Annotated in this window: 55 protein-coding genes (1 of these 55 running past the window's edge); 26 read left to right on the top strand and 29 right to left on the bottom strand. The window is 63.5% G+C overall.

Annotation, left to right across the window (positions count from 1 at the left end; translation table 11 throughout):
- The 8 genes from V7787_RS26125 to V7787_RS26090 form a co-directional block, all read right to left on the bottom strand.
- A protein-coding gene (locus V7787_RS26125; protein WP_064491153.1) for a hybrid sensor histidine kinase/response regulator crosses the window boundary here: on the bottom strand, window positions 1-242 show its start. It extends 2530 nt beyond the left edge of the window; the window shows 242 of its 2772 coding nt (coding positions 1-242); its start codon is at window positions 240-242; its stop codon lies beyond the left edge, outside the window.
- 135 nt (window positions 243-377) lie between these two features.
- A complete protein-coding gene (gene purD / locus V7787_RS26120) occupies window positions 378-1673 on the bottom strand; it encodes a phosphoribosylamine--glycine ligase (protein ID WP_003249685.1) in 1296 nt (431 codons plus the stop codon).
- 146 nt (window positions 1674-1819) lie between these two features.
- Window positions 1820-3427: a bifunctional phosphoribosylaminoimidazolecarboxamide formyltransferase/IMP cyclohydrolase gene (gene purH / locus V7787_RS26115; RefSeq protein ID WP_003249687.1), complete on the bottom strand. Its 1608-nt coding sequence runs from the start codon at window positions 3425-3427 to the stop codon at window positions 1820-1822.
- A gap of 81 nt (window positions 3428-3508) precedes the next feature.
- The gene (gene fis, locus V7787_RS26110) at window positions 3509-3829 is read right to left on the bottom strand and encodes a DNA-binding transcriptional regulator Fis (protein ID WP_012274390.1); all 321 of its coding nucleotides are present in this window, start codon (window positions 3827-3829) and stop codon (window positions 3509-3511) included.
- Window positions 3826-4839 (bottom strand): tRNA dihydrouridine synthase DusB, encoded by a 1014-nt coding sequence (gene dusB, locus V7787_RS26105; protein ID WP_003249695.1) that lies wholly within the window; start codon window positions 4837-4839, stop codon window positions 3826-3828. The genes fis and dusB overlap by 4 nt, the downstream gene beginning before the upstream one ends.
- A gap of 207 nt (window positions 4840-5046) precedes the next feature.
- Complete coding sequence (locus tag V7787_RS26100) at window positions 5047-6402, bottom strand: DUF3426 domain-containing protein (RefSeq protein WP_336090122.1); 1356 nt, start codon at window positions 6400-6402, stop codon at window positions 5047-5049.
- 42 nt (window positions 6403-6444) lie between these two features.
- Window positions 6445-7323 carry a 50S ribosomal protein L11 methyltransferase gene (prmA, locus tag V7787_RS26095; protein ID WP_336090120.1) on the bottom strand — a complete coding sequence of 293 codons (879 nt, stop codon included), beginning with the start codon at window positions 7321-7323 and terminating at the stop codon, window positions 6445-6447.
- Window positions 7324-7439: 116 nt separating this feature from the next.
- Window positions 7440-7895 (bottom strand): MaoC family dehydratase, encoded by a 456-nt coding sequence (locus tag V7787_RS26090; RefSeq protein ID WP_003249703.1) that lies wholly within the window; start codon window positions 7893-7895, stop codon window positions 7440-7442.
- A gap of 143 nt (window positions 7896-8038) precedes the next feature.
- Between V7787_RS26090 and V7787_RS26085 the strand changes: the two genes are divergently transcribed.
- The 3 genes from V7787_RS26085 to V7787_RS26075 are packed head-to-tail and all read left to right on the top strand — an operon-like array spanning window position 8039 to window position 9714.
- Window positions 8039-8401, top strand: coding sequence for a CidA/LrgA family protein (locus tag V7787_RS26085; RefSeq protein WP_047604683.1), 363 nt, complete (start codon window positions 8039-8041; stop codon window positions 8399-8401).
- Window positions 8398-9114, top strand: coding sequence for an LrgB family protein (locus V7787_RS26080; RefSeq protein WP_064491150.1), 717 nt, complete (start codon window positions 8398-8400; stop codon window positions 9112-9114). The genes V7787_RS26085 and V7787_RS26080 overlap by 4 nt, the downstream gene beginning before the upstream one ends.
- A 9-nt stretch (window positions 9115-9123) precedes the next feature.
- Entirely contained in the window at window positions 9124-9714 is a 591-nt protein-coding gene (locus V7787_RS26075; RefSeq protein ID WP_336090117.1) for an LON peptidase substrate-binding domain-containing protein, read from the top strand.
- A 110-nt stretch (window positions 9715-9824) separates the two neighbouring features.
- On the opposite strand, the gene V7787_RS26070 is transcribed toward V7787_RS26075, so the two are convergent.
- Together V7787_RS26070 and V7787_RS26065 are read right to left on the bottom strand one after the other, a co-directional pair.
- The gene (locus tag V7787_RS26070; protein ID WP_064491149.1) at window positions 9825-11141 is read right to left on the bottom strand and encodes a bifunctional DedA family/phosphatase PAP2 family protein; all 1317 of its coding nucleotides are present in this window, start codon (window positions 11139-11141) and stop codon (window positions 9825-9827) included.
- Between the two features lie 2 nt (window positions 11142-11143).
- Complete coding sequence (locus V7787_RS26065) at window positions 11144-11812, bottom strand: DNA-3-methyladenine glycosylase (protein ID WP_010955424.1); 669 nt, start codon at window positions 11810-11812, stop codon at window positions 11144-11146.
- A gap of 305 nt (window positions 11813-12117) precedes the next feature.
- On the opposite strand from V7787_RS26065, the gene V7787_RS26060 reads away from it, so the two are divergent.
- The 13 genes from V7787_RS26060 to V7787_RS26000 all read left to right on the top strand — a co-directional run bounded on the left by V7787_RS26060 (window position 12118) and on the right by V7787_RS26000 (window position 24501).
- Window positions 12118-13389 carry a glutamate-5-semialdehyde dehydrogenase gene (locus tag V7787_RS26060; RefSeq protein WP_336090114.1) on the top strand — a complete coding sequence of 424 codons (1272 nt, stop codon included), beginning with the start codon at window positions 12118-12120 and terminating at the stop codon, window positions 13387-13389.
- Window positions 13358-14050: a nicotinate-nucleotide adenylyltransferase gene (gene nadD / locus V7787_RS26055; RefSeq protein WP_020191776.1), complete on the top strand. Its 693-nt coding sequence runs from the start codon at window positions 13358-13360 to the stop codon at window positions 14048-14050. The genes V7787_RS26060 and nadD overlap by 32 nt, the downstream gene beginning before the upstream one ends.
- A 43-nt stretch (window positions 14051-14093) precedes the next feature.
- Complete coding sequence (gene rsfS, locus V7787_RS26050; protein WP_009685825.1) at window positions 14094-14513, top strand: ribosome silencing factor; 420 nt, start codon at window positions 14094-14096, stop codon at window positions 14511-14513.
- 10 nt (window positions 14514-14523) lie between these two features.
- Window positions 14524-14991 (top strand): 23S rRNA (pseudouridine(1915)-N(3))-methyltransferase RlmH, encoded by a 468-nt coding sequence (rlmH, locus tag V7787_RS26045; protein WP_003249722.1) that lies wholly within the window; start codon window positions 14524-14526, stop codon window positions 14989-14991.
- 16 nt (window positions 14992-15007) lie between these two features.
- Entirely contained in the window at window positions 15008-16897 is a 1890-nt protein-coding gene (mrdA, locus tag V7787_RS26040; RefSeq protein WP_010955422.1) for a penicillin-binding protein 2, read from the top strand.
- Window positions 16898-16935: 38 nt separating this feature from the next.
- On the top strand, window positions 16936-18039 hold the full coding sequence (gene rodA, locus V7787_RS26035) for a rod shape-determining protein RodA (RefSeq protein WP_050545941.1): 1104 nt from the start codon (window positions 16936-16938) through the stop codon (window positions 18037-18039).
- Window positions 18040-18056: 17 nt separating this feature from the next.
- The gene (gene mltB / locus V7787_RS26030) at window positions 18057-19067 is read left to right on the top strand and encodes a lytic murein transglycosylase B (protein ID WP_014592536.1); all 1011 of its coding nucleotides are present in this window, start codon (window positions 18057-18059) and stop codon (window positions 19065-19067) included.
- Window positions 19067-20068: a septal ring lytic transglycosylase RlpA family protein gene (locus tag V7787_RS26025; RefSeq protein ID WP_064491146.1), complete on the top strand. Its 1002-nt coding sequence runs from the start codon at window positions 19067-19069 to the stop codon at window positions 20066-20068. Before mltB ends, V7787_RS26025 begins: the two co-directional genes overlap by 1 nt.
- A 220-nt stretch (window positions 20069-20288) precedes the next feature.
- Window positions 20289-21449 (top strand): D-alanyl-D-alanine carboxypeptidase family protein, encoded by a 1161-nt coding sequence (locus V7787_RS26020; protein ID WP_010955418.1) that lies wholly within the window; start codon window positions 20289-20291, stop codon window positions 21447-21449.
- Between the two features lie 73 nt (window positions 21450-21522).
- Window positions 21523-21798 carry a DUF493 domain-containing protein gene (locus V7787_RS26015; RefSeq protein WP_010955417.1) on the top strand — a complete coding sequence of 92 codons (276 nt, stop codon included), beginning with the start codon at window positions 21523-21525 and terminating at the stop codon, window positions 21796-21798.
- On the top strand, window positions 21798-22445 hold the full coding sequence (gene lipB / locus V7787_RS26010) for a lipoyl(octanoyl) transferase LipB (protein ID WP_003249738.1): 648 nt from the start codon (window positions 21798-21800) through the stop codon (window positions 22443-22445). Before V7787_RS26015 ends, lipB begins: the two co-directional genes overlap by 1 nt.
- A gap of 2 nt (window positions 22446-22447) precedes the next feature.
- Complete coding sequence (gene lipA / locus V7787_RS26005; protein ID WP_336090106.1) at window positions 22448-23464, top strand: lipoyl synthase; 1017 nt, start codon at window positions 22448-22450, stop codon at window positions 23462-23464.
- A gap of 98 nt (window positions 23465-23562) precedes the next feature.
- On the top strand, window positions 23563-24501 hold the full coding sequence (locus V7787_RS26000) for a S66 peptidase family protein (RefSeq protein ID WP_064491145.1): 939 nt from the start codon (window positions 23563-23565) through the stop codon (window positions 24499-24501).
- Between the two features lie 33 nt (window positions 24502-24534).
- On the opposite strand, the gene V7787_RS25995 is transcribed toward V7787_RS26000, so the two are convergent.
- From V7787_RS25995 to leuS, 5 genes are all read right to left on the bottom strand, one after another.
- The gene (locus V7787_RS25995; protein WP_010955414.1) at window positions 24535-25851 is read right to left on the bottom strand and encodes a lytic murein transglycosylase; all 1317 of its coding nucleotides are present in this window, start codon (window positions 25849-25851) and stop codon (window positions 24535-24537) included.
- A gap of 60 nt (window positions 25852-25911) precedes the next feature.
- Entirely contained in the window at window positions 25912-26076 is a 165-nt protein-coding gene (gene arfA / locus V7787_RS25990) for an alternative ribosome rescue factor ArfA (RefSeq protein WP_003249747.1), read from the bottom strand.
- A 520-nt stretch (window positions 26077-26596) separates the two neighbouring features.
- Entirely contained in the window at window positions 26597-27634 is a 1038-nt protein-coding gene (holA, locus tag V7787_RS25985; RefSeq protein WP_003249749.1) for a DNA polymerase III subunit delta, read from the bottom strand.
- Window positions 27635-27673: 39 nt separating this feature from the next.
- On the bottom strand, window positions 27674-28279 hold the full coding sequence (locus V7787_RS25980) for an LPS-assembly lipoprotein LptE (protein WP_020193850.1): 606 nt from the start codon (window positions 28277-28279) through the stop codon (window positions 27674-27676).
- Window positions 28280-28340: 61 nt separating this feature from the next.
- On the bottom strand, window positions 28341-30947 hold the full coding sequence (gene leuS, locus V7787_RS25975) for a leucine--tRNA ligase (RefSeq protein WP_064491246.1): 2607 nt from the start codon (window positions 30945-30947) through the stop codon (window positions 28341-28343).
- A 227-nt stretch (window positions 30948-31174) separates the two neighbouring features.
- On the opposite strand from leuS, the gene V7787_RS25970 reads away from it, so the two are divergent.
- On the top strand, window positions 31175-31489 hold the full coding sequence (locus V7787_RS25970) for a hypothetical protein (RefSeq protein ID WP_010955411.1): 315 nt from the start codon (window positions 31175-31177) through the stop codon (window positions 31487-31489).
- 134 nt (window positions 31490-31623) lie between these two features.
- Window positions 31624-32385: a YdcF family protein gene (locus V7787_RS25965; RefSeq protein ID WP_064491245.1), complete on the top strand. Its 762-nt coding sequence runs from the start codon at window positions 31624-31626 to the stop codon at window positions 32383-32385.
- Window positions 32386-32531: 146 nt separating this feature from the next.
- Here the strand turns inward: V7787_RS25965 and lnt are convergent, their stop codons facing one another.
- The 4 genes from lnt to V7787_RS25945 are packed head-to-tail and all read right to left on the bottom strand — an operon-like array spanning window position 32532 to window position 36387.
- The gene (lnt, locus tag V7787_RS25960) at window positions 32532-34049 is read right to left on the bottom strand and encodes an apolipoprotein N-acyltransferase (RefSeq protein WP_104887006.1); all 1518 of its coding nucleotides are present in this window, start codon (window positions 34047-34049) and stop codon (window positions 32532-32534) included.
- An 8-nt stretch (window positions 34050-34057) separates the two neighbouring features.
- The gene (locus tag V7787_RS25955) at window positions 34058-34897 is read right to left on the bottom strand and encodes an HlyC/CorC family transporter (RefSeq protein WP_003249762.1); all 840 of its coding nucleotides are present in this window, start codon (window positions 34895-34897) and stop codon (window positions 34058-34060) included.
- 25 nt (window positions 34898-34922) lie between these two features.
- Complete coding sequence (gene ybeY / locus V7787_RS25950) at window positions 34923-35396, bottom strand: rRNA maturation RNase YbeY (RefSeq protein ID WP_010955408.1); 474 nt, start codon at window positions 35394-35396, stop codon at window positions 34923-34925.
- Window positions 35389-36387, bottom strand: coding sequence for a PhoH family protein (locus V7787_RS25945; protein WP_014592526.1), 999 nt, complete (start codon window positions 36385-36387; stop codon window positions 35389-35391). The genes ybeY and V7787_RS25945 overlap by 8 nt, the downstream gene beginning before the upstream one ends.
- A gap of 256 nt (window positions 36388-36643) precedes the next feature.
- Here V7787_RS25945 and V7787_RS25940 point away from each other — a divergent pair, with 256 nt between their 5' ends.
- A complete protein-coding gene (locus tag V7787_RS25940) occupies window positions 36644-36970 on the top strand; it encodes a DUF1820 family protein (RefSeq protein WP_003249769.1) in 327 nt (108 codons plus the stop codon).
- Between the two features lie 3 nt (window positions 36971-36973).
- Here the strand turns inward: V7787_RS25940 and V7787_RS25935 are convergent, their stop codons facing one another.
- The 4 genes from V7787_RS25935 to V7787_RS25920 all read right to left on the bottom strand — a co-directional run bounded on the left by V7787_RS25935 (window position 36974) and on the right by V7787_RS25920 (window position 40498).
- Window positions 36974-37519 carry a tetratricopeptide repeat protein gene (locus V7787_RS25935; protein WP_004576914.1) on the bottom strand — a complete coding sequence of 182 codons (546 nt, stop codon included), beginning with the start codon at window positions 37517-37519 and terminating at the stop codon, window positions 36974-36976.
- 244 nt (window positions 37520-37763) lie between these two features.
- Window positions 37764-39047 (bottom strand): glutamate-1-semialdehyde 2,1-aminomutase, encoded by a 1284-nt coding sequence (gene hemL, locus V7787_RS25930; protein WP_010955406.1) that lies wholly within the window; start codon window positions 39045-39047, stop codon window positions 37764-37766.
- A 16-nt stretch (window positions 39048-39063) separates the two neighbouring features.
- Complete coding sequence (gene thiE, locus V7787_RS25925; RefSeq protein ID WP_004576913.1) at window positions 39064-39687, bottom strand: thiamine phosphate synthase; 624 nt, start codon at window positions 39685-39687, stop codon at window positions 39064-39066.
- Window positions 39688-39700: 13 nt separating this feature from the next.
- Window positions 39701-40498, bottom strand: a complete 798-nt coding sequence (locus V7787_RS25920; RefSeq protein WP_010955404.1) for a hydroxymethylpyrimidine/phosphomethylpyrimidine kinase — start codon at window positions 40496-40498, stop codon at window positions 39701-39703.
- Window positions 40499-40763: 265 nt separating this feature from the next.
- On the opposite strand from V7787_RS25920, the gene V7787_RS25915 reads away from it, so the two are divergent.
- The 4 genes from V7787_RS25915 (at window position 40764) to V7787_RS25900 (ending at window position 46798) form a co-directional block, all read left to right on the top strand.
- Complete coding sequence (locus V7787_RS25915; protein WP_010955403.1) at window positions 40764-42752, top strand: sensor histidine kinase; 1989 nt, start codon at window positions 40764-40766, stop codon at window positions 42750-42752.
- Between the two features lie 185 nt (window positions 42753-42937).
- Entirely contained in the window at window positions 42938-44590 is a 1653-nt protein-coding gene (locus V7787_RS25910; protein WP_104887009.1) for an acyl-CoA dehydrogenase family protein, read from the top strand.
- A gap of 105 nt (window positions 44591-44695) precedes the next feature.
- Entirely contained in the window at window positions 44696-46159 is a 1464-nt protein-coding gene (gene amn, locus V7787_RS25905) for an AMP nucleosidase (protein WP_014592520.1), read from the top strand.
- Window positions 46160-46165: 6 nt separating this feature from the next.
- Window positions 46166-46798 carry a pseudouridine synthase gene (locus V7787_RS25900; RefSeq protein ID WP_049586600.1) on the top strand — a complete coding sequence of 211 codons (633 nt, stop codon included), beginning with the start codon at window positions 46166-46168 and terminating at the stop codon, window positions 46796-46798.
- A 113-nt stretch (window positions 46799-46911) separates the two neighbouring features.
- Here the strand turns inward: V7787_RS25900 and V7787_RS25895 are convergent, their stop codons facing one another.
- Both V7787_RS25895 and V7787_RS25890 read right to left on the bottom strand, forming a co-directional pair.
- On the bottom strand, window positions 46912-47115 hold the full coding sequence (locus V7787_RS25895) for a DUF2788 domain-containing protein (RefSeq protein ID WP_003249787.1): 204 nt from the start codon (window positions 47113-47115) through the stop codon (window positions 46912-46914).
- Between the two features lie 53 nt (window positions 47116-47168).
- Window positions 47169-47645 carry an Lrp/AsnC family transcriptional regulator gene (locus V7787_RS25890; protein WP_003249795.1) on the bottom strand — a complete coding sequence of 159 codons (477 nt, stop codon included), beginning with the start codon at window positions 47643-47645 and terminating at the stop codon, window positions 47169-47171.
- A 395-nt stretch (window positions 47646-48040) separates the two neighbouring features.
- Here V7787_RS25890 and V7787_RS25885 point away from each other — a divergent pair, with 395 nt between their 5' ends.
- Complete coding sequence (locus V7787_RS25885; protein ID WP_064491241.1) at window positions 48041-48877, top strand: DUF6515 family protein; 837 nt, start codon at window positions 48041-48043, stop codon at window positions 48875-48877.
- A 393-nt stretch (window positions 48878-49270) separates the two neighbouring features.
- Here V7787_RS25885 and V7787_RS25880 read toward each other — a convergent pair whose 3' ends face one another.
- Window positions 49271-50143 (bottom strand): cation diffusion facilitator family transporter, encoded by an 873-nt coding sequence (locus V7787_RS25880; protein ID WP_010955399.1) that lies wholly within the window; start codon window positions 50141-50143, stop codon window positions 49271-49273.
- A gap of 22 nt (window positions 50144-50165) precedes the next feature.
- Window positions 50166-50585: a hypothetical protein gene (locus tag V7787_RS25875; protein WP_014592516.1), complete on the bottom strand. Its 420-nt coding sequence runs from the start codon at window positions 50583-50585 to the stop codon at window positions 50166-50168.
- Window positions 50586-50701: 116 nt separating this feature from the next.
- Between V7787_RS25875 and hrpB the strand changes: the two genes are divergently transcribed.
- Entirely contained in the window at window positions 50702-53230 is a 2529-nt protein-coding gene (gene hrpB, locus V7787_RS25870; RefSeq protein WP_336090073.1) for an ATP-dependent helicase HrpB, read from the top strand.
- Between the two features lie 69 nt (window positions 53231-53299).
- Here hrpB and V7787_RS25865 read toward each other — a convergent pair whose 3' ends face one another.
- Both V7787_RS25865 and V7787_RS25860 read right to left on the bottom strand, forming a co-directional pair.
- Window positions 53300-53818 carry a hypothetical protein gene (locus V7787_RS25865; protein ID WP_336090070.1) on the bottom strand — a complete coding sequence of 173 codons (519 nt, stop codon included), beginning with the start codon at window positions 53816-53818 and terminating at the stop codon, window positions 53300-53302.
- An 85-nt stretch (window positions 53819-53903) separates the two neighbouring features.
- Window positions 53904-54560 carry a YciC family protein gene (locus V7787_RS25860; RefSeq protein ID WP_010955396.1) on the bottom strand — a complete coding sequence of 219 codons (657 nt, stop codon included), beginning with the start codon at window positions 54558-54560 and terminating at the stop codon, window positions 53904-53906.
- A gap of 166 nt (window positions 54561-54726) precedes the next feature.
- Between V7787_RS25860 and V7787_RS25855 the strand changes: the two genes are divergently transcribed.
- Window positions 54727-55485, top strand: a complete 759-nt coding sequence (locus tag V7787_RS25855; protein ID WP_104962605.1) for a DUF2076 domain-containing protein — start codon at window positions 54727-54729, stop codon at window positions 55483-55485.
- The last annotated feature ends 29 nt before the right edge of the window (window positions 55486-55514 follow it).

The following is a 55514-nucleotide window of genomic DNA, read 5'->3' as shown; positions in this document are numbered from 1 at the left end:
CCTGGTGCCAGACGATAGTGCAGCCACAAGGCCTGTCCAGCCGGGGCAGCATCAAGGTCGGCGAGAGGCAGTGGGCTGAACTGGTTGCGATAGCGCTCGGAGCGCACATCGCTCAGTTGCAGGTTGGCCTGTTCGTCGAGCAGAACGGTCCAGCCACCGTCATGTTCGGCCGCAGCCGGAAACATGCAGAGCAGGGTCAGCAAGCTGACGATCAGAGCTGAGGCAATCCGAAGCCGACGCACTACGAAATCCCTTCTTGGCCGATGTGCCGGGTACTCACTATGCGCGGCGCGCCAAGTCGAAGGCAAGGCCCATTCCGGGCCCTGTCGACGAGCCGGATGCCGCAGGCTGAAACCGCTACGGCATACCGGTAGTACTTACTGCTGGTGCTCACCGCGCTCGCGGGCGATGGCCCGATAGCCGATGTCGGAACGGTAGAAGCTGCCGTTCCAGCTGACTTCCTTGGCCAGGCGGTAAGCCTGCTGCTGCGCGTCGGCAACGGTGCTGCCCATGGCGGTGGCACACAGCACGCGCCCGCCGTTGGTGGTTACCTTGCCATCCTTGAGCGCAGTACCGGCATGGAATACCTTGCCTTCGATCTTGGCGGCAGCGTCCAGGCCGTTGATCACGTCGCCCTTGGCGTAGTCGCCCGGGTAACCGCCCGCTGCCAGGACCACGCCCAGGCTCGGGCGCGGGTCCCACTGGGCTTCGACCTTGTCCAGTGCCTTGGCGAATGCAGCTTCCACCAGCAGGACCAGGCTCGACTCCAGGCGCAGCATGACCGGCTGGGTTTCCGGGTCGCCGAAGCGGCAGTTGAACTCGATGACCTTGGGGTTGCCCGCCTTGTCGATCATCAGGCCGGCGTAGAGGAAGCCGGTGTAGACGTTGCCTTCCTCGGCCATGCCGCGCACGGTTGGCCAGATCACCTGGTCCATCACGCGCTGGTGCACGTCGGCGGTAACGACCGGGGCAGGGGAGTAGGCGCCCATGCCGCCCGTGTTCGGGCCGGTGTCCTGGTCGCCGACGCGCTTGTGGTCCTGGCTGGTGGCCATGGGCAGCACATTGTGGCCGTCGACCATGACGATGAAGCTGGCTTCCTCGCCGTCGAGAAACTCTTCAATCACAACACGCGAACCTGCTTCACCGAAGGCGTTGCCAGCCAGCATGTCACGCACGGCGGCTTCGGCTTCTTCCAGCGTCATGGCGACGATCACGCCTTTGCCTGCCGCCAGGCCGTCGGCCTTGATCACGATTGGCGCGCCTTTTTCCTGCAGGTAGGCCAGCGCTGGCTCGATCTCGGTGAAATTCTGGTAGTCGGCGGTCGGGATCTTGTGACGCGCCAGGAAATCCTTGGTGAAGGCCTTGGAGCCTTCCAGCTGGGCCGCGCCCTTGGTTGGACCGAAGCAGTCCAGGCCGCGGCTGCGGAACAGGTCGACCACGCCGATAACCAGCGGTGCTTCCGGGCCGACGATGGTCAGGTCGACGTTTTTCTCGGCGAAGTCGGCCAATTGCTCCAGGGCGCACACGTCGATGGCGACGTTCTCGCACTTGGCTTCAATGGCGGTACCGGCGTTGCCCGGGGCAACGAAGACTTTCTCGACGCGTGGGTCCTGGGCGACTTTCCAGGCCAGGGCGTGCTCACGGCCGCCGCTGCCGATGATCAAAACTTTCATGTCAAAACCTCGATTCAAGTGATCCCGTGGCTTGCGCCGAACACTGTGGGAGCGGGCTTGCCCGCGAATGCGGCGGTGAATCCACCATCGTATTCGCGGGCAAGCCCGCTCCCACAGGATCTCGACTCGCCTCGGGATCCGCGTAATTAGTGGCGGAAGTGGCGCATGCCAGTGAAGACCATCGCGATGCCGGCCTCGTCGGCAGCAGCGATGACTTCAGCATCACGCATCGAACCACCCGGCTGGATCACGGCGCTGATACCCACTTTAGCTGCATTGTCGATGCCGTCACGGAACGGGAAGAATGCATCCGACGCCATGACCGCGCCCTGCACCTGCAGGCCAGCGTGCTCGGCCTTGATTGCAGCGATGCGGGCGGAGTTGACGCGGCTCATCTGGCCGGCGCCGACGCCGATGGTCTGGCGCTGCTTGGCGTAGACAATGGCGTTGGACTTGACGAACTTGGCCACTTTCCAGGCGAATACCAGGTCGTGGATCTCTTGCTCGGTCGGGGCACGCTTGGTGACGATCTTCAGATCATCGGCGGTGATCATGCCGATATCGCGGCTTTGCACCAGCAGGCCACCGTTGACGCGCTTGAAGTCCCAACCGGCAGCGCGCTCGGCTGGCCACTCGCCGCACTCCAGCAGGCGTACGTTCTGTTTGGCAGCCACCACGTCGCGGGCGGCCTGGGAGATTTTCGGGGCGATGATCACTTCGACGAACTGGCGGTCGACAATGGCCTTGGCGGTTTCGCCGTCCAGTTCACGGTTGAATGCGATGATGCCGCCGAACGCCGATTCGGTGTCGGTCGCGTAGGCCAGGTCGTAGGCTTTGCGGATGCCGCCTTCGTCTTCAGGTACTACCGCCACGCCGCACGGGTTGGCGTGCTTGACGATGACGCAGGCCGGCTTGACGAAGCTCTTTACGCATTCCAGCGCGGCGTCAGTGTCGGCCACGTTGTTGAATGACAGTTCCTTGCCTTGCAGCTGGACAGCGGTGGAAATGCTGGCTTCGCCTTTCTTGGCTTCTACATAGAACGCCGCGCTCTGGTGCGGGTTCTCGCCGTAACGCATTTCCTGTGCCTTGACGAACTGGCTGTTGAAGGTGCGCGGGAATTCGCTGCGCGCCTCGGTGCTCAGAGTGTCCTTGGCCTGGTCGATGGTGCCCATGTAGTTGGCGATCATGCCGTCGTAGGCGGCAGTGTGCTCGAACGCCTTGAGCATCAGGTCGAAGCGCTGGGCATAGGTCAGGCCACCGGCCTTGAGGCCTTCGACGATGCCGGCGTAGTCGCTGGCGTTGACCACGATGGCCACGTCCTTGTGGTTCTTGGCTGCCGAACGGACCATGGTCGGGCCGCCGATGTCGATGTTCTCGATGGCGGTCGGCAGGTCACAGCCAGGCTTGGAAATGGTGGCTTCGAACGGGTACAGGTTGACCGCAACCAGGTCGATCGGCTTGATGCCGTGCTCGTTCATGATGGCGTCGTCGGTGCCACGACGGCCGAGGATACCGCCGTGGATCTTCGGGTGCAGGGTTTTGACCCGGCCATCCATCATTTCGGCGAAGCCGGTGTAGTCGGCCACTTCCACCGCGTTTACGCCGTTGTCCTTGAGCAGCTTGTAGGTGCCGCCGGTGGACAGGATCTCGACACCGAGCTGCTGCAGCTCACGGGCGAATTCGAGGATACCGGTCTTGTCGGAGACGCTGATCAGGGCGCGGCGGACTGGCAGGCGGGTAGTCTGGTCGGTCATTTCGGGTTCCAATAACGCGGTGGAGTCAGCAAAAAAGGCGCCTCTGTTCAGGGAGTCGCCTTTTCTGGATGGGATTCTGGCTTACAACAAGTCGTACTGCTTGAGCTTCTTGCGCAGGGTGCCTCGGTTCAGCCCGAGCATCTCGCTGGCCTTGGTCTGGTTGCCCTTCACGTAGTTCATCACGCTTTCGAGCAGGGGCGCCTCGACTTCGGAGAGCACCAGGTTGTACACGTCCGTCACGGTCGCGCCTTCCAGGTGGGCGAAGTAGTTGTGCAGCGCCTTCTCGACGCTGTCGCGAAGGGTCTGGCCCTCTTCGCTCGGCGTGTTGAGGTGCTGTTTCAGGTTGGCGTTGTCGCTCACGGGCGTTGTTCCACTCACAAATGTCTCGGTCATCATCGTCATGCGGCCACCCCTTGTCCGTCCTCTGTCTCAAGGCTCTGTCGACGTTCGCTGAAAAACGCGCGAACGTTGGCGCACTGCGCTTGTGTGTCTTCCAAAGCGTTGAACCGGGCGCGAAACTCCTTGCCGCCGGGTCGTGTTGCCAGGTACCAGCCAACGTGCTTGCGGGCGATACGTACGCCCATCACATCGCCATAGAAGGCATGCAGCGCGGCCAGATGCTCCAGCAGGATGCGTTCCACTTCGTCCAGTTGCGGCGCTGGCAGATGTTCGCCAGTGCGCAGGTAATGCTCGATCTCGCGAAAGATCCATGGCCGCCCCTGGGCAGCCCGGCCAATCAACAGGCCATCGACCCCGGTGGTTTCCAGCACCGCCCGGGCCTTTTCTGGCGAGGTGATATCGCCGTTGGCAAAAACCGGGATTGACACCGCCTGCTTGATGGCAGCGATGGTGTCGTACTCGGCTTCGCCGGTGTACAGGTCGGCACGTGTGCGGCCATGCACCGCCAGCGCCTGGATGCCAGCCTGTTCGGCGATCTTCGCCACGTTCAGGCCGTTCTTGTTCGCCCGGTCCCATCCGGTGCGGATTTTCAGGGTCACCGGTACGTCCACGGCGCTGACCACGGCGTGGAGGATCTCGCTGACCAAGGCTTCATCTCTCAATAAAGCAGAGCCTGCGGCTTTGTTGCAGACTTTTTTTGCCGGACAGCCCATGTTGATATCGATGATCTGGGCACCCGCCTCGACATTGGCCTTTGCCGCCGCTGCCATCATCTGCGCATCGCCGCCGGCGATCTGCACCGAGCGTGGCTCGGGATCACCTTCATGGATGCGGCGCAGGCTCGACTTGCGGCTGTTCCACAGGCTCATGTCGCTGCTAACCATTTCCGACACCACCATACCGGCGCCCAGGCGCTGGCAAAGTGTACGGAAAGGCTGGTCCGTGACCCCGGCCATGGGCGCGAGGATCAGGTTGTTACGTAGTGTGTATTGGCCGATGCGTACCGCCGACATAGGTGATCCCTGTTGTGGGGCCGAATCTTGGAGTTCGAAAAAGGGTTGGCATGATACCCGCTCTCGATGACTGGATAAAGATGGATTTGGATAAAATCTGAACAGTTGTCGGCTTATGCCTTTGCGCTTCAAGCAGCAGGCGACAGGACGAAAAGCGGTCGCGGTTGGGGCTTCTTGTCTTGTCGCTCGCTGCTGGCCGCTTGTCGCCTACTCCGGCGAACGGAAGCTCAGGCTGTAATTCACGGCCTTCGGGCCAGGGTCGAGGATGTCCAGGGCAATGTGGATTGGCGTCTGGCTGGGCATTTCGCCACGCCCTGCCAGTTCGCCCGACAGGTACTCGCTGGGCTTGAAGCGACGGCTGGCGATCAGTTGGCCATTGAGGTCGGCGAAGCGCAGCTCCAGCAACGGGAATGGCTGGGCGAACGGCGCGCGGTTGTAGATGATCGCGTCGACAATCAGCGCGCCCTTGAAGTCCGGGTGGCTGCGTACCACCAGATTGCTGCTCTTGATGCGTGCAATATCGACGCGGGTAGGCACCTGGCAACCGACCATCGGGCAGATCTGCTGGAAAATCGGCCGATACTGGTCCTGGCGGGCCATTTCGTCGAAGTGGAACCACACGTACTGGAACGCGAGCAGGCCGGCAGCCAGCAGGGTCAGAAAGCCCCACAGCAGGCGCTTGCCCCAGTTGGGTGCGGGTTTTTCCCAGCCTAGCTGCAAGGGGTCGTCGACCACATCGACCAGCGGCTCCTTGCGCGAGGGGCGCTCGGGTTTGCCGGCAAGGCCTGGTTCCAGGCGCTCTCCGGGCAGCGGCTCGACGGGCTCGTCGTCATGCGCCGACAGGCGCAGCGCCAGTGGCTCGTCGTCGCGGGCGCTCAGGCCCGTTTCCGGGGTTTCGTCATCGCTGATGCGCAGCGGTTCGCTGAATGCGGGCTGGTCATCGCGTTCGGCCGCACCGTGCACGGGGGGCTCGCCATCGATGTCCAGGTCAAGGTTGCTGCCCAGGGTAGGCTCGGTGCGTTCGCCGGGTGCAGGCTCCAGGTCGAGCTCCAAAGGTTCCGGTTCCAGCAGCACCGGGGTAGGCTCTGCCGGTTCCTGCGGCACGTAGGGCTCATCGGTAGCCGTGCCGAAAAGGTCTTCTGCGTGCTCGTCCGGGTGAAGTTCATCGCGCCGTGCCTGCAGCTTGTCATCCTGGCTGGCCGGGTGGGTCGGGGCCGGTTGGCCACGACGCTCCAGGCGCTCCAGTTCCTTGTCGAGGTCGAGCTCGTCCAGCGCCTGGGCAGTCAGCGCCCAGTCCTGGTCAGGGGGGGTGCCGCGTACGCTGGTGGCAGGCTCTTGCGCCGGCTCGGCCAGCGGCTCGGCAGGCACTGCAGGTACCGGTGCCGGCACCACGGGGGCGCTGGTGGTGGCGGCGCGGTTTTGCTCCAGCAGCTGCTTGGTGGCATTGAATACCTGCAGGCAGTGACCGCAGCGCACCACGCCACGGGCCACGCCCAACTGGTGGTGGGTGACGCGAAAGCTGGTCTGGCAATGCGGGCACTGGGTGACGAAACTGTCGGTCATGCGGCGATCCGGGAGCTGTGCAGAAAAGTATTCTAGGCCCGCTTAGCGACGCCGACCACTGATGCGCACCCAGCCGTCGCGCACGACGATCGGGTCCAGTTCAAAGTCGGTGGCATAAGCGGCGGCCACGTCTTCACCTTGCTCGGCGAGGATGCCCGAAAGCGCCAGCAGGCCACCTGGGCGAACCAGGCCGGACAACTGTGGCGCCAGCGACACCAGCGGGCCGGCGAGGATGTTGGCAACCAGCACGTCGGCCTGCATCGCCGGCATGTGTTCGGGCAGGTAAAGCGCCAGTTTCTCGTCGGCAATGCCGTTGCGTTGGGCGTTGTCGCGCGAAGCCTCGATGGCCTGCACGTCGATGTCGGTGCCTACCGCTTCGCGGGCGCCCAGCAGCAGCGCAGCGATGGCCAGGATGCCCGAACCGCAGCCAAAGTCCAGCACCTGGGTGCCTTCAAGCTGCTGGCCGTCGAGCCATTCCAGGCACAGGGCCGTGGTGGGGTGGGTGCCGGTGCCAAAGGCCAGGCCCGGGTCGAGCAGCAGGTTCACGGCGTCCTTTTCCGGGGCATCGTGCCAGCTGGGCACGATCCACAGGCGGCGGCCGAAGCGCATCGGCTGGAAGTTGTCCATCCAGCTGCGTTCCCAGTCCTGGTCCTCGATCACCTCGGCCTGGTGCTCGGGCAGCTCGGCGCCGGTCAGCAGGCGCAGGTGGGAGAACACCTGTTCAGGGTCGGCATCGGCCTCGAACAGCGCCAGCAGGTGAGTGTGCGACCACAGCGGGGTGGTGTTGAGGTCTGGTTCGAAGATCGGTTGATCTTCGGCATCCATGAACGTGACCGAGACGGCGCCTACTTCAAGCAGCGCATCTTCATAGGTTTCGGCTTGTTCCGGGCTGATGGCCAGGCGTACTTGCAGCCAGGGCATGGCGGGCACCTTTGATAAATCGACAGGGGCAGCCCTAGGCTGCGCGAAGGCTGGCAGTTTACGCGAGTGCGGGGGATTTGTGGATCGGGGGCTGCACTGCAGCCCCCGGGCATGTATCAGACAAAACAGAGCGACAGCGACTCGGCTATATAAGCAGGCTTCTCTTCACCCTCGATCTCCAGCGTGGCAATCGCCTTGAGTAGCCACTGCCCCGGTTTTTTCTCGGTCACCTCGCCCAGCTTTACCTTCAGCCGAACCCGGCTGTCGACCTTGACCGGCTGAATGAAGCGCACGCTGTCCAGCCCGTAGTTCACCACCATCTTCAGCCCTTGCGGCAGAACGAGGATGTCCTCGATCAGCTTGGGGATCAGCGACAAGGTCAGGAAACCATGGGCAATCGTGCCGCCAAACGGGGTTTTTGCTGCCTTCTCGGGGTCGACATGGATGAACTGGAAGTCGCCGGTCGCCTCGGCGAACAGGTTGATGCGCTGCTGGTCGATCTTCACCCACTCCGAGTGGCCCAGCTCCTTGCCAACGTACTGCGAAAGCTCTGTAACCGGTACATGGGGCATCGCGGACTCTCCGGGTTGTCAGTTGGTACGAAAGTACAAGATCAGCACGGCGAACCGTTTCAGTCAAGTTGCCCGCTTTTCGGCGAATATCGGTCTATAGCTGAGCGTGCTTATAATGGCGGCCATGCCCGAGGGAGATGCTTATGCTGTTGCGTGGTTTGACCTGGCTGGTACTGTTCCAGCTGCTGGGGACGGCGATCAATCACCTGTTTGTGCCGTTTTTGCCCGGGCCGATCATCGGCCTGTTGTTGCTGCTGCTCTTTCTCATGGCTCGCGGTGAGGTCGGCAAGCCGCTGAACGAGGCCGCCAGCAGCTTGCTGCGCTATCTCCCGCTGCTGCTGGTACCGCCGGCAGTCGGGGTGATGGTATATGCCAAGGACATTGCCGCCGACTTCTGGGCGATTGCCGGGGCCTTGCTGATCTCCTGTCTGTTGACCCTGGTGTTCGTCGGTGTGCTGATGCAAAAGCTCATCCAGCGCCAGGGCAAGCGTGAGGAGCAGCCATGATGCTCGACTGGCAGGGCGCACTCGATGCGGTCATTCACCACCCATTGTTCGGTATCGGCATCACGCTGGGGGCCTATCAGGTAGTGCTGGCAGCCTACGAGAAAACCCGCTGGATCTTCCTGCAACCTGTACTGGTGTCGATGCTGCTGGTGATCGGTGTGTTGCTGCTGTGCGGCATCGATTACAGCGAGTACCGCAAAAGCACCGAAATCATGAACATCCTGCTGGGGCCCGCTACGGTGGCCCTGGCTGTGCCGCTCTATCTCAACCTGCGGCGGATCCGCCAGCTGTTCTGGCCTACATTTACTACGCTGGTAGTCGGAGGCCTGTTCGCCACGCTCTGCTGCCTGGTGCTGGGTTTGTGGTTCGGTGCCGAGCACATGATCCTGATGACCATGGCGCCGAAGTCCGTCACCTCGCCGATCGCCATGCTGGTGGCTGAGCAGATTGGTGGCGTGGCGGCCCTGGCGGCAGTGTTCGTGTTGATTACCGGGGTGATCGGGGCGATCTTCGGCCCGGCGTTGCTGAGCCGCTTCGGCGTGCACAGCCCTGAGGCGCGCGGCATGTCGCTGGGCGTGACCGCGCACGCAGTGGGCACTTCGGTGGCCCTGCAGGAAAGTGACGAATGCGGCGCCTTTGCCGCGCTGGCGATGAGCCTGATGGGAGTGGCTACAGCGGTGTTCCTGCCGCTGGCGGTCAGCCTGGTGGCTTGAGGAATTGTGATGACGCTACCGCTGTTTCCGCTCAATACCGTGCTGTTTCCTGGCTGCTTTCTCGATTTGCAGATTTTCGAGGCGCGCTACCTGGACATGATCGGGCGCTGCATGAAGCAGGGCGAAGGGTTTGGTGTGGTGTGCATCCTTGAGGGCGAGCAAGTCGGCAAGGCGCCGCCGGTGGTCGCCTCGATCGGCTGTGAAGCGGTGATCCGCGACTTCGTGCAGCAGGATAACGGCTTGCTGGGTATCCGCGTCGAGGGCGTGCGGCGCTTCAATCTGGAAAGCTCCGAGGTGCAGAAGGACCAGTTGCTGGTGGGCCAGGTGCAATGGCTGCCGGAGCACGCCGACAGCCCGTTGCTGGAAGCCGATGACGACCTATTGGCGCTGCTGGTGGCTCTGGGTGAGCACCCCATGGTCGAAGCGCTGGGCATGCCGCGGCCGGTGGACGGGCGTCAGGCGCTGGCCAATCAGCTGGCGTACCTGTTGCCGTTCATGGAAGAGGACAAGCTGGACCTGCTGACCCTCGATTCGCCACAGCAGCGGCTGGGCGAGATTCAGAAACTGCTGGAGCGGATTCAGGGTGAGTTGTTCGCCTGATGGTTCTGTATTGCCTGTGCCGGCCCCTTCGCGGGTAAACCCGCTCCTACGACAGGCGCGATCCCCGCGTAGGAGCGGGTTCACCCGCGAATAGGCCCGCACAGGCAACATCAATATTGATACCTGACCAACGCCTGCGGCAGCGCATGCATGGCGAAGAACGCCAGCAGCGCCACGCATGCCGGCAACACCAGCCACCACACCCGCAGCGGCAGGGCTGGCAGGGTCTGCTGGCGTTGCACCAATGTCAGGCTGAGTGCGCACACGCAACAAGCCAGCAGGGCCCCGGCCAGGATATCGGTTGGCCAGTGCGCCCCCAGGTACACCCGCGACAGGGCAATCGCCAGCGCTGGAATGCACCCCAGCATCACCCAGGTCAGGCGCATCCGTGGTGGCTGGCCACGCCCTGCCAGCACGGCCATGACCAGGAAGAACGCGAACGATGCCGAGCTGTGCCCGCTGGGCATGCTGTAGCTGGTCAGTGGGTCGGTCAGTACTTCCGGCCTGGCCCGGGCAAATAGCCATTTCAGTGTGCCGTTGGCGATCGCCGTGCCCATCAACGCGCCCGCCGCGAAAAATGCGTGTCGCCATTGACGGGCAAGCAGCAGCAGGCCTGTCAGCAGGGCGCCGAGGAACAACTGGGTGCGGAAATCGCCTAGCCGTGTCACCAGCACCACGGTGCTGTCGATGGCCTGGCTGCGATGCTCCTGGACCAGTGTCATCACGCCTTGGTCGAACTCATGGAAGTAGGGCCAGCCGAGGAATACACCGGCCAGGGTGATGAAGCTGAGCGCGGCAACCAGCCTGGTGCCGTGGCGCTGGTCACGCAGGCTGGTATTGAGGCTCAGGCCGATCAGCACCGCGAGGGCGCCGGCGATGATCCCGGCGTCCAGCCAGAAGCCTTCCGGCAGGGGCAGGCGCATGGCGGCGCCGGTGGCCCAGCCGGGCAGCAGGTAGGCGACCGACCAGCCGGCGCCCGCCAGCAGGCTGACGGCGATGAAGCGCGGCAGGGGCATGTCGAACATGCCGGCGACCATTGGCAGCATCGGCCGCAGCGGGCCGATGAAGCGGCCTACCAGCAGGCTGGCGATGCCATAACGCTGGAAGTAGCTTTCGGCGCTGCCGATCCACTCCGGATGGTGGCGTAGCAGCGGCAGGCGGCGGATGTTCTGGTGGAAGTACTTGCCCACTGCGTAAGACATGGCGTCGCCCAGCAGGCCGCCGAGAAAGCCGAGGAGCAGCGTTTCGCCCAGGCTGAACGTGCCGTTACCGGCCAGTACCGCAACGGCGAACAGCAGTACGGTGCCCGGCACGATAATGCCGGCGATGGCCAGGCATTCGATGCAGGCCACCAGGAAAATCGCTAGGCCAAGCCACTGCGGGTTGGCGCTGAGCCAGCCGGTCAGGCTGTCGAGCCATTGGCCCATGTTCAGCTTCCTTGTTCGAGAATGAAGAAATCACGGCCTTCGACTTGGCCGCGGCGTAACGGGTTCCGTGTGCAGAAACGGGCGTACTCGGCATCGACGAAGCGGTACGGCAGGTGCTCGTCGCGCCCGTGCGGGATGCCCAGGCGAGCAGCCTGGATCACCCGGGGCACGGCGTTGCCGCAGTCCTCGACGTACAGGCGTTCGGCGTCGAAACGCTGGGCGTCCCAATGCGGCACTTTCAGGCCCAGGGCCCGGCATAGCAGGGTCTGGCCGGCGCACAGGCGCTCTTGCGGGCGGATATTGCCGCTTGCATCGGGATTGTTCAGTTGCATCTGCGCCAGGCTGTCGGGCCCCGAGAGGGTGTCCTGCCAAGGATAGGCAGACTTGATCAGCACCGCGTTGCCCGGCCCGTGGGCGCTGAAGTTCAGCGAATCGCCGCCGCGGGCGTAGTACATGTAGATGTGCCCCCCATCCAGGAACAGCGCCTTGCGTTTTTCGGTGTAGCCGAGCGAAGCGTGGCTACCTTTGTCGGAAAGGTAGTAGGCCTCGGTCTCGATGATTCGCGCGGCCAGCCACAGGTCGCCGTGGCGGTGACGGATGACCTTGCCCAGCAGTGCCTTGGCCAGGGTCTGGGCGTCGCGGTCGAAAAAGCTGTCGGGCAGGGCTGGCATGCGGGGCAGTTCGTGGCTGGAGAGGCGGGGATGATAGCAATGAATGGCTTAATCGAGGCTGAATCGGATGGTGATGTGGGCAGTGCCGGCCCGTTCGCGGGTAAACCCGCTCCTACACAAATCCCTGTGGGAGCGGGCGCGCCCGCGAAAGGGCCGCGACAGGAGGTGGAAATCTCGATAACCCCGGTTACATCTTTCCTACACATTGCCCCATCCATTTTCTACCATCCGCCACCCGCCGCTGGGCGTACACCTGCGCGGCAGTTATAATCAGCCGATTTCCCCTTCGCCAAGACACCGAACCCATGACTGAGTCCGTTCTTGACTATATGACCCGTTTGGGTCGCGCTGCCCGTGAGGCTTCCCGGGTGATTGGCCGTGCCAGCACCGCGCAGAAGAACCGCGCCCTGCAAGCCGCCGCTGACGCGCTGGACGTTGCCCGTGCCGAACTCACCGCTGCCAACGAGCTGGACCTGGCCGCCGGCCGCGCCAGTGGCCTGGAGCCCGCACTGCTCGACCGTCTGGCGCTGACCCCGGCGCGTATCGACGGCATGATCACCGGCTTGCGTCAGGTGGCCAGCCTGCCGGACCCAGTCGGTGCCATCCGCGACATGAGCTACCGTCCATCGGGCATTCAGGTAGGCAAGATGCGAACCCCGCTGGGAGTGATCGGGATCATCTATGAATCGCGTCCGAACGTGACCATTGATGCCGCCAGCCTGTGCCTCAAGTCGGGCAATGCAACCATCCTGCGTGGCGGTTCCGAAGCCATCCACTCCAACCGCGCCATTGCCACCTGCATTCAGCGTGGCCTGGCCGAAGCCGGCCTGCCGGCGGCGGTGGTGCAGGTGGTCGAAACCACCGACCGCGAAGCCGTGGGCGCGCTGATCAGCATGCCGGAATTCGTCGATGTCATCGTGCCGCGCGGAGGCCGTGGCCTGATCGAGCGCATCAGCCGCGATGCCCGCGTGCCGGTGATCAAGCATCTGGACGGCATCTGCCACATCTATGTCAGCCAGCATGCCGACCTGGACAAGGCCTGGAATGTGGCTTTCAACGCCAAGACCTACCGCTACGGCATCTGCGGTGCCATGGAAACGCTGCTGGTCGACCAACAAGTGGCTGAGCGCTTCCTGCCAGAAATGGCCCGCCGCTTCGTGGAGAATGGCGTGGAGCTGCGCGGTTGCGAGCGTACCCAGGCTATCATCAGCGCCAAACCGGCCACCGAAGCCGACTGGCACACGGAATACCTCGATGCGATCCTGTCGATTCGCGTGGTCGACGGCCTGAACCAGGCCATCGAGCACATCAACCACTATGGCTCGCACCACACCGACTCGATCATCAGCGAACACCAGGGTGAAGCCCGTCAGTTCATGGCTGAGGTCGATTCGGCGTCGGTCATGCTCAACACCCCGACCTGCTTTGCCGATGGCTTCGAGTACGGCCTGGGTGCGGAAATCGGTATTTCCACCGACAAGCTGCATGCCCGCGGCCCTGTCGGCCTGGAAGGCCTGACCTGCGAGAAGTATGTGGTGATCGGCGATGGCCAGTTGCGCGGCCAGGGGTCCTGCTGAGTTGAGCAAGGCCCAGGCAGTCCGGCGTATCGGCATTCTAGGTGGTACCTTCGACCCCGTGCATATCGGCCACTTGCGCAGCGCGCTTGAAGTGGCCGAGTTCATGCGGTTGGATGAGCTACGCCTGTTGCCCAATGCCCGGCCGCCGCACCGCGACACGCCACAGGTGGCCGCGCAGGATCGCCTGGCGATGGTCCGTGAAGCGGTGCAGGGCGTCGCTTGCCTGAGCGTCGATGCCCGCGAGCTGGAACGTGACAAGCCGTCGTACACCATCGATACGCTGGAATCGATCCGCGCCGAACTGTCCGGCCACGACCAGCTGTTCCTGGTGCTGGGTTGGGATGCCTTCTGTGGCCTGCCCGCCTGGCATCGCTGGGAAGAATTGCTGCAACACTGTCACATCCTGGTACTGCAACGTCCGGATGCCGACGTAGAACCCCCTGACGAGTTGCGCAACCTGTTGGCTGCGCGCTCGGAGAGCGATCCCACCGCCATGTCCGGCCCGGCGGGAAATATTTCGTTCGTCTGGCAGACGCCGCTTGCGGTGTCGGCTACACAGATCCGACAGCTGCTGGCCAGCGGCAAATCGGTGAGGTTCCTGGTGCCGGACGCCGTACTGGCCTATATCGAGGCGCACGAACTGTATCGTGCGCCCAACTGACGGTGCCTCTGGCGCCTCATCCAACGAGTTGAACGAGTTTTATATGACCAAGCAGAAAATTTACGGCGAAGAACTGGTCGCAGTGACCAAGGCAGCGCTGGAAGACGTCAAGGCCCAGGACATCCAGGTCATCGACGTGCGCGAGAAGCACAGCCTGACCGACTACATGATCATTGCCACCGGTACCTCCAACCGCCAGATCAACGCGATGGCCGAAAAGGTCCGTGAAGCAGTCAAGGCCAAGGGCGCCCAGCCACTGGGTGAAGAAGGCAAGGGCGACAGCGACTGGGTGCTGCTGGACCTGAACGACGTCATCGTGCACATGATGACCGCCGCTGCCCGCCAGTTCTACGACCTTGAGCGTCTGTGGCAGGGTGCCGAGCAAAGCCGTGCCGCCGATGGCAAGCACCACAGCCCGGACCATGCCCACGAGTACTCCGACAAGCTCAAAGACCGCGAATAAGGAAAGCGCTGTGCGTCTGCGCCTGATTGCGGTCGGCTCGCGCATGCCGAAGTGGGTCGAGGAAGGCTGGCATGAATATGCCAAGCGCCTGCCCGCCGAGCTGTCGCTGGAGCTGGTGGAAATCCCGCTGAATACCCGTGGCAAGAATGCCGACGTCGCCCGCCTGATCCGTCAGGAGGGCGAAGCCATGCTGAGCAAAGTGCAGCCTGGGGAACGCATTGTCACCCTCGAGGTCCATGGCAAGCCATGGAGTACCGAGCAGCTGGCGACCGAGCTGGACCGCTGGCGCCTGGATGCGCGCACGGTGAATTTGATGGTGGGCGGCCCGGAGGGCCTGGCGCCTGAGGTTTGCGCGCGCGCCGAGCAACGTTGGTCGCTGTCGCCGCTGACGTTGCCGCACCCGTTGGTAAGGATACTCATCGGCGAGCAGATCTACCGCGCCTGGACCGTGTTGTCCGGGCACCCTTACCACAAATGAGCCTTTAAGCAGTCCGATGTCGCAGCCGATCCGTCTCAAGGACCACGAGAAAGACGCCCGCCTGGTGCGCAAACGCGTCGTGGTCGGCGCAGTCGCGATCATGCTGCTTGTGTGCGTGCTGATCGCGCGGCTGTACTACCTGCAGATCATCCAGTACGACTACCACTCCACGCTGTCGGAGAACAACCGGGTGCATGTGCAGCCGATCCCGCCGACCCGCGGGCTGATCTTCGACCGCAACGGGGTGATCGTTGCCGACAACCGGCCCAGCTTCAGCCTGTCGATGACCCGCGAACGTGCGGGTAACTGGCAGGAAGTGCTGGATACCATCGTCGAAGTGCTGGACCTCACCGCTGACGACCGTGCCCTGTTCGAGAAGCGCATGCGCCAAGGCCGCCGGCCATTCGAGCCGGTGCCGATCCTGTTCGAGCTCAACGAAGAGCAGATCGCCCGCGTGGCGGTAAACCAGTTCCGCCTGCCGGGTGTCGAGGTGGTGGCCCAGCTGGTGCGGCATTACCCGCAGGGTGCGCATTTCGCCCATTCGGTGGGTTATGTAGGGCGAATCAACGAGAAAGAGCTGAAAACGCTCGACCCGGTGAACTACAGCGGTACCCACCATATCGGCAAGACCGGCATCGAGCGCTTCTACGAGGCCGCCCTGCACGGTCAGGTGGGTTACGAGGAAGTCGAGACCAACGCCCGTGGCCGGGTGTTGCGGGTGCTCAAGCGCACCGATCCGAAGCCGGGCAAGGACATTGTGCTGAGCCTGGACATCAAGCTGCAGGAGGCCGCTGAAGCCGCCCTGGGAGGCCGGCGTGGTGCAGTGGTTGCGCTCGACCCGCGAACCGGTGAGGTACTGGCGATGGTGAGTCAGCCTAGCTTCGACCCCAACCTGTTCGTCACCGGCATCAGCTTCAAGGCCTATGCCGAATTGCGCGATTCGATCGATCGGCCGCTGTTCAACCGCGTGCTGCGTGGCCTGTACCCGCCGGGGTCGACCATCAAGCCGGCGGTGGCTATTGCCGGTCTGGACAGTGGCGTCGTGAATGCCAGCAGCAGGGTGTTCGACCCTGGCTACTACCAGCTGCCCAACTACGACCATAAATACCGTAACTGGAACCGCTCCGGGGATGGCTGGGTCGACCTGGACACCGCCATCATGCGCTCGAACGACACCTACTTCTATGACCTTGCGCACAAGATGGGCATCGATCGCTTGTCCAGCTACATGAACAAGTTCGGTATCGGCCAGCGGGTTTCCCTCGACATGTTCGAGGAGTCTGCCGGGTTGATGCCGTCGCGCGAATGGAAGCGTGCCACCCGTCGCCAGGCCTGGTTCCCTGGCGAAACCCTGATTCTCGGCATCGGCCAGGGCTATATGCAGGCTACGCCGCTGCAACTGGCCCAGGCCACTGCACTGATCGCCAACAAAGGTGTGTGGAACCGCCCGCACCTGGCCAAGACCATCGAAGGCCTGCCGCCGGTGGACGACAACCCCATGGAAGACATCGTGCTGCGTGACAAGTCCGACTGGGCCAAGGTCACCCATGGCATGGAACAGGTGATGCACAACGCCCGCGGTACCGCGCGCAAGGCAGCTGCCGGAGCCCAGTACCGCATTGCCGGCAAGAGCGGTACCGCCCAGGTGGTGGCGATCAAGCAGGGCGAGAAGTACGATCGCAACAAACTCCAGGAGCGCCACCGCGACCATGCGTTGTTCGTCGCGTTTGCCCCAGCCGAAGCCCCGAAAATCGTGGTTTCGGTGATGGTCGAGAACGGTGAGTCCGGCTCGGGTGTCGCCGCTCCGGTGGTACGCCAGATCATGGACGCCTGGCTGCTCGACGAAAATGGCCGGCTCAAACCCGAGTTCGCGCCCGCCACCGTTACCCAGGAATCGGCCCTGTGATGAACAATTTCGATCGCATGCTCTCCAGCGAGGATGTGATGCGTCGGCGTGCGAGCTTTCTGCAACGCATCCATATCGACGGCCCCTTGCTGATCATTCTGCTGACCCTTGCAGCCGGCAGCCTGTTCGTACTGTATTCGGCCAGTGGCAAGAACTGGGACCTGCTGCTCAAGCAAGCCACCTCGTTTGGCATCGGTCTGGTGTCGATGTTCGTCATCGCCCAGCTGGAGCCGCGCTTCATGGCGCGTTGGGTGCCGTTGGCCTACCTGGCCGGGGTGCTGTTGCTGGTAGTGGTCGACGTGATGGGCCACAACGCCATGGGGGCCACACGCTGGATCAACATTCCGGGGGTGATCCGCTTCCAGCCCTCGGAATTCATGAAGATCATCATGCCGGCGACCATCGCCTGGTACCTGTCCAAGCGCACCTTGCCGCCCCATTTGAAGCACGTGGCGATCAGCCTGCTGCTGATCGGCGTGCCGTTCATGCTGATCGTACGTCAGCCAGACCTGGGGACCGCGCTGCTGATCCTGGCCTCCGGTGCCTTCGTGCTGTTCATGGGCGGCTTGCGCTGGCGCTGGATCCTCAGCGTGCTGGCGGCAGCCGTGCCAGTCGCGGTGGCAATGTGGTTCTTCGTCATGCACGACTACCAGAAGCAGCGGGTATTGACCTTCCTCGACCCTGAAAGCGACCCGTTGGGCACCGGTTGGAACATCATCCAGTCCAAGGCGGCGATCGGCTCGGGCGGGGTGTTTGGCAAAGGCTGGCTGCTTGGCACGCAGTCGCACCTGGACTTTTTGCCGGAAAGCCACACCGACTTCATCATCGCCGTGCTCGGCGAGGAATTCGGCCTGGTCGGCATCTGCCTGCTGCTGATTGTCTACCTGCTGCTGATCGGCCGTGGCCTGGTGATCACCGCCCAGGCGCAGACCCTGTTCGGCAAGCTGCTTGCGGGCAGCCTGACCATGACTTTTTTTGTATACGTGTTCGTCAATATCGGAATGGTAAGCGGCCTTCTGCCCGTGGTGGGCGTGCCGTTACCTTTCATCAGCTATGGCGGAACATCGTTGGTGACGCTGCTGTCAGCGTTTGGCGTTTTGATGTCGATCCATACGCACCGCAAATGGATCGCGCAGGTTTGAATAAGGTGAACAATTTCATGCAAGCAGTGCGTAACTGGGCTGCCCGTTGTGCGCCTTGGATCGGTGCGGTGGGCCTGTTCGGCGCTGTACAGCTGGCCCATGCCGGCGAATACGACGGCTCGCCCGAGGTAGCCGCGTTTGTTGGCGAAATGAGCCGCGACTATGGTTTTGCGCCTGAGCAACTGATGGGTGTGTTTCGTGAGGTGCAGCGCAAGCAGTCGATCCTCGACGCCATCTCGCGCCCGGCCGAGCGGGTCAAACCGTGGAAGGACTACCGGCCGATGTTCATCACCGATGCACGTATCGCTCGCGGTGTGGATTTCTGGCGTCAGCACGAGGCTGTATTGGCACGTGCCGAGCAGGAGTACGGCGTACCTGCGCAGTACATTGTCGCGATCATCGGCGTGGAAACCTTCTTTGGCCGCAATACCGGCAACTACCGGGTGATCGACGCCCTGTCGACGCTGGGCTTCGACTACCCGCCACGGGCCGAGTTCTTCCGCAAGGAGCTGCGAGAGTTCCTGCTGCTGGCCCGTGAGGAACAGCTCGATCCCTTGACGCTCAAGGGCTCGTACGCCGGCGCCATGGGGCTGCCGCAGTTCATGCCAAGCAGCTTCCGCAACTACGCGGTGGACTTCGACGGGGACGGCCATATCAATATCTGGAACAACCCTGACGATGCCATCGGCAGCGTGGCCAGCTACTTCAAGCGCCACGGCTGGGTGGCCGGTGAGGGTGTGGTCAGTCGCGCCTGGGTTGAAGGTGAGCGCGCCGACGAAGGCCTGACCACCGGCATCGAGCCGGTGAAAACGGTAGGGGAGTTGCGTACGCTTGGCTGGTCGGTTCATGATTCGCTGCGCGATGATCTGCCGGTTACCGCCTTCCGTCTCGAGGGCGAGAGCGGCCCCGAGTACTGGATGGGCCTGAAGAACTTCTACGCGATCACTCGCTACAACCGCAGCGTGATGTATGCCATGGCGGTACATCAGCTTGCGGAACAGCTGGTTCAAGTACGGGGCGTCAAGTAATGCGCGCAATCATCTCTGGCAACGCTTTCAAGCTGCTCACCTGCCTCGCCGTCGGTGTGGCGCTGGTCAGCTGCTCTTCCAACCGCCCGGCCCCGAAAAGCAGTGGTAATGTCGTGCGTAGCCAGCCGGGCCTGGACATCAACCGGGCGCACAAGGACGGCGCACCGTGGTGGGACGTGGATGTGAACAAGATCCCCGATGCCACCCCGACCGTGCACACCGGTAACTACAAGGCCAACCCGTACACCGTGCTGGGCAAGACCTACTACCCGATGCAGGACTCGCGCAACTACCGCGCCGAGGGTACGGCGTCGTGGTACGGCACCAAGTTCCACGGGCAGAACACTGCCAACGGCGAGCTGTACGACCTGTATGGCATGAGCGCAGCGCACAAGACCCTGCCGCTGCCAGCCTATGTGCGGGTGACCAACCTGGCGAACGGCCGCAGCGTGATCCTTCGGGTGAACGACCGTGGCCCGTTCTATTCCGACCGAATCATCGACTTGTCCTATGCTGCCGCGAAAAAGCTCGGCTATGCCGAGATCGGCACCGCGCATGTGCGCGTCGAGGGTATCGACCCGCAGCAGTGGTGGGCTCAGCGCGGCCAAACGCCGCCGATGGTGCTGAAGGAGCCGCAAGTGGCGCAGACCCAGGCAATACCGGCCAGTACCGGGCGGGTCGAGCAGTGGACCCCGCCGCCACAGCAGCACGCAGCGCCCGTGGTACCCGTGCAGGTGGGTGGCAATAACGTGCCCGGCGGTAGCGGTGGCAGTTTCTTGCAGGTAGGCGCGTTCGCCAACCCGGACGCTGCCGAGTTGCTGCGCGCCAAGCTCAGCACCATGGTCAATGCACCCGTGTTCATCAGCTCGATCGTGCGTAACCAGCAGACCCTGCACCGCGTGCGCCTGGGGCCGATCGGCAGCCAGGGCGAGATCCAGCAAGCACAAGACAGCATTCGCCTGGCGAACTTGGGGCAGGCAAAGCTGGTCACAGCAGACTGACTGTGGGAGCGGGCGCGCCTGCGAAGACGGCAACACCAAACTATCGGTTTTGTCATGAATTGCCGGTCGCGGCCATGTACAATGACCGCTTTTGCCCGCAGCGACATAAAGCCGCACGTTCGCGGGCCAGGCCATTGGCCATAAAACTAGACTGACTGGCGCTGGGCACATGATCTTGCCCAGGGAACATCTCAGACCATTAGCGATTTTCGAGAGACGGATGAACATCACCAACCTTGCCAAACGACTTTGCCTGCCTGTACTGCTGCTGATCACGCCTGCCGCCTTCGCGGCGGAGCAGATGACGCCTGCGCCACCCCAACTGGCAGCCAAGTCCTACGTACTCATGGACGCGTCCAGCGGCAACGTGCTGGTCGAGAACAACGGTGACGAGCGCCTGCCGCCAGCCAGCCTGACCAAGCTGATGACCGCCTACATCGCCACCCTGGACATCCGCCGCGGCCAGATCGGTGAAAGCGACCCGGTTACTGTCAGCGAAAACGCATGGCGTACCGGCGGTTCGCGCATGTTCATCAAGGTTGGCAGCCAGGTCACGGTCAGCGACCTGCTGCACGGCATCATCATCCAGTCCGGTAACGACGCCTCGGTCGCCTTGGCCGAGCACATCGCCGGCAGCGAAGACGCCTTTGCCGACATGATGAACAAGACGGCTGCCGACCTGGGCATGACCAACAGCCACTTCATGAACCCGACCGGTCTGCCGCACCCCGAGCATTACTCGTCGGCGCACGACATGGCGACCCTGGCTCGCGCGATCATCAACGTCGACCCGGCCCACTACGCCATCTACTCGCAGAAAGAGTTCTTCTGGAACAACATCAAGCAGCCTAACCGCAACCTGCTGCTGTGGCGTGACAAGACCGTCGATGGCCTGAAAACCGGTCACACCGACGAAGCCGGCTACTGCATGGTGGCTTCGGCCGTTCGTGACGGCCAGCGCCTGATCGCCGTGGTGTTCGGTACCAACAGCGAGCAATCGCGTGCTGCCGAAACCCAGAAGCTGCTGACCTACGGTTTCCGCTTCTTCGAAACCCAGACCTTCTACCAGAAAGGCACCGAGCTGACCCAGGCGCCGGTCTGGAAGGGCGCTACCAGCCAAGTCAAGGCTGGCCTGGCTGACGACCTGACCATGACTATGCCTAAAGGCCAATTGAAGCGCCTGCAGGCTTCGATGACCATGAACCCGCAGCTCACCGCACCGATCGCCAAAGGTGACGTGATCGGCAAAGTGGAAGTCAAACTGGACGAAAAAGTGATTCACAGTGCCGACCTGATCGCCCTTGATGGCGTCGAGGAAGGTGGTTTCTTCCGCCGTATGTGGGATAGCATCCGTCTATTCTTCTACGGGTTGTTCAACTGATACGTGACCTGCATGCCCCCGCGCCTACCGCGGGGGTGTTGTTGTTGCCACGGCTTACGAGGCCGTTTCCGCCATGAGCGAACCAGACGTCAAGTCGCACAAGATCGAATTCCCTTGCGACGATTACCCGATCAAGGTCATTGGTGACACCGTTGTCGGTTTCAAGGACATGGTCATCGAGGTTCTCAGCAAGCACGCCAAAGTCGACCTTTCCACCCTGGCCGAACGCCAGAGCAAGGAAGGCAAGTACACCACCGTGCAATTGCACATCGTTGCCGAAAGCGAGAACCAGCTGCACGATATCAACAGCGCCCTGCGCGCTACCGGCATCGTGAAAATGGTGCTTTGATGTCCGCCTGCCTCGGTTTTCGCGAGCTTGGCCTGCAGCCCTATGAACCGGTGCTGGAGGCCATGCGTCGTTTTACCGAGCAGCGCAGCCCGGACAGCCAGGATGAAATCTGGCTGGTCGAGCACCCTGCGGTCTTCACCCAGGGGCAGGCCGGCAAGGCCGAGCACCTGCTGGTGCCGGGCGACATCCCGGTGGTGCAGACCGACCGCGGCGGCCAGGTCACCTACCATGGCCCCGGGCAGCTGGTGGCCTACCTGCTGCTGGATGTGCGCCGGCTGGGCTTTGGCGTGCGTGAGCTGGTCAGCCGTATCGAGCTGGCCCTCATCGACCTGCTCGCCAGCTATGCTGTTCAGGCGTCTGCCAAGCCCGATGCCCCGGGTGTCTATGTCGACGGAGCGAAAATCGCCTCCCTCGGCCTGCGAATTCGCAACGGCCGTTCGTTTCACGGCCTTGCCCTGAACGTGGACATGGACCTTGCGCCATTCCGCCGAATCAACCCCTGCGGCTATGCGGGGCTGGCGATGACCCAGCTGCGCGACCTGGCAGGTCCGATCGAACTCGACGAGGTCAGGACAAGGCTGCGCGGACAGCTGGTCAAGCACCTCGACTACGCTGAGCAGACGACCCTCACGGGCGGAATCGACTGAATATGACAACTGTGCAAGAAGCCGTGCCGAACCTGATACCTACCCAGGATGCCATCCCGCGCCCAGCGCCGAAGAAGGTGGAAGCTGGGGTCAAGCTGCGTGGTGCCGACAAAGTCGCGCGCATCCCGGTGAAGATCATCCCTACCGATGAGCTACCCAAGAAGCCCGACTGGATTCGCGTGCGTATCCCGGTGTCGCCCGAGGTAGACCGCATCAAACAACTGCTGCGCAAGCACAAACTGCACAGCGTGTGCGAAGAGGCCTCCTGCCCGAACCTGGGCGAGTGCTTCTCGGGTGGTACCGCCACCTTCATGATCATGGGTGACATCTGCACCCGTCGTTGCCCGTTCTGCGACGTTGGCCACGGCCGACCGAAACCGCTGGATCTGGACGAGCCGAAAAACCTGGCTGTTGCCATTGCCGACCTGCGCCTGAAGTATGTGGTGATCACCTCGGTGGACCGCGACGACCTGCGTGACGGCGGTGCCCAGCACTTTGCTGACTGCATCCGGGAAATCCGCGCGCTGTCGCCGGGCGTGCAGTTGGAGACCTTGGTGCCTGACTACCGTGGCCGTATGGACGTTGCCCTGGAAATCACCGCGCAAGAGCCGCCGGATGTGTTCAACCACAACCTCGAGACCGTACCGCGCCTGTACAAGGCCGCGCGCCCGGGTTCGGACTATGACTGGTCGCTGGACTTGCTGCAGAAGTTCAAGCAGTTGGTGCCGCACGTACCGACCAAGTCGGGCCTGATGCTCGGCCTGGGCGAAACCGACGAGGAAGTGATCGAAGTGATGCACCGCATGCGCGAGCATGACATCGACATGCTCACCCTTGGCCAGTACCTGCAGCCGTCGCGCAGCCACTTGCCGGTGCAGCGTTTCGTTCACCCGGACACCTTTGCCTGGTTCGCCGAGGAAGGTTACAAGATGGGCTTCAAGAACGTTGCTTCTGGCCCGCTGGTGCGTTCTTCGTACCACGCCGACCAGCAGGCCCACGAAGCCAAGATCAAGCTCTGAGCTATGCTCTAGCCTAGAGCAGAGCCACAGATGCCGATGCGCGCCCAAGGGCGGCATCGGCATTTTTGTTTGTGTCCCATGCGCTGCAAGGAGCCGCGATGTATTGCGCCAAAACCTTCCAATCCACCCTGCCAGCCGCGCTGCCGGCCAACGCATGTTTTGCCATTGTCGCCCCGGCGGGCGCGGCGCGGCTTGATGCGCACAAGGTTAGCCAGTGGTTCGTTGACCGCGGCTACCGTTGCCATATCTACCCGGGTGCCCTGCAGGCGCAGGGCTACCTGGCGGGGCCGGACCAGCAGCGCCTGCAGGACTTGCATGCAGCGTTTGCCGATCCGGCCATGGACGCCATCCTGTGCATGCGTGGGGGCTACGGCAGCATGCGCCTGCTTGACCAGCTCGACTTTGAACTGATCCGGCGCAACCCCAAGCCGCTGATCGGCTACAGCGACATCACCGCGTTGCATACGGCGATCTACCGGCATGCCGGGCTGGTGACCTTCCATGGGGGGATGCTCAATGCCGACCTGTTGGGGGCCAAGTTGCCACCGACCGAGTCGTCGTTGCTGGCGCAACTGGGTGGGCATGTGAGGGCAGGCGAGCAGGTCGCGCACCCGGCGGGCTTCGCATTGGACTGCGTGCTGCCGGGGGTGGCCAGCGGACCGTTGCTGGGGGGCAACCTGTCGATGCTGGGGGCGACCATGGGGACCCTTGCCGAGCTGGATACCCAGGGCTGCATCCTGTTCATCGAGGATGTCAACGAGCCGTTGTACAGGGTGGATCGGCTGCTGACCCAGTTACGCCTGGCAGGCAAGCTGGAGGGGGTCAAGGGCGTGCTGGTGGGCGACTTTGCCGGGATTACCACTGCGGCGCTGACGCCGTTGCTGGAGGATACGTTTGCACCGCTGGGTGTGCCGGTGCTGGCGGGTTGGCGCAGCGGGCACTGTGACCCGAATGTATGCTTGCCCCTGGGGGCTCGGGTGAGGCTCGACAGTGTTCAGCAAACACTGGTGCTGGAGCAGGACCTGTTCAGGGCGTGAAACTACCGGGGCCGCGCAGCGGCCCCGAAATGCCTACTGCTGCCGCAGGCTCTCAAGCAGCTTATGGGTCGGGTAGCCATCCGCCGGCCAGCCCAGCCCTTGCTGGGCATTGCGAATCGCTTTGCGGGTATTGGCCCCGATAATGCCATCTGCATTACCCGCATCATGCCCGCGGCTGTTCAGCAAGTTCTGCAACTCCATGCGCTCGGTGCGGCTGAGCGGCAGATCCTCTTTCGGCCAGCTGCCGGCAATGAAGCCCCAGCCGCTGAAGCGATCCCCGAGCAGGCTCACCGCCAAGGCATAGGACGACGAGTTGTTGTATTTGAGGATGGCGCGGAAGTTGTCCAGCACCAGGAACGCCGGGCCGCGTGCACCGGCCGGCAGCAGCAGGGCGGCAGACAGCTGGTTGCTACCTGCCGGCAGCTGGGTGCCCGCTGGCAGTTTCACGCCCATCGCGAGCCATTCACTCACTGGTTTGCGCAGTGCGCCATCGGCCTGCCAGAAGTCGAAACCAGCCGGCACCTGTACCTCGAAGCCCCACGGTTGGCCGCGTTTCCAGCCCGAACTCTGCAGGTAGTGCGCTGTTGAGGCCAAGGCATCTGGTGTGCTGTTCCAGATGTCGCGGCGGCCATCGCCGTCGAAGTCCACGGCATGGGTATTGTAGGTGGTCGGGATGAACTGGGTCTGGCCCATGGCGCCGGCCCACGAGCCACGCATGGCTTCAGGCTGGATGTCACCATGCTGGATGATCTGCAGCGCGGCAATCAGCTGATCCTGGGCGAACTGTGGGCGGCGGCCCTCATAGGCCAAAGTGGCCAGCGAGCGGATCACCGACTTGCTGCCTTGGAACTGGCCGAAGTTGCTTTCCATGCCCCACACCGCGACCAGCACCTGGCGGTCCACGCCATAGCGTTGCTCAAGGCGAGTCAGCAGCTCGGCGTTCTGCTCCAGCAGCTTCTTGCCGTTGCGCACACGCAGGGGCGACAGGGCGCCTTCGAGGTATTCCCACACCGGGCGGGTGAACTCCGGCTGGCTGCGGTCTGCCTTGATCACGTCCAGGTCGGGGGTGACACCGAGGAAGGCGCGGTCGAAGGTGCTCGGCGAAATGCCGGCTTGCAGGGCCTGCTCGCGGAAGCCCGCTTGCCATTGGGCGAAGGTTTGCAGGGGCTGGATGTCAGTGCTGACGTCGGGCGTTGCGCCGGGCACGGTCACCACGGGATTGGGTTGGGCAGGGGCCAGCGGCAGCGCGTCGGCGGCGGTGGGCTTTTCCGCACAGGCCACGAGCAGGATGAAGCTGGAGGCCGCGATCAGCTGGCGGGTTTCCCAGCGGGGGATAAGACGGAAGAGCATGCACAGATCCAGAGTTGCAGGTCAGGTGACGACCATACCATGCCTGCGCTTGCGATGCTTTCATGCAGCCAAAAAGTAGGAAGCCTCCCAATCTCTCGATTGGAAGGCTTCGCGGCGGTAGCTGCCTTTGCCCTTGTTCGGTTGTTCCTGGCGGCAGCGGAACAGTGGCTGGGCAACGATGGACTTGGCCTTGTTGGGGCCGTGCTTTTTCGGCTTTTTGCTCATGGCGGGCTTCCCGGGTTGGGTGGGTTTCGCGGCGCACTGTAGGCCCCCCGAGGGGTGGGGGCCAATTGATTGTGTATATGGTCGAGGCTCTGGTGCCTATGTGTAGGAGCGGGTTTACCCGCGAATACGGTGGCGGCGGCAACGGTGAACGGCGCGTGGAGATTGGTTAGCAGGGCCGGCCTCTTCGCGGGTGAACCCGCTCCTACACGACGGCCTGTGTCCAACCCCCGATGTGTGTCCACCACCAATCTGCGTAGGAGCGGGTTTACCCCGCGAATACGGTGGCGGCAGCAACGGTGAACGGCGCGTGGAGATTGGTTAGCAGGGCCGGCCTCTTCGCGGGTGAACCCGCCCCTACACGACGGCCTGTGCCCAACCACCGATGTGTGTCCACCACCAATCTGCGTAGGAGCGGGTTTACCCGCGAATACGGTGGCGGCGGCAACGGTGAACGGCGGGTGGAAATTGGCCTGCAGGGCCGGCCTCTTCGCGGGTAAACCCGCTCCTACAGTGGCCCCAGTTACTCGGGAGGCAGGGCCAGGCGTTGGCCAGCCATCAACAGCGACAGCCGCGCCAGGCCAATCCAGGGCGAACCTTCAGCCTGCCCTTTGATCTGCGCATCGATTCGCTGGGCATCCTGCAGCAGTTGCGCCCAACGCTGCGCCGAGAGGCGCTGCAGGGCCTTGCTGACCAGCGGTCGGCGTTTGTCCCAGATGGGCGGGCGGGCCTGGCTGAACGCTTTGTCCAATGGCACGCCTTGGCTGAACTGCTGGGCTAGCCCCGCCAGTTGGCGCAGCTCACGGGCCAACGCCCAGAGGATGACTGGCGGCTCCACACCTTCACCGCGCAAGCCTTCGAGCATGCGCAGGGCATGCGCAGCCTCGCCGTTGAGAATGGCATCGACCAGGCCGAAGACATCGAAGCGGGCACTGTCGGCGACGGCAGCCTGCACGGTTTCCACGGTGATCTGGCTGCCTTCGGCCAGCAGCTTGAGTTTTTCGATTTCCTGCGCGGCTGCCAGCAGGTTGCCTTCCACGCGCGCGGCAATCAGGTCGACGGCATCACGCTGGGCTGACAGGCCGGCCTGTTGAAGGCGCTGGTTGATCCACTGCGGGAGCTGGTGCACATCCACCGGCCAGATCTGGATGAACTGGCAATGAGCGCCTTCGATCAATGCCTTGCCCCACTTGGTCTTCTGCGCACTGCTGTCGAGCTTGGGCAGGCTGATCAGCAGCAGCGTGTCTTCGGCGGGGTTGGCGCAGTATTCCATCAGCGCAGCGGCACCCTTGTCACCGGGCTTGCCCGAGGGCAGGCGCAGTTCCAGCAGGCGGCGCTGGGCGAACAGCGACAGGCTTGCACCGGCCTGGAGCAGGGTGCCCCAGTCGAAGTTGGCGTCGGCACTGAATACCTGGCGTTCATCGAAACCTTGCTGACGCGCGGCATTGCGGATGGCGTCGGCAGCTTCCTGGCACAGCAGCGGGTCGTCGCCACTGACCACGTAGACCGGTGCCAGGGCGCCTTGCAGGTGCTTGTTGAGTTGGGCGGGGGCGAGTTTCATGGGGAACAGGCGGGGCGCCCGAGGGCGCCCCTCGCGGGCTTAGTTGCCCGGTACTTCCAGTGGCGATTGCTGAGGCGTCTCGGCTTGCTGGCGGCGGGCAGCCTCCAGCGCGGCAGCTTCGGCTTGGGCGCGCTCGTCGGCTTTACGCTGCAGCTCATCCAGTTGGGACGGGGACAGCATCTGCAAACGTACGACCATGGCGTTGACCAGGTCGCGGCGCATTTCTTCGCGGGCGCGTTTGGCTTCCTGCTCGGAGCCGGTGATGTTCGAGCCGTCACGCACGTAGACCTTGCGCACCTCCAGCTTGTCGCTCATCAGCTCCAGGTTGTTCAGGCCCAGGATGCTGTAGTCCAGCTTGGTGGTCAGCTCGTACTCGGCGGTACGGTTGCCGCTGTTGTAGGTCGCCGAGCGCTCGCGCTCCTGTTCGTTGGTCAGCACCAGGCGATACGGTGCGCCAGCGTGCACGTTGACGCCGCTACGTTCCAGCACTTCACGCAGCTGGAGCACGGTCGGGCCATAGGCATTGCGCGCGCTGACGTCCATTTCCTTCACGCTCAGCTCGGTGGCGCCGGTACCGCGCAGCTGGAAACCGCAGGCGCTGAGCATGACCGCCAGGCCGATTACCAGCAAATTGCGTTTGATCATGTTGTTGCTCCCTTTTGGGCCTGTTCCGCCCACCCGCAATCGATGCGGGTGGGCGTTTTCATCAGTTGGCGACGATGTTGACCAGCTTGCCCGGTACCACGATGACCTTGCGGATGGTCAGGCCATCGATGAAGCGCAGGACATTCTCGTTGCTGCGGGCAGCGGCTTCGACTTCTTCGCGGCTGGCAGCGGCAGGCATCTCGACCTGGCCGCGCAGTTTACCGTTGACCTGAACCACCAAGGTAATGGAGTCCTGCACCAGCGCCTGTTCGTCAACGCTTGGCCAGGCGGCATCGATCACCGAGCCTGCGTGGCCCAGGTGCTGCCACAGCGCGTGAGAGATGTGCGGAGTGATCGGCGCCAGCAGCAGGGTGACGGCTTCCAGGCCTTCCTGCAGCAGGGCGCGGTCCTGTTCGGTGGCTTGCGGGGCCTTTTCCAGCACGTTCATCACGGTCATCACCTGGGCGATGGCGGTATTGAACTTGTGGAACTGGCCCACGTCGGTGCTGGCCTGCTTGATGGCAGCGTGAATGGCGCGGCGGATGACCTTTTGCGCGTCGTCCAGGGCGGCAACATCCAGCTTGCCTGGCAGGCCCTGGCTGACGTGAGCCTGAGCCAGACGCCAGACACGGCGCAGGAAGCGGCTGGCACCTTCGACGCCGGAGTCGGACCATTCCAGGCTCATGTCGGGCGGCGAGGCGAACATCATGAACAGGCGGCAGGTGTCGGCGCCGTAGGCTTCGATCATGGACTGCGGGTCGACGCCGTTGTTTTTCGACTTCGACATTTTCTCGGTGCCACCGATTTCCACCGGCAAGCCGTCGGTCTTCAGGCGGGCGCCAATGATCTTGGCTTTGGCATCACGCTCGATTTCGACATCGGCCGGGTTGAACCAGTCCTTGCCGCCGTTGCTGGCAACGCGGTAGTAGGTCTCGGCGACCACCATGCCCTGGGTCAGCAGGTTCTTGAACGGCTCGTTCGAGGTGACCAGGCCTTCGTCACGCATCAGCTTGTGGAAGAAGCGCGCGTACAGCAGGTGCAGGATCGCGTGTTCGATACCGCCGATGTACTGATCTACCGGCAGCCAGTGGTTGGCGGCTTTGGGGTCGACCAGGCCTTTGTCGTAGTTTGGCGAGGCGTAGCGGGCGAAGTACCAGGACGACTCGACGAAGGTGTCCATGGTGTCGGTTTCGCGCTTGGCCGGAGTACCGCATTTCGGGCAGCTGCATTCGTAGAATTCAGGCATGCGCGCCAGCGGCGAACCGGCGCCGTCCGGCACCACGTTCTCCGGCAGGGTGACCGGCAGCTGGTCTTCCGGCACCGGGACGTCGCCGCAGGACGGGCAGTGGATGATCGGGATCGGGCAGCCCCAGTAGCGCTGGCGGCTGATACCCCAGTCGCGCAGGCGGAACTGGGTACGCGATTTGCCCAGTTCCTTGCGGATCAGGGCCGCTTCGATGGCGTCGAAGGCGCCAGCAAAGTCCAGGCCGTCGAACTCTGCGGAGTTGATCAGCTGGCCGTGCTCGCCATAGGCGGCCTGCCACTCGCTGCCGACTTCATCGCCAGCGCTGGTGCGCACCACGGCCTTGACCGGCAGGTTGTACTTGTGGGCGAACTCGAAGTCGCGCTCGTCGTGGGCCGGCACGGCCATTACCGCGCCATCACCGTAGTGCATCAGCACGTAGTTGGCGACCCATACTGGCAGCTTCTCGCCAGTGAGCGGGTGCTCGACCAGCAGGGAAGTGGCCATGCCTTTCTTCTCCTGAGTGGCCATGTCGGCTTCGGCAACGCTGCCGCTCTTGCACTCATCGATGAACGCCTGCAGCGCCGGGTTGCCCTGCGCAGCCTGGGTGGCCAGCGGGTGCTCGGCGGCGACGGCGACATAGGTGGCGCCCATCAGCGTGTCCGGACGGGTGGTGAAGACCTTGAGGGTGCCTTCGTGGCCGATGCTGGCCTGGTCGTACGGGAACTGGACTTCCATGCCGCGCGATTTGCCGATCCAGTTGCGCTGCATGGTCTTGACCTGCTCAGGCCAGCCCGGCAGCTCGTCGAGGCTCTCCAGCAGCTCGTCGGCGTAATCGGTGATGCGGAAGTAGTACATCGGGATTTCGCGCTTCTCGATCAGCGCGCCCGAACGCCAGCCACGGCCGTCGATGACTTGTTCGTTGGCCAGTACGGTCTGGTCCGCCGGGTCCCAGTTCACGGTACCGTTCTTGCGGTAGATGATGCCTTTTTCGAACAGGCGGGTGAACAGCCACTGCTCCCAACGGTAGTAGTCGGGTTTGCAGGTGGTGACTTCACGTGCCCAGTCGATGGCCAGGCCCAGGCTCTTGAGCTGGGTCTTCATGTAGTCGATGTTTTCGTACGTCCACTTGGCCGGGGCGACGTTGTTTTTCATCGCCGCGTTTTCCGCGGGCATGCCGAAAGCGTCCCAGCCCATCGGCTGCAGGACGTTCTTGCCCAGCATGCGCTGGTAGCGGGCAATCACGTCACCGATGGTGTAGTTGCGCACGTGGCCCATGTGTAGCTTGCCGCTCGGGTACGGGAACATCGATAGGCAATAGTAGGTGTCTTTGCCTGGCTGTTCGGTAACAGCGAACGATTGTTGCTCGTCCCAGAACTTCTGGGCGGCGGCTTCGATATCACGGGGCGTGTATTGTTCGTGCATGGCTACTTTTGGCTGAGAGAGAAGAGACCTTGTTCCAGGCAGCGGAACCTCGCTGCGTCCGGCACTCCGGTGTCGTTTAGAGTGAACGCCGTAGCATACAGCAGCGCCGCGCATCGTGGGAAACCTTCGTTGCGAATGCCCGCTGGTCGCGGCGCACGGCTGCTTTTTGCAACGACGCTAAGCTCAGGTGTGGGGGGAGATATTCTTACCTTCAATGAGGTGAACGGATGGGAGAGACGCAGCTACCCGCAATCAGACCGGAGCTTTACGAGCGCCTGATCGACCGGCTTGGCCTGGCACTGGAAACGGCCAGGACCTCGGTGCGATTGCGCGACGAGATGCCAGCTGAGCTTGAGTTGCGTGGCCTGAGCCACGCAGAGTTCGAAGTGATCAAGGCCTACCTGGAATCCCTTCCGGAGCGCCACAATGCCCCTGTCGGCAGTTACCCACAAGCGGAGCCGACATCGGCCAAGATCATCTGGCTCAAGGACAAGAAACGCCCCGCCAGTACGGCGAGATCCAGGACGCTGCCACATCGCTAGCCGTTCAGGACGCCAGGCGCAGGCTATCGCGCGCCGGTTCTTCACTATCACACAACTCAAGATCGACGCCGGTAAGCACTTGTTGACCGGCGTCGATCCTTCTAGGCTGCACGCCTGCCAAGGAGGTGTGGCCGATGCCGATCCGATTCTTCATCAAACAATGGCTGATGCCGCCGGGCGTGCTGTTCTTGCTGCTGCTTGCGGCATGGTGGCTGCGTACGCGGCGGCCCCGGTTGGCGGCGCTTTGCTTTACCGTAGGGCTGGGTGGCCTGTGGTTGATGAGCCTGCCGCTGGTGGTGCAGGAAACCGCCCGTGTGCTGGAAAGTGAGCCGCCGCTGGCCGTGAGCGACTGGGCCGGCCTGGCGAGCCGGGCGGATGCCATTGTGGTGCTGGGCGCCGGGCGCGAGCGCGGGGACCCGGCCTGGGGTGGCGGTGACCAGCCCACGGCCACGGCACTGGAACGTATGCGCTTTGCCGCGCGACTGGCCAAAGCCTCGGGCCTGCCAGTGTTGACCAGTGGTGGGTTGCATTACGGCACGCCGCCCAGCGAGGCGAGGCTGATGGCGGAGCGCCTGCATGAAGATTTCGCTGTCGAGGTGAAATGGCGCGAAGAGGCCAGCCGCACGACCTGGGAAAATGCTCAGCTGACGGCCAAGGTGCTGCAGCCTTTGGGGTTTCGCCGGGTGGTGCTGGTGACCCAGGCCTGGCACATGCAGCGCTCACGCTGGAGTTTTGAACAGGCGGGGTTCGAGGTGGTGCCGGCGCCGGTGGGGTTCCTTGGGCGCGATCATGCGCGGCCGTTTGGCGGGCTGCTGCCAGAGAGCCGGGCGATGTGGCAGAGCGGGCAGTTGTTCAATGAAGTGGTGGGGTTGGTGGGGTATCGGGTGTTCTACTGATTCACCGGCTTACACAGTCGCCTGTAGGAGCGGGTTTACCCGCGAAAGGGCCAGCCCCGCTGGCCAATCTCCACCCGCCGTTCACCGTTGCCGCGACTACCGTATTCGCGGGTAAACCCGCTCCTACAGTGGTCGCGTATCGCCAATCAGACGGTTTTTGCAATACGCCCTGCCAGCAACGCCCAGCCCAGCAGCAATGCACAGACAATTGCCAGCGGCCATGAGCGCCATTGCAGGTAAGGCGTCAGCTGCTGCATCGGCACCACCTCGCCATACAGCACGGCCTGCTGGAACTGCGGAATCTGCGTGGTAATGCGGCCAAACGGGTCGATCAGCGCGGTCACGCCGTTGTTGGTGGCGCGGATCATCCAGCGGCCGGCTTCCAGCGCGCGCATCTGCGCCATCTGCAGGTGCTGCAAGGGGCCGATCGATTTGCCGAACCAGGTGTCGTTGCTGATGGTCAGCAGCAGGTCGCTACGCGCAGCCAGGCCGGCGGCGAACTCGGGGTAGACCACCTCGTAGCAGATGTAAGGCGCAATCTGGTAGCCCTTGGCCTGCAGCAGCGGCTGGTCTTCCGGACCGCGGGCGAAGTCGGACATGGGCAGGTTGAAGAACTCGATGGCCCCACGCAGCACGTCTTGCAGCGGCACATACTCGCCAAATGGCACCAGCTTCTGCTTGAGGTAGGTGCCATCGCCTTCGCCAGTGACGGTGATGCCGTTGTAGTAGCGGCGCTGGTGGTGCACTTCTTCGCGCACCGGCACGCCCGTGATCAGCGCCGAGTGGCGCTCGGCGGCGAAGCGGCCCATCACGTCGATGTAGCCCTGGGCCTGGTCCTTGAGCACCGGAACGGCGGTTTCCGGCCACACCAGCAGGTCCACCGGCCTGGAGCTGAAGCTCAGGTCGCGGTATAGCGCCAGTTGCGCGTCGATGTGCGCAGGGTCCCATTTCAGGTCCTGCTCGACGTTGCCCTGGATCGCCGCCACTTTCAGCGGATCGCCTGCCGGAATGGTCCAGGCATGGCCCTTGAGCGCCAGGCCCAGCACCCAGGGGGCCAGCAACAGCACGCTGGCCACGGCCAGGAACGAGGGGCGGGTGCGCAGGCGGTGCAGGTTGCACAGCAGGGCGGCGGTGAGGGCGAGGCTGAAGGAAATCAGCCATACCCCGCCCAGCGGCGCAAGGCCGGCCAACGGGCCGTCCAGCTGGCTATAGCCGGCGTAGAGCCAGGGGAAACCGGTCAGGAACCAGCCGCGGAAGGCCTCTTGCAGTAGCCAGAGGGCGGCGAAGCACAGGGCGTCGGCCAGTGGTGCTTCGTTGCGCCGTAGCCAGCGCGCCCACAGCCAGGTGGGCAGGGCGAAGAACCAGGCCAGTGCGGCGAAGAACACCAGCAACAACACGATTGCCAGCAGCGGCGAGGCGCCGCCGTAGGTGTTCATGCTGACGTAGATCCACCAGGTGCCGGCGCCATACAGGCCAAACCCAAACCACCAGCCACGCCACATGGCCTGGCGCGGGCTGAGCTCGCGCAGGCCAAGGTAGAGCACCGCGATGGACAGCACCGCCAACGGCCAGATGTCGAACGGCGCCAGGGCCAGGAGGGTGGAAGCACCGGCCGCCAGGGCCAGCAGGTTACCGGGCCAGCCGGGGCGGGTGATCCAACGCATGTTTGTCCTTAACGGGTGATCGGGGTCAGGCGCAGCAAGTGTATCCGCCGGCTGTCGGCGTTGAGAATACGGAACTTGTAAGACCCGATCTCAGTGGTTTCGTTGCGCTTGGGCAGGTGGCCAAAGGCGCTCATCACCAGGCCGCCGACCGTGTCGAACTCGTCATCGGAGAACTCGCTGTCGAAGAACTCGTTGAAGTTCTCGATCGGGGTAAGCGCTTTGACCAAAAAATCACCGCTGGGCAGTGGTTTGATGTAGCTGTCTTCCTCGACGTCGTGCTCGTCTTCGATATCGCCGACGATCTGCTCCAGCACGTCCTCGATGGTGACCAGGCCCGCCACGCCGCCATATTCGTCGATGACGATGGCCATGTGGTTGTGGTTGGCGCGGAATTCACGCAGCAGCACGTTCAGGCGCTTGGACTCGGGCACGAAGGTGGCCGGGCGCAGCAGGTCCTTGATGTTGAAGCTGTCGCCGTTCTCCTTGAGGATCAACGGCAGCAAGTCTTTGGCGAGCAGGATCCCGAGCACATCGTCATGGCTTTCGCCGATTACCGGGTAGCGCGAGTGCGCGGCGTCGATCACCGCCGGCAGGAACTCGCGAGGCGACTGGCCGGCCTTGATGCTGTTCATCTGCGAGCGCGGCACCATGATGTCGCGAACCTGCAGGTCGGCTACCTGAATGGCGCCTTCGACGATGGTCAGCGCTTCGCTGTCCAGCAATTTGTTCTGATGGGCTTCGCGCAGCAGCTCAAGCAGCTCCTGGCGGTTTTTCGGCTCATGGGCAAAAGCCTGGGTCAGTTTACCCAGCCAGGACTTCTGCCCGTTGCTCGATCGATCTTCGCTCATGGCGGTTCTCGTGATCCTTCGTGTATCAGTGTGTGATTGTGTCGGTTTCATCATCGGCATACGGGTCGGGGTGACCCAGTTCTGCCAGCAATTCCCGTTCCAGGCTTTCCATTTCCTCGGCTTCCTCATCCTCGATGTGGTCATAGCCGAGCAAGTGCAGGCAACCGTGGATGACCAGGTGCGCCCAGTGCGCTTCCAGCGATTTGCCTTGTTCGGCCGCTTCGCGCTCGACCACCGCTACACAGATGACCAGGTCGCCCAGCAGCGGGATATCGAGCAGGTCATCGGGCACATCGGCCGGGAACGACAACACATTGGTCGCGTAGTCCTTGTGCCGGTAGGTGTGGTTCAGCTCGCGGCCTTCGGCTTCGTCGACCAGGCGAATGGTCATTTCCGAGTCGGCGCTGCGCTGGCGCAACGCCAATTCGCACCAGCGGCGCAAGGCGGCGTCTTCTGGAGTGGCAGCATCCGTGGCCCGTTGGATATCAAGTTCAAGCATCTTTGCCGGGCGCCTCGGGCTTGGGCTGGCGGGCTTCGAAGCGGTCGTAGGCTTCGACGATACGCTGAACCAGTGGGTGACGAACCACATCCTTGGGTTGGAAATGGGTAAAGCTGATCCCCGGAACGTCCTTCAGCACCTCGATGACGTGCGCCAGGCCCGACTTGGTGCCACGGGGCAGGTCGACCTGGGTTATGTCACCGGTGATCACCGCAGTAGAGCCGAAACCGATGCGGGTCAGGAACATCTTCATCTGCTCGAGCGTGGTGTTCTGGCTTTCGTCGAGGATGATGAAGCTGTTGTTCAGGGTGCGGCCACGCATGTAGGCCAGAGGGGCGATTTCGATCACCTGGCGTTCGATCAGCTTGGCCACGTGTTCGAAGCCGAGCATTTCGTACAGGGCGTCGTACAGCGGGCGCAGGTACGGGTCGATTTTCTGTGCCAGGTCGCCGGGCAGGAAACCGAGCTTCTCACCCGCCTCGACCGCCGGGCGCACCAGCAGGATGCGGCGCACCTGTTCGCGTTCCAGCGCGTCCACGGCGCAGGCTACGGCCAGGTAGGTCTTGCCGGTACCGGCCGGGCCGATGCCGAAATTGATGTCGTTGGCCAGGATTTCCTTGACGTAGCGCTGCTGGTTGAGCCCGCGCGGGCGGATGTTGCCTTTGCGCGTGCGCAGCGACACGCTGACCTCGTTGACGGCCGGGTTGTCGATGTTCTCGACAGCCGACTCCTGCAGGTACAGGTGCACGGTTTCCGGTGACAGGTCGGTGGCCTTGGTCTCGCGATAGAGACGGCGCAACAGCTGTTCGGCAGCGGAGGTGGTCCTGGGTTCGCCGATCAGCTCGAACTGATTGCCGCGGTTGCGGATCTCGATGGCCAGGCGCTGTTCGATCAGGCGCAGGTGCTCGTCGAACTGGCCGCACAAGTTGGCGAAACGGTGGGCCTCGAAGGGTTCGAGGATGAAACGATGGGGTTCTATGGGTGCGTTCAAGGTCGTTTTTAGCCGCTCGACGGCGATGGAGTTGAACTCAAGAATAACCCTTGAATGGCAGTGGCGAAAGCACTGAAACGATCAAGGGTTGGCTCAAGGTATATAGTGCCTGTTCTGGCCTCTTCGCGGGCATGCCCGCTCCCACAGGTACTGCACGGGTTTGAAGGTGGGTGCAATACCTGTGGGGCTTGCCCGCGAAGGGGGCGGTGCAGGTATGATCCCCGTCTTTTCTTATGCATGTGTTATCTGGCCAAACATGAGCAAACGCGAACCCGCCATCTATAAAGTGATCTTCCTGAACCAGGGTCAGGTCTTCGAGATGTACGCCAAGCAGATCTACCAGAGTGACCTGTGGGGCTTTCTGGAAATCGAGGAGTTCGTGTTCGGCGAGCGCTCGCAACTGGTCGTGGACCCGAGTGAGGAGAAGCTCAAGAGCCAGTTCGACGGAGTGGTCCGCAGCTTCGTGCCGATGCACTCGATTGTGCGCATCGATGAGGTGGAGCGCCTGGGCACGGCGAAGATCAGCGAGGCCAAGGGCGGCGGCAATGTGATGCCGTTCCCGATGCCAATGCCGGAAAAGTGACCTTCAGGGAAGCGGCGAGAACGGCGTGCGCCCTTCGGCGTTCTGCAGTTCGAGCAGGTACTTGCGGAAAATCTGGCCGAGCACCTGGGTGGCATGCTCCAGTTCGTCGCGGGGCATTTGCTCGGTCACTTCGTCGGCCATGTCCAGCGCATCTTCGGCGCCATTGACCGCAGCCATTTTCAGCAGGATGTAGGCCTGCACGTTGTTGGCCTTGACCCCTTCGCCATGGAAGAACATGGCACCCAGACGATATTGGGCGTCGGCTTGGCCCTGCAGCGATGCCTTCTGGAACCAGTCCAGGGCTTTGCCCAGGTTTTTTGGCGTTTGCGTGTAGTAATACTCGCCCAGTTCGAATTGCGCCTGGGCATCCCCCGCAGTCGCCGTCTGCTCGCAGGCCTTGAGGGCGTTTGCCAGGTCTTCAGGCTGAACGTTCAAGGTGCAGCGGCCCGTCGCCGGAATCAGCAACGAGTTACCGCCCTCCGCCAGGGCCAGCAGGGGCTGAAGAAGCAACAGGCAGCCCAGGGTCAGGGCGCGGCCGGTGCGGTTCATGGGGATCGACTTACCTCTGCAAAGCTGCGGCCAATGTCTCTGGTGGCACATTATGGGATAAGCAGCGCCAACCTTACAAAGTTTTACTCGAATTTCTGCTTGGTTGGGGAAGTCAGCTGATTGTGTGTGCGTAATTATTGCCTGTGCCGGCCTCTTCGCGGGTGAACCCGCTCCTACAAGGGGGTGTCGCTTTCATGAGTGTAGGAGTGGGTTGGCTCACGAAGAGGCCGGTACAGGCTGGCCATCACTTCAGGGCGGCAAAGGCTTTCTCAGCCGCATCCAGGGTGATCTGCAGCTCCTTGTCGCCATGGGCGATGGAGGTGAAGCCCGCTTCGAATGCGCTCGGTGCCAGGTACACGCCACCGTCGAGCATCAGGTGGAAGAAGCGCTTGAAGCGCTCGGCATCGCTGGCCATCACGTCTTCGAAGGTGACGATATCGTCGGCGCCGCTGAAGTACAGGCCGAACATGGCACCGGCCTGGGTGGTGACGAATGGCACGCCAGCGGCATCGGCGCGTTGCTGCAGGCCGTCAAGCATGCGGCTGGTGTAGTCGGTCAGCTCGGCGTGGAAGCCTGGGCGGCTGATCAGCTTGAGGGTGGTCAGGCCGGCGGCCATGGCCAGCGGGTTGCCCGACAGGGTGCCGGCCTGGTAGACCGGGCCGAGCGGGGCGATGCAGCCCATGATTTCACGCTTGCCGCCGAAGCAGCCGACCGGCATGCCGCCACCGACGATCTTGCCGAAGGTCGACAGGTCCGGCTTGATGCCGTAATGGCCCTGGGCGCCGCCGAGCGAGACGCGGAAACCGGTCATCACTTCGTCGAAGATCAGCACCACGCCATGCTTGTCGCATTGCTCGCGCAGGCCCTCGAGGAAGCCCGGTGCCGGTGGTACGCAGTTCATGTTGCCGGCCACTGGCTCCACGATGATGCAGGCCACGGTCTGGCCAACTTCGGCCAGGGTCTTCTCGACGGCGGCGATGTCGTTGAACGGCAGGGTCAGGGTGTGCTTGGCGAAGTCCGCTGGCACGCCTGCCGAGCTTGGCACGCCTTGGGTCAGCAAGCCGGAGCCGGCCTTTACCAGCAGGCTGTCGGAGTGGCCGTGGTAGCAGCCTTCGAACTTGATGATGGCGTCACGGCCAGTGTAGCCACGGGCCAGACGGATGGCGCTCATGGTGGCTTCAGTGCCCGAGCTGACCATGCGCACCATTTCCATCGACGGTACGATCGAGCAGACCAGGTCGGCCATCTCGGTTTCCATGGCGGTCGGCGCGCCGTAGGACAGGCCGTGCTCCAGCTGCCTGCGTACCGAGTCCAGCACGTCCGGGTGGCCGTGGCCGAGGATCATCGGGCCCCAGGAGCCGACGTAGTCGACGTAGCGTTTGTCGTCCTCGTCAACGACATAGGCGCCTTCGGCATGCTTGAAGAACAGCGGCGTGCCGCCAACGCTCTTGAAAGCGCGGACTGGCGAGTTGACGCCGCCAGGGATGTGCTTCTGGGCTTGGGCGAACAGGGCTTCGGAACGGGACATGGAAGTATCTCTCGAATCAGGATGCGAACAAGGCGTTGAAGGCGCGGGCGCGGCGGGTGACTTCCTGCGCGCTGTCGGCACCGAACAAGCCGTGGATCACCGCCAGCAGGTCGGCGCCGTGGGCGACCAACGGGGCGGCGTTGTCGAGGGTGATGCCGCCGATCACGGCGATCGGCAGTTTCACCTGGGCGCGGGCCTGCTCGAGCAGGCCGACGTTGGCAGCGGGCGCGCCCGGCTTGGTGACAGAATTGAAGAAGCGGCCAAAGGCCACGTAGCTGGCGCCTTCGCTGGCAGCCTGGGCGGCCAGTTCGAGGCTGGCGTGGCAGGTGGAGCCGATGATTGCCTGACGGCCGAGCAGTGCGCGGGCCGGGGTCAGCGGGCCGTCGGTCTGGCCCAGGTGCACGCCGACACCCAGGCGGGCGGCCAGTTCGGCGTCGTCGTTGATCAGCAACTGGGTGCCGTAACGCTCGCAGAGCTTCATCAGCCCTTCGGCTTCACGCAGGCGGCGCGCCGCATCGTCGCTCTTGTCGCGGTACTGCAGCAGACACACGCCGCCTTCCAGGGCCGCCTCGACATGGGACAGGAAACGGCCGGCGAGCAGCTGGCTGTCGGTGATGGCATACAGACCGCGTAGCTTCATTGAAGGCCTCGTATCAGGAGCAGAAGTCCAGGGGCAGGCGGCGCGGCACGTATTGGCCTTTGCCCAGTTGCTCGGCGTCCCGCAGGGTGCGCCAGGTGTAGTCCAGGGCGGTGCGCACGGCGCTTTCCAGCTGCTCGCCGAGCGCCAGGCGGCCAGCCAGTGCACTGGCCAGGGTGCAGCCCGAGCCATGGTAGCTGCCCGGCAGGCGCTGGCAAGTCCAGGTGAAGTGCTGGCCGTCCTGGGTGTACAGGCGGTTGTGGATTTCGTCTTCGTCGCCGTGACCGCCGGTAATCAGCAGGTGTCTACAGAACGGCAACAGTTTCTCGGCACATTCGTCAGCGGTGCCCTCGGGCAGTTCGGCGAGGATGCGTGCTTCGGGCAGGTTCGGCGTGGCGATGGTCGCCAGCGGCAGCAACCGTTCACGCAGGGCGTAGCCCACTTCGTCCTTGCCCAGGCGGCCACCGCCACCGGCACGCAGCACCGGGTCGCAGACCAGCGGCAGGTGAGGGTGGGCGGCCAGCAGTTCGGCGACGGTGTCGACCATCTCGATCGAGCCGAGCATGCCCAACTTGACGGCGGCCACCGTGGAGTCGGCCAGCACGGCGTTGGCCTGGGCCAGCACCCACTCGCGGTCGAGCACGCGGAAGTCGGAAACGTTGACGGTATCCTGTACGGTCAGGGCGGTCACTGCAGGTGCAGCGTGGCAGCCTTGGGCGATCAGGGCTTCGATATCTGCCTGCAAGCCGGCGCCGCCACTGGGGTCGTGGCCGGAGAGACAGAGGACAACGGGGCGGGAGCTGTAGGTATTCATGGTCGGCGAGCTTACCACCAAACCTGTTTGGGCGGATCGTCCGACAAACGAGTTTTACTGATCGATCGGTCAGGTTGCTGATTGGTTTTCTATTGAAAGCATTGATTTAGAGCCTTTTCTTTGTGTTTTTATGTGGCCGATTGCCAGGTTGTGAGGCTATGCTAGAGTGCTCGGATAACTCGACAAACGGGTTCTGCAGGATCACGTCGTCTCAAACGGATGGGAGGCTACCGCGACGCGACCGGACAGGCCATGCTGGGGCTGTATGCGCTATTTGCTGATTGTGCTTCTGGGTTTGCTGCCCGTGCTGGCCGGAGCGGTCGATTTCGACGACGCTACCCGGCATCTTCCACTGGGCAAGGCCATGCAGGTTTATGAAGACCCCGATGGCAATGCCAGCATCGCTCAGGTCAGTGCCCCCGGTTTCGCCAAACACTTTCAGCCCCACCATGAGGATGTGCTGAACGCCGGTTACTCCACCTCGGTGTTCTGGCTCAAGGTCGAACTGCGCCCCACTGCCGCGCCCAACGCTGCCCCGCGGTCATGGCTGCTGGAGTTGGCCTACCCGCCGCTGGATCACCTCGAACTGTATTTGCCTGACAGCAGCGGCCTGTACCGCCTGGCGCAGCGCACCGGCGATGCCTTGCCCTACGACAGCCGGCAGATCCGGCAGAACAACTACTTGTTCGAACTGCAACTGCCGCCAGGCAAGGTGACCACCGCGTACCTGCGGCTGCACAGCCAGGGTTCGGTGCAAGCGCCGCTGGCGTTATGGTCCCCTGAAGCCTACCTGGAAGAGCAGCCCACGCGCCTGTATGTGCTGGGGATGATCTACGGTGTTTTACTGGTGATGCTGGTGTACAACCTGTTCATCTACCTCAGCGTGCGTGACGTCAGCTACCTCTATTACATCCTTTACATCGCGTCGTTCGGCCTTTACCAGGTCTCGGTGAACGGCGCCGGTGTAGCCTATTTCTGGCCAGACAGCCCTTGGTGGGCGAACGCCTCCACGCCTTTGTTCATTGGTGCAGCCGGGCTGTTCGGTTGCCAGTTCGCCCGGCACTTCCTGCAACTGGGCAGCCTCAACCGTGGCTTCGATCGCCTGTTGCAACTGCTGATGCTGGGGGGGGCGCTGGTCATGGTACTGGCGGTGAGCATGCCTTACGGCATTGCGCTGCGCATGGCCACGCTGCTGGCGCTGCTGTTCACCATAAGCGTCTTCAGCGCCGGCCTGTATGCCTGGTGGCGCGGCTTGCGAGTGGCGCGCTGGTTCATCATCGCCTGGACGGCGTTCCTGCTTGGCGGACTGGTCAACACCTTGATGGTACTGGGCTACCTGCCGAACGTGTTCATCACCATGTATGCCAGCCAGCTGGGTTCGGCCTTGGAAGTGGCCTTGCTGTCGCTGGCACTGGCCGACCGCATCAACAGCCTGCGCGAGCAGCAGGCACAGACCTTGCGCGACACTGGGCGTACGCTGGAGCAACTGAACCTGCAGCTGGCCAGGAGCAATCGCCTGAAGGACGAGTTCCTGGCCAGCGTGACTCATGAACTGCGCACCCCGATGAATGGGGTGATTGGCTCGCTCGAGCTGATGCACACCCTGCCGATGGGGGCTGAAATGGCTCAGTACCATCACACGGCAGTGGGGTCTGCCCAAGGCATGATGGATATGGTCGATGCCATTCTTACCCTGTCCGAATTGCAGGCCGGCCGCCTGCGGGCGCAGCCGGCACCGTTCAGCCTGCGCGCCCTGTTGCAGGGTTTGCGCGCCGGTTATGCCGGGCAGGCGCTGGGCAAAGGCCTGTACCTGAGCCTGGACATTCCGGCCGACCTGCCGGACGGGCTGCTCGGTGACGGGCAGAAACTGGCGCACTGCCTGGGTTGCCTGGTGGACAACGGTTTGAAGTTCACCCATCAGGGCGGTGTGATGATCCAGGTGCGTGGCCGCCGGGTGGGACCGGATGATCTGGCGTTGACCTTTACCGTCAGCGACAGCGGTATCGGTTTCGATGATCTGGAGCAGTCGACCCTGTACCAGCGGTTCTTCCAGGTCGATGGTTCGATGACCCGGCGGTATGGCGGTTTGGGGATTGGGTTGTCGATTTGCCGGCAGATGGGGGAGTTGCTGGGGGCCAGATTGGCGCATGAATCGACGCGCGGGCTGGGTAGCCGCTTCGAGTTGAGTTTGAACATGGCGATTTCGCAGGCGCAGATGAGCCCGCACATGCTGCAGGCGCGGCGCTCGCTGTAGGAGCGGGTTCACCCGCGAAAGGGCCGGGTCTGCTGGCCAATATCCACCCACCGTTCACCGTTGCCGCCACCTACGCGCGCGCGCACGCCAGCAATCACACGTTTAGTCATTAATACCCCTTTGACTACCCCGCAAGCAGTGCTTCACTGGGTCTCTCAAGCCTACCCGGATCCAGGAGCCCCCCGATGAGCCTGCACCAGTACGCTGAAACCCACGAAGTCACCAACCAGCCGCCGCCGCTCGACGGTGCCAACCTGTACCGCCTCGACCTGCCCTTGCAAGAATGGTCAAGGCGTTTTGGCGCGGGCTGGGCCGAGTCGCGGATCGACGCCTATGGTGCCCTGGCCGGCGGCCCGCTGATGCAGGCAGGCTTCCTGGCCAACGCGCACAAACCCGAGTTCAGCAGCCACGACCGCTATGGCCATCGCATCGATCTGGTCGAGTTCCACCCGGCCTACCATGAGTTGATGCGTACCGCCGTCGAACATGGCCTGCCTTCTTTGCCATGGGCCGAGCCCCGTGCTGGCGCCCATGTTGCACGGGCTTCGATGACCTACCTGCACAGCCAGGCCGAGGCCGGCACCGGCTGCCCGCTGACCATGACGTTTGCCGCCGTGCCGGCATTGCGCCTGCAGCCTGAGCTGGCTGAATACTGGCTGCCGAAAATCCTTGCCTGCGAATATGACCCGCGCAACGTTGGCGACCGGCACAAGGCCGGGGTCACCCTGGGCATGGCGATGACCGAAAAGCAGGGCGGCACCGATGTGCGCGCCAACACTACCCGGGCCTATCCGGTCGGTGCGCCGGGCCCGGGGCAGGCCTATGAGCTGGTTGGCCACAAGTGGTTCTGCTCGGCGCCGATGTGCGACGCTTTCCTGACCTTGGCGCAAACCGAAAAAGGCCTGAGCTGCTTCCTGCTGCCGCGCCACCGCCCCGATGACAACCGCAACCAGTTCTATATCCAGCGCCTGAAAAACAAGCTGGGCAACAGCTCCAACGCCTCCAGCGAGGTGGAGTTCCGCGGTGCGCTGGCGTGGATGATCGGCGAAGAGGGACGCGGCGTGCCGACCATCATCGAGATGGTCGCCATGACCCGGTTTGATTGCATGGTCGGCTCCAGCGCGCTGATGCGCCAGGCGTTGACGCAGGCGGCTCACCATTGCGCGCATCGCAAGGTCGGCGGGCGGGTGCTGAACGAGCAGCCATTGATGCAGAACGTGCTGGCCGACCTGGCCCTGGAAAGCGAGGCTGCGCTCGCCCTGAGCTTGCGCATGGGCCAGGCGCTGGAGCAACTGGACGACCCGCAACAGGCGCATTTTGCCCGGCTGGTCACGGCGGTGGGCAAGTACTGGATCTGCAAACGTGCGCCGGCCATGATCAACGAGGCCGCCGAATGCCTGGGTGGCGCGGGTTATGTGGAAGACAGCATTCTGCCACGGCTGTACCGCGAGGCACCGGTCAACTCGACCTGGGAGGGCTCGGGCAACGTGCAGTGCCTGGATGTGCTGCGGGCCTTGTCCAAGGAGCCGGGCGTACTCGATGCACTGTTTGTCGAGCTGGGTGACGGGCATGGCGACCCGCGCCTGGCGGCGCATATCGGCAACCTCAAGGGGGCGTTTGCCGACACCGGTGACATGCAGTACCGCGCGAGGCAGCTGACCGAGGATATTGCCCTGGCGTTGCAGGCCAAGCTGCTGCTGGAGGCCGGGAATGCAGACGTCAGTGATGCGTTTATCGGCAGCCGCCTGGCCGGTGGTGGCCGGGTGTACGGGGCGCTGCCGCGAGGTGTGGATGTGATGGCATTGGTCACAAGGGCTACGCCTGCCTGGCCCCTGTAGCAGCGGGCTTGCCCGCGAATGAACCCAACACCGATCAATGGGGGTGTATTTAACCAAGAAGGCAGGCAAGATGGATCACATGCATGTCCAGACAGGAAGCACAGTGTGAGCCACGCTTTTGTAGTCGTTGATACCCCCGAACAGGCCGTCGACCGTCTGGCGGCCTTGCATGAACAGGCCACAGGTGCCCTGAGTCAGGCCCTGAAGCGTTACCTGAAGGACCGTACCGAGCCCGATACCGATGAGCGCGACCTGTTCCGCTACCCGGCTCTGCGCCTGACCTACTACAGCCATGGCGAAGTCGCCGCCACCACCCGCGCCTATGCCAAGGTCCAGGTTGCCGGCACCTACAGCGTCACCGTCACCCAGCCCGCTGCGTTCCGTGGCTACCTGCTGGAGCAACTGCGCCCGCTGATGCATGACTACACCGTCACGGTAGAAGTCGGCGTCAGCGAGCAGAACATCCCTTACCCCTATGTGGTCGACCAGGGCGACGAGCTGGCCGGTAGCGGCATTACCGCTGCGCAGCTGGCGCGAGTGTTCCCCAGCACCGACCTGTCGGCGGCCACCGACAACATCGCTGATGGCCTGTACGACTGGGACCGTGCTGAAATCATGCCACTGGCGTTGTTCGATGCCGCGCGCGTCGACTTCTCGCTACGCCGCCTGGTGCACTACACCGGCAGCGACTGGCGCCATGTACAGCCGTGGATCCTGCTGACCAACTACCACCGCTATGTCGACCAGTTCATCAGCCATGGCCTGGAACAACTGCGTGACGACCCACGCTTCGTGCGTATGGTGCTGCCGGGCAACGTCGTGATCGAAAAGGGCATGGACCATGGCGAAACCCAGGCCCTGGTGGCCAGCGTGGTCTGGCACCGCTACCAGATGCCGGCTTACCACCTGATCGCCGCCGACGGCGATGGCGTTACCTTGGTCAACATTGGTGTGGGCCCATCCAACGCCAAGAACATCACCGACCACCTGGCCGTGCTGCGCCCGCATTGCTGGCTGATGATCGGCCACTGCGGCGGCCTGCGGCAGTCGCAGACCATCGGCGACTACGTGCTGGCACACGCCTATATGCGCCGTGACGGCATTCTCGACCGGGTCGTGCCGCCGAATATCCCGATCCCGGCCCTGGCCGAAGTGCAAATGGCCTTGCAGGAGGCCGCCGCGCAGGTCACTGGCGAGCGTGGCGAGCAGTTGAAAAAGCGCCTGCGCACCGGCACCGTGCTGACCTACGACGACCGCAACTGGGAGCTGCGCTGGGCTCAGGAACGCCCGCTGATCAACCTGTCGCGTGCCGTGGCGGTGGACATGGAAAGCGGCACCATTGCTGCCCAGGGCTACCGTTTGCGCGTGCCTTACGGCACCTTGCTGTGCGTGTCCGACAAGCCGCTGCACAGCGAGATCAAACTGCCAGGTTCGGCCAACGCCTTCTATAACCGGGCGGTCAGCCAGCACCTGAAGATCGGCATTGCTGCCCTCGACCTGCTGCGCACCGAGCTCAACTCGCTGCACTCGCGTAAACTGCGCAGCTTCGATGAGCCGCCGTTCCGCTGAGGATTCATGTCACTGCCACCCCGTAACAAGCCGCGCCGCCCTCAGGCGCGGCCTGCCGCCGGCCCGCGTCGCCAGGCCAAGGCGCCACCCGCCGAGCCGCGCCTGATCCTGTTCAACAAACCGTTCGACGTGCTGACCCAGTTCAGCGACGGTGAAGGGCGCGCGACGCTCAAGGACTTCATCGACATTCCGGGCGTATACCCGGCCGGGCGGCTGGACCGCGACAGCGAAGGCTTGCTGTTGCTGACCAACGATGGCGGGTTGCAGGCGCGGATTGCCGATCCGAAGCACAAACTGGCCAAGACCTACTGGGTGCAGGTGGAAGGCGAGCCGAGTGACGAGCAGTTGCAGCGCTTGCGTGATGGCGTGGAGCTGAACGATGGGCCGACCTTGCCGGCTGAGGCGCGGCGCCTGGAAGAACCCGAGCTGTGGCCGCGCAACCCGCCGGTACGCTTTCGCAAAAGTGTGCCGACCAGCTGGCTGGAGCTGGTGATTCGCGAAGGGCGTAACCGCCAGGTGCGGCGGATGACGGCAGCAGTGGGCTTGCCGACCTTGCGCCTGGTGCGCGTGCGGATTGGTGACTGGGCGCTGGATGGGCTGGAGCAGGGTTGCTGGCGGGAGGTCCCTGCCAGGCTTTAGTTAAGGTCAGGGCCTGTTCGCGGGCACGCCCGCTCCCACAGGGACGGTGCAGTACTTGAAGGCAGCGCCCAACCTGTGGGAGCGGGCGTGCCCGCGAATGGCCCTGAAATGTTTTATACGCCTTCCAGAAACCCCACCACCACGCTTTTGATGATGAAGGCCAGCACCCCCAGGCCCAGCACGAAGAACAGGATCAGCGTCCCGAACTTACCCGCCTTGGACTTTTTTGCCAGGTCCCAGACGATGAAACCCATGAAACCGATCAACACGGTGACCAGGATGATCATCATCCATTCTTCGAATACGGCGGGATCCATCGGTGTTCTCCAGGCGGGTTGAGCGTCCGATTATACGTCGGCTGGGTAAGCAATTAACGCAGGTGGGTCAATGGCAGCTCGGTGCTGGCCAACACCTGGTTGAGCACGAAGCTCGAGCGCACGCTGGTGACGCCTTCGATACGGGTCAGGCTGCCTAGAAGCAGTTTCTGGTAGTGGTCCATGTCCGGCACCACCACTTTCAACTGATAATCGGCATCCATGCCGGTGACCAGGCTGCACTCGAGCACCTGTGGCAGGTTGCGGATGGCGGCCTCGAATGTTTCAAAGCGCTCCGGGGTGTGGCGGTCCATACCTATCAACACATAGGCGGTCAGGCTCAGGCCCAGCTTCTTGCGGTCGAGCAGGGCCACCTGGCGCGAGATATAGCCGTCGTCCTCCAGTTGCTTGACCCGACGCGAGCATGGCGATGGCGACAGGCCGATGCGTTCGGCCAGTTCCTGGTTGGAAATGCGCGCATCGCGCTGCAATTCGGCGAGGATGCTCAGGTCGTAGCGGTCAAGTTTGCTCATGGCATTTGCCTTTTCTGTTCGGATTGCTGCGAATTATCAATCCAGGGTGAAAAATTGCGCAAGTGCTATTTATCTGAGCAATCTTCGCAATCCTCTGTCGCAACCCGTCCGGTATCTTTATCACCAGAATCACTGCCCGGACATCAGTCCACGGCGACGCGCCCTAGGCGGGCGGTCGCGGCCAGCCATCCAACAGGATCTGCAGGCCCCCGGGCTACACACCCTCCAGAAGACGGTGTGAGGTGAGCCGGCGCCACAAGTGCCGAGCACGGACGACAATTCCTGAAGGGAGGCCCTGTGGCCTCCCTTTTTTCATGTCGGGAATTTTAATTGGCCTGTGTGGTGGGCACGGTAGACTGGCGTTGGTTGCAGTTTTTTCTACCGAGAGGAACACCATGACGTCGCGCATCTGGCAGTTGGCAGGTGTTGGTTTACTGGGTTTGAGCATCAGCCTTGGGGCCTTGGCTGAAGGGCCCGGCGAGGGGCACGGTGAACGTGGCCAGCAGGTGCAAGGTGAGAGTGAACCGGGGCGCTCGCTCAACTCGCGCGACGAAGTGCGCCAGACCCAACCGCCGCGCCAGGGGTATTACCAGGACATCCCCCGCCGCCACGGTGATGATCACCACTGGCAAACCGGTGGCCCGGGGCAACGGCCCGGTGGCGACTGGCAGGGGCGCCCGGATGGCCATGGCAATGGCTGGGGGCCTGGGCCGCAGTATCGCCCAGGGCACACGGTGGATCATTTTCCTGACCGCTACTGGAAAGTACCCTACCGGGGCGCTGACTATTTCTACTCCGGGGGTTACTGGTACCGCCCGCACGGGGGCCGTTACATCGTGGTGACCCCGCCGTACGGCGTGCGGGTCAGTTATCTGCCGCCTTATGCGCGGGAAGTGTGGTTGGGTGGTGCGCTGTTCTTTCTGGTGGCCGATACCTATTACCAGTACCTGGCAGACAGCCAGGAATATGTGGTGGTCAACCCGCCGGTCGGCGTGCCGTCGCCCGTGCCGGTGGCCCCGGCAAATGGCGGGTATGACGTGGTGGCTTATCCGATGTATGGCCAGGGTCAGGAACAGCAGGAGCAGGACCGCTACCAGTGCCATCGCTGGGCGGTGAGCCAGTCGGGCTTCGACCCGGCGACGGCGACGTATGCACCGGCGGCCACTGTGCTCAGCCACTACCAGCGGGCGCTGGGGGCCTGTTTCAGTGGTCGGGGTTACAGCATCAACTGAGCCCTGCACGGAACCCCTGTAGGAGCGGGTTTACCCGCGAATACGGTAGCGGCGGCAACGCTGATCGGCGGGTTGAAATTGGCCAGCAGCCCCGGCCCTTTCGCGGGTGAACCCGCTCCTACAACGGCCTGTGCGTGTGTAATCGATGGACTCGGGTTTACCCGTGAATACGGTAGCGGCGGCAACGGTGATCGGCGGGTGGAAATTGGCTAGCGGCCCCGGCCCTTTCGCGGGTGAACCCGCTCCTACAACGGCCTGTGCGCGTGTAGGAGCGGGTTTACCCGCGAATACGGTAGCGGCGGCAACGGCAAACGGCGGGTGGAATTGGCCAGCAGCCCCGGCCCTTTCGCGATGAACCCGCTCCTACAAGGGGTGGGGCATGGGGTGGTTACCTCATACCGGGTCGGCGTGCACCATCACGTCTGCCTGTGGGTAACGCTGGCGGATCACCCGCGAGGCCTCCACGCACAAGCTATGCGCCTCATGCAGCGGCAGTTGCCCCGGCAGTTCCAGGTGCAGTTGCACAAACCACTGGTTGCCCGACACGCGCGTGCGCAGGTCATGCACGCCTTTCACGCCTGCAACGGCCAGCACCAGCGCGGTCATGTCCTCGCCAACATCGCCGGGTAAGGCCTTGTCCATCAGGATGGCCGTACTTTCGCGGGCAATCTGCAACGCGCTCCAGAGGATGTAAAAGGCGATGCCCAGGCCGAACAGCGCATCCAGCTGCGGCCAGCCAAAACGCGTCAGCAACAGGGCCAGCAGAATGCTGCCGTTGAGCAACAAGTCAGAACGGTAGTGCAGGGAATCTGCCCGTACCGCAGTGGAGCCGGTGAGCCGGATGACCTTGTACTGCAGCGCCAGCAGGGCGACCGTCAGCACCAGCGACAGCAGCATCACCGCGATACCGATGGAGGTATCACCCAGCGGTTGCGGGGTGTACAGGCGCTCGACCGCCTGTACACCGATTAGCACCGCACTGCCACCGATGAACAGCGCCTGCGCCATACCGGCCAAGGCCTCGGCCTTGCCATGGCCGAACCGGTGATCGTCGTCGGCCGGGCGCAGGGCATAGTGCACCGCCAGCAGGTTGAGGAACGAGGCCACGGCGTCCAGTGCCGAGTCGGTCAGCCCGGCCAGCAAGCTCACCGACCCGCTCAGCCACCAGGCCAGCGCCTTGCTCAGCACCAGGATGCCGGCCACCGCCAGTGAAGCGCGCGTGGCCAGGCGGAGCAGGCGCTGGTGTTCAGCCGGGGTAGTGATCATCCGTGGTCAGTGTCCTTGTGGCTCAGGCTGCCGGGACCAGGCCCAGGCTGGCCAGTTGTTCGATGCTGCCGCGGTGCTGGATCAGCCGTGGGTCGTTCAGCGGCAGGCGCTGGCCCAGTTCGCTTTCCAGAATGGCCTGCAACTTCAGGTTGTCGACCTTGCCATCGGGGCTGACGGCTTCCTGCAGTTTGGCCGGGTCAACCTGGGCAGTGCGGCCACCTGGGTAGTAGATGGCGCCGGTGGCAAAGTCGATACCGAAGGCAATCAGCCCCGGGATTACATAGAACAGGATGCCAATGGCATCCATGGCGGCAACCACAGGGTCGATCTTGCCGCCGATCTGGCCGCGCCGGTCCGGGTAGAAAATGGTGCCGCAGGCCGTCAGTTGGGTCAGCAGGGTGGCGATGAGGGCGCCACCGATGACGCGGGTCGAGATACGCATGTAAATCTCCGAAAAGGTGTTCAGCAGGACAAGCGAAGCGCCTGCACCTGATGTTAAGACCATGATAGAGCAGGCTGGGTTCGCCGTTATACTCGCGACACTGTTCGAGGACCACCATGATTTCATTACCCATTGATGCTGCCTTGCCCGCCCTGCGCCAGGCTCTGGAAAACCGTGACGAAGTGGTGCTTGAAGCGCCGCCTGGCGCTGGCAAGACCACCCGCGTGCCACTGGCGCTGCTGCACGAACCGTGGCTGGCCGGGCAGAGCATCCTAATGCTCGAGCCACGGCGCCTGGCTGCGCGGGCAGCGGCCGAACGGCTGGCCAGTGAGCTGGGCGAGCAGGTTGGGGAAACGGTGGGTTACCGCATCCGTCTGGACAGCAAGGTCGGGCCGAAAACCCGTATCGAAGTGGTGACCGAAGGCATCCTCACACGCCGCCTGCAAGCCGACCCGGCGCTGGAAGGTGTGGGCCTGCTGATCTTCGACGAATTTCACGAGCGCAGCCTGGATGCCGATCTCGCACTTGCGCTGAGCCTTAACGGCCGCGAGTTGCTGCGTGACGACCCGCCACTGAAGATTCTGCTGATGTCCGCCACCCTGGAAGGCGAGCGCCTGTCGCGGTTGCTGGACGATGCCCCGGTGGTCAGCAGCGAAGGCCGCATGCATCCGGTGGATATCCGCTGGGGGCGGCCGTTTCAGCCAGGCGAGTTCATCGAGCCACGGGTGGTGGACTGCGTGCTGCATGCGCTGGCTGACCAGGCCGGCAGCGTGCTGGTGTTCCTGCCTGGGCAAGCCGAGATCCGCCGGGTTCACCAAAGCCTTCAGGAGGCGCTGGGGACGCGCCCCGAGATTCTGCTGTGCCCGCTGCATGGCGAGCTCGACCTCAATGCCCAGCGCGCCGCTATCGACCCGCCGGCCAAGGGCCTGCGCAAGGTGGTGCTGGCCACCAACATCGCCGAAACCAGCCTGACCATCAATGGCGTGCGCGTGGTGATCGACGCAGGCCTGGCCCGGGTGCCGCGCTTCGACCCCGGCAGCGGCATGACCCGCCTGGACACCCAGCGCATTTCCCGCGCCAGCGCCACCCAGCGCGCGGGGCGTGCCGGCCGCCTGGAGCCCGGCGTGTGCTACCGCCTTTGGTCCGAGGCCCAGCATGACCAGCTGGCCGCCCATGGCAGTGCCGAGATTCTCCAGGCCGACCTGGCCGGGCTGGCCCTGCAGCTGGCGCGCTGGGGTGTAACGCCCGAGCAGTTGCGCTGGCTCGACCAGCCACCGGCTGCAGCGTTCGCCCAGGCACAGGACCTGTTGGCGCGACTCAGCGCCTTCAAGCCGGGCAGCCGCGACACCCTCAGCGAACATGGCCAGGCCATGGCCGAACTGCCGGCTCACCCACGCATCGCGCACTTGTTGCTGCGCGGCCAGGACCTGGGCCTGGCACAGATGGCATGCGATGTGGCTGCACTGCTGGGGGAGCGGGACATTCAGCGTGGCGGTGGTGCCGACTTGCACAGCCGGCTTGCGCTGGTCAGCGGTGAGAGCAAGGCTGCGCGTGGCGGCCAGGGGGGTGTGCAGCGTGCTCGTCAGCTGGCCCGGCAGTACCGTGGCCTGTTGCGTGGCAAGGTCGGTGCGCCGGTCGCCGACCCGGACCACCCACGCTGGCTGGGCGCCCTGTTGGCGCTGGCCTACCCTGACCGGGTCGCCCAGCAGCGCCGGGCGGGTGGGGCGGAGTATCGGCTCGCCAACGGCCGTGCGGCCCTGTTTGGCGAAGTCGATGCATTGATGAAGTGCCCATGGCTGGTGATCGCCGACCTGGGTAGCCGCCAGGGGCAGCGTGAGGAGCGGATCTATCTGGCAGCCGAATTCGATCCGGCGTTGCTCGAGGGTGTACTGGCCGAGCAGGTCGAGAGGGTCGATATCCTCGATTGGGACGAGCGCGAGCAGGTGTTGCGCGCCGAGCGCCAGGTGAAGGTTGGCGAACTGGTCCTCAGCCGTGAGCCGCTGCCCAGGCTGGATGACGAAGCCAGGGCCCGGGCGCTGCTTGGCCTGGTCCGGCGCAAAGGTTTGAACCTGCTGACCTGGACGCCGGAACTGCGGCAATGGCAGGCACGTGTTGCGCTGCTGCGTCAGCTCGACCTGCAGAAGGATGGCCACAGCGAATGGCCTGATCTGGGGGACGAGGCGCTGCTGGCCAGCCTGGAAGACTGGTTACAGCCTTACCTGAGCAAAGTATCGCGCCTCAGCCACTTTGCCGCGCTGGACTTGCCGTCGATGCTGCGCAACCTGCTGCCCTGGCCGCTGCCGCAACGCCTGGAAGAACAGGCTCCGGCGCATTTGGCCGTGCCGTCCGGCTCGAACATCCGCCTGGATTACAGCGAAACCCCGCCGATTCTCGCCGTGCGTCTGCAAGAACTGTTCGGCCTTGCCGACACCCCGCGCATCGCCAATGGCCGGCAGCAGGTCAAGCTGCACCTGCTGTCACCGGCGCGTCGGCCGGTGCAGGTGACCCAGGACCTGGCCAGTTTCTGGCGCACGACCTATGCCGAGGTGAAGAAAGACCTGAAAGGGCGATATCCGAAGCACTACTGGCCGGACGACCCTCTGGTGGCCGAGGCTACCGCCAGGGCCAAGCCGAGAGGGAGCTGATGCACACCACTGAGTGCGGCAGGCCGAAAAAATCATGCGCTGGCCACGACGTGTCAGTGGTCGTGCCATTCATCGTATTGCCCCCGCCAGTGAAGCTCGATCTGCCTGCCTCAATAGGAACGTGATCACTTCGCCTTCCTCGACGTTGAGCCAGGCTACCCACTCCCCACTCCTGTGCGGCGTATCCGGGAGGGCGCCGACCCTGTAGCCCCGCTGGTCGCGCAGATGGCAGACAAGGCCTTCATCTGTCAGCGCCAGCGGCTCGATTTTCCAGTATTCGCTAACGTCTGCATGCCAGTAGAAGCCCAGATAGCCATTGCGGCTGACCCCTAGTTTCTTGGTCTCCGGGCGCCCTGGCATGCTGATGCGGTAGTGCAGGCGATCGTTGGTCCGCGAGTGGTAATGAAAGTCCATCACCGGGGAGTCCTGCCTTCCCCCCGCCTGCAACCAGTCATCCTCAGGGGTAATGCCCCAGCCGAACTTGTCTGTACTGCGGCTGAGGCGTAGCGGGATGTCCCGGTCGACGGTGCGCATGTACAGCTTGCCGCGAAAAGACCTGGCGTACCCGGCCTGAATGGTTTCGTTCATGGTGCACTCCTTGAATAGCATTGAGGATGTGCACTCTGGCGCCAGGGCTGGGCAGCCGGCAGGCCGAAAACATTCCCCGGTGGCCTCAGGTGCTGGCTTCACCTTCCAGCAACATGAACAGGCGGTACAGCACCACGGTGCTGAACAGCTGCAGGAAGCCGCTGAGGCTGTCCATGGCCAGTTCCATCCCAGGTGATGGCTCGGGGAAGGCCATCAACAGCAGCCCGTCGATCAGCCAGATCGGTGCCAGCACGCCTAAAACGCAGATCATGATGCGCATGAAATGCCCGGTGGTCATGCTTGCGCTTTCGCGCATCGCCTGCACCACCGGCCGGCCGCGCAGTACCAGCAGGTACTCGGCGAACACCAGGTTGATCATGATCCACACCCCCGGGAAGATGAACAGCGCCAGGCCGGCCATGATCAATAGCGAGCTGATCAGGATCAGCAGGGCCAGTTGCGGCCACAGTTGAAGGGCGCGGGCGAACAGGTCGCGCTTGGCGATTTCCTGGCCGTTGCTGCGTGTGTCCAGGTACAGGATCAGGGCTGCGCTGTACAGCGGGTAGAACAACAGGCTGACCAGCATGCCGTAGGCCGGTGATGCCTGGTCGCCCAGCTGCCGGTCCAGCAATTGGGTGAGCAGGGCTTCCACCACCACCAGCGGCAGGCACAGCTGGAGGATGTTTGGCAGGTGACGGCGGAAGAAGTACAGGGAGTCACGCAGAACGCTCAGCGGATTCATCAGTCAACATCGCATGGCAGTAAAAACAGGGGCCTAACTTTAGCCCAAAGCAGGCCTGGAGCTGTCACTTGCTGAAAAAAGTTTCACCGCAGCAGTGATTGAATCCCGCGCCTGTACGCCCCATCTTTGACGCTGTCCGATGTCCCGCTACCCCACGAGGTCGCCCATGAACACTGAAGAACAAACCCTGATCGACGGCCTGTTCGGCCGCCTCAAGCAAGCCGAAGACCCAAGCCAGCCGCGTGACGCGCAAGCCCAGGCGTGCATCGAGCAGCACGTGCGTCAGCAACCGGCGGCGCCTTACTACATGGCCCAGGCGATTTTGGTACAGGAGGCCGCGATCAAGCGCCTCGACGAACAGAACAAGCAGCTGCAAGCCGAGCTGCAGCAGGCCCGTGCCCAGGCTCAGGCGGCACAAGCCGCCAGCAGTGCGCCGAGCAATGGCGGGGGTGGTTTCTTGTCCAGCATCTTTGGTTCGGGTGGGCGCAACGCAGCCCCGGCGGTGCAGCCACAGCGTCCTTCGGCGCCCCCTGTAGCGTCCGGTGGTGGCTGGCGCGAGCCGTCGGCACCTGGTTTCGCCCAGCCTCAGGCGCCGCAGCCTGGCTATGGCGCCGCGCCTGCGCGCAGTGGGGCCAGCAGCTTCCTTGGCGGGGCCATGCAGACCGCCGCCGGTGTGGCCGGTGGTGTGCTGCTGGCGCAGGGTATCAGCAGCCTGTTCAACCACAACTCGCAACCGGAAGAAGTGGTCGAGGTCATCAAGGAAGAGCCGGCGCCAGCCAGCGACAGTGGCGGCTGGAACGACCAGGGCGGGCAGCAGCAAGTGGCTGACAACGGTGGCTGGGGCAGTGACCAGGGTGGATACGCCGACGGTGGTTTCGGCAGCGATGACGGCGGGTTCTTCTCGGACGACGATTCTTACGTCTGACAGGTCTGGCATACTGCTGGCATTTCCGG

Source organism: Pseudomonas sp. CGJS7, from assembly GCF_036961695.1.
The sequence above is the reverse complement of the archived record's forward strand: the minus strand, read 5'-3'. Positions and strand labels throughout refer to the sequence as shown.

Bases quoted from the DNA above. Each gene is read 5' to 3' on its own strand.
- V7787_RS25980 (WP_020193850.1), bottom strand. From the start codon at position 28,279: ATGATCAAACGCAATTTGCTGGTAATCGGCCTGGCGGTCATGCTCAGC.
- V7787_RS25900 (WP_049586600.1), top strand. From the start codon at position 46,166: ATGTCACTGCCACCCCGTAACAAGCCGCGCCGCCCTCAGGCGCGGCCT.
- mltB (WP_014592536.1), top strand. From the start codon at position 18,057: ATGCAAGCAGTGCGTAACTGGGCTGCCCGTTGTGCGCCTTGGATCGGT.
- thiE (WP_004576913.1), bottom strand. From the start codon at position 39,687: ATGAAGCTACGCGGTCTGTATGCCATCACCGACAGCCAGCTGCTCGCC.
- dusB (WP_003249695.1), bottom strand. From the start codon at position 4,839: ATGTCGGCGGTACGCATCGGCCAATACACACTACGTAACAACCTGATC.
- fis (WP_012274390.1), bottom strand. From the start codon at position 3,829: ATGACGATGATGACCGAGACATTTGTGAGTGGAACAACGCCCGTGAGC.
- V7787_RS26065 (WP_010955424.1), bottom strand. From the start codon at position 11,812: ATGCCAGCCCTGCCCGACAGCTTTTTCGACCGCGACGCCCAGACCCTG.
- V7787_RS26070 (WP_064491149.1), bottom strand. From the start codon at position 11,141: ATGGGCCAATGGCTCGACAGCCTGACCGGCTGGCTCAGCGCCAACCCG.
- V7787_RS26100 (WP_336090122.1), bottom strand. From the start codon at position 6,402: ATGACCGACAGTTTCGTCACCCAGTGCCCGCATTGCCAGACCAGCTTT.
- V7787_RS26075 (WP_336090117.1), top strand. From the start codon at position 9,124: ATGACGCTACCGCTGTTTCCGCTCAATACCGTGCTGTTTCCTGGCTGC.
- V7787_RS25995 (WP_010955414.1), bottom strand. From the start codon at position 25,851: ATGCTCTTCCGTCTTATCCCCCGCTGGGAAACCCGCCAGCTGATCGCG.
- nadD (WP_020191776.1), top strand. From the start codon at position 13,358: ATGGCCAGTTGCGCGGCCAGGGGTCCTGCTGAGTTGAGCAAGGCCCAG.
- mrdA (WP_010955422.1), top strand. From the start codon at position 15,008: ATGTCGCAGCCGATCCGTCTCAAGGACCACGAGAAAGACGCCCGCCTG.
- prmA (WP_336090120.1), bottom strand. From the start codon at position 7,323: ATGCCCTGGCTGCAAGTACGCCTGGCCATCAGCCCGGAACAAGCCGAA.
- V7787_RS25895 (WP_003249787.1), bottom strand. From the start codon at position 47,115: ATGGATCCCGCCGTATTCGAAGAATGGATGATGATCATCCTGGTCACC.
- V7787_RS25890 (WP_003249795.1), bottom strand. From the start codon at position 47,645: ATGAGCAAACTTGACCGCTACGACCTGAGCATCCTCGCCGAATTGCAG.
- V7787_RS25855 (WP_104962605.1), top strand. From the start codon at position 54,727: ATGAACACTGAAGAACAAACCCTGATCGACGGCCTGTTCGGCCGCCTC.
- V7787_RS25935 (WP_004576914.1), bottom strand. From the start codon at position 37,519: ATGAACCGCACCGGCCGCGCCCTGACCCTGGGCTGCCTGTTGCTTCTT.
- V7787_RS25860 (WP_010955396.1), bottom strand. From the start codon at position 54,560: ATGAATCCGCTGAGCGTTCTGCGTGACTCCCTGTACTTCTTCCGCCGT.
- V7787_RS25865 (WP_336090070.1), bottom strand. From the start codon at position 53,818: ATGAACGAAACCATTCAGGCCGGGTACGCCAGGTCTTTTCGCGGCAAG.
- rsfS (WP_009685825.1), top strand. From the start codon at position 14,094: ATGACCAAGCAGAAAATTTACGGCGAAGAACTGGTCGCAGTGACCAAG.
- V7787_RS26015 (WP_010955417.1), top strand. From the start codon at position 21,523: ATGAGCGAACCAGACGTCAAGTCGCACAAGATCGAATTCCCTTGCGAC.
- hemL (WP_010955406.1), bottom strand. From the start codon at position 39,047: ATGTCCCGTTCCGAAGCCCTGTTCGCCCAAGCCCAGAAGCACATCCCT.
- V7787_RS26060 (WP_336090114.1), top strand. From the start codon at position 12,118: ATGACTGAGTCCGTTCTTGACTATATGACCCGTTTGGGTCGCGCTGCC.
- ybeY (WP_010955408.1), bottom strand. From the start codon at position 35,396: ATGCTTGAACTTGATATCCAACGGGCCACGGATGCTGCCACTCCAGAA.
- V7787_RS25940 (WP_003249769.1), top strand. From the start codon at position 36,644: ATGAGCAAACGCGAACCCGCCATCTATAAAGTGATCTTCCTGAACCAG.
- lipB (WP_003249738.1), top strand. From the start codon at position 21,798: ATGTCCGCCTGCCTCGGTTTTCGCGAGCTTGGCCTGCAGCCCTATGAA.
- V7787_RS26080 (WP_064491150.1), top strand. From the start codon at position 8,398: ATGATGCTCGACTGGCAGGGCGCACTCGATGCGGTCATTCACCACCCA.
- V7787_RS25910 (WP_104887009.1), top strand. From the start codon at position 42,938: ATGAGCCTGCACCAGTACGCTGAAACCCACGAAGTCACCAACCAGCCG.
- V7787_RS26020 (WP_010955418.1), top strand. From the start codon at position 20,289: ATGAACATCACCAACCTTGCCAAACGACTTTGCCTGCCTGTACTGCTG.
- holA (WP_003249749.1), bottom strand. From the start codon at position 27,634: ATGAAACTCGCCCCCGCCCAACTCAACAAGCACCTGCAAGGCGCCCTG.
- rodA (WP_050545941.1), top strand. From the start codon at position 16,936: ATGCGTCGGCGTGCGAGCTTTCTGCAACGCATCCATATCGACGGCCCC.
- lnt (WP_104887006.1), bottom strand. From the start codon at position 34,049: ATGCGTTGGATCACCCGCCCCGGCTGGCCCGGTAACCTGCTGGCCCTG.
- V7787_RS25875 (WP_014592516.1), bottom strand. From the start codon at position 50,585: ATGCGTATCTCGACCCGCGTCATCGGTGGCGCCCTCATCGCCACCCTG.
- V7787_RS25955 (WP_003249762.1), bottom strand. From the start codon at position 34,897: ATGAGCGAAGATCGATCGAGCAACGGGCAGAAGTCCTGGCTGGGTAAA.
- purH (WP_003249687.1), bottom strand. From the start codon at position 3,427: ATGACCGACCAGACTACCCGCCTGCCAGTCCGCCGCGCCCTGATCAGC.
- hrpB (WP_336090073.1), top strand. From the start codon at position 50,702: ATGATTTCATTACCCATTGATGCTGCCTTGCCCGCCCTGCGCCAGGCT.
- V7787_RS26000 (WP_064491145.1), top strand. From the start codon at position 23,563: ATGTATTGCGCCAAAACCTTCCAATCCACCCTGCCAGCCGCGCTGCCG.
- V7787_RS25970 (WP_010955411.1), top strand. From the start codon at position 31,175: ATGGGAGAGACGCAGCTACCCGCAATCAGACCGGAGCTTTACGAGCGC.
- V7787_RS25965 (WP_064491245.1), top strand. From the start codon at position 31,624: ATGCCGATCCGATTCTTCATCAAACAATGGCTGATGCCGCCGGGCGTG.
- lipA (WP_336090106.1), top strand. From the start codon at position 22,448: ATGACAACTGTGCAAGAAGCCGTGCCGAACCTGATACCTACCCAGGAT.
- leuS (WP_064491246.1), bottom strand. From the start codon at position 30,947: ATGCACGAACAATACACGCCCCGTGATATCGAAGCCGCCGCCCAGAAG.
- V7787_RS26090 (WP_003249703.1), bottom strand. From the start codon at position 7,895: ATGCCCCATGTACCGGTTACAGAGCTTTCGCAGTACGTTGGCAAGGAG.
- purD (WP_003249685.1), bottom strand. From the start codon at position 1,673: ATGAAAGTTTTGATCATCGGCAGCGGCGGCCGTGAGCACGCCCTGGCC.
- V7787_RS25920 (WP_010955404.1), bottom strand. From the start codon at position 40,498: ATGAATACCTACAGCTCCCGCCCCGTTGTCCTCTGTCTCTCCGGCCAC.
- V7787_RS25915 (WP_010955403.1), top strand. From the start codon at position 40,764: ATGCGCTATTTGCTGATTGTGCTTCTGGGTTTGCTGCCCGTGCTGGCC.
- arfA (WP_003249747.1), bottom strand. From the start codon at position 26,076: ATGAGCAAAAAGCCGAAAAAGCACGGCCCCAACAAGGCCAAGTCCATC.
- V7787_RS26085 (WP_047604683.1), top strand. From the start codon at position 8,039: ATGCTGTTGCGTGGTTTGACCTGGCTGGTACTGTTCCAGCTGCTGGGG.
- V7787_RS25885 (WP_064491241.1), top strand. From the start codon at position 48,041: ATGACGTCGCGCATCTGGCAGTTGGCAGGTGTTGGTTTACTGGGTTTG.
- V7787_RS26025 (WP_064491146.1), top strand. From the start codon at position 19,067: ATGCGCGCAATCATCTCTGGCAACGCTTTCAAGCTGCTCACCTGCCTC.
- V7787_RS25880 (WP_010955399.1), bottom strand. From the start codon at position 50,143: ATGATCACTACCCCGGCTGAACACCAGCGCCTGCTCCGCCTGGCCACG.